The organism is Novosphingobium sp. CCH12-A3 (assembly GCF_001556015.1).
GTDB lineage: Bacteria > Pseudomonadota > Alphaproteobacteria > Sphingomonadales > Sphingomonadaceae > Novosphingobium > Novosphingobium subterraneum.
The window spans coordinates 1-55,990 of record NZ_LSIA01000050.1 but is presented as its reverse complement, the minus strand read 5'-3'; the positions used below and the strand labels follow the sequence as shown (position 1 = coordinate 55,990).

General features: G+C 64.1%; 54 protein-coding genes, 1 tRNA gene and 2 pseudogenes. 36 read left to right on the top strand and 21 right to left on the bottom strand.

Annotated features, from left to right (window positions below; genetic code table 11):
* Positions 1-122 precede the first annotated feature (122 nt).
* The 6 genes from AX703_RS03705 (at position 123) to AX703_RS03680 (ending at position 7,379) form a co-directional block, all read left to right on the top strand.
* Positions 123-1,514, top strand: coding sequence for an MFS transporter (locus AX703_RS03705; protein ID WP_062342706.1), 1,392 nt, complete (start codon positions 123-125; stop codon positions 1,512-1,514).
* 60 nt (positions 1,515-1,574) lie between these two features.
* Positions 1,575-2,315 carry a nuclear transport factor 2 family protein gene (locus AX703_RS03700; RefSeq protein ID WP_039331973.1) on the top strand — a complete coding sequence of 247 codons (741 nt, stop codon included), beginning with the start codon at positions 1,575-1,577 and terminating at the stop codon, positions 2,313-2,315.
* Between the two features lie 57 nt (positions 2,316-2,372).
* A complete protein-coding gene (locus AX703_RS03695) occupies positions 2,373-3,803 on the top strand; it encodes an NAD-dependent succinate-semialdehyde dehydrogenase (RefSeq protein WP_062342704.1) in 1,431 nt (476 codons plus the stop codon).
* An 88-nt stretch (positions 3,804-3,891) separates the two neighbouring features.
* Positions 3,892-4,566, top strand: coding sequence for a DUF2490 domain-containing protein (locus AX703_RS03690; protein WP_062342702.1), 675 nt, complete (start codon positions 3,892-3,894; stop codon positions 4,564-4,566).
* A gap of 37 nt (positions 4,567-4,603) precedes the next feature.
* On the top strand, positions 4,604-5,659 hold the full coding sequence (locus AX703_RS03685) for an amidohydrolase family protein (protein WP_062342700.1): 1,056 nt from the start codon (positions 4,604-4,606) through the stop codon (positions 5,657-5,659).
* A gap of 139 nt (positions 5,660-5,798) precedes the next feature.
* Complete coding sequence (locus AX703_RS03680; RefSeq protein WP_062342695.1) at positions 5,799-7,379, top strand: MFS transporter; 1,581 nt, start codon at positions 5,799-5,801, stop codon at positions 7,377-7,379.
* A gap of 98 nt (positions 7,380-7,477) precedes the next feature.
* Here AX703_RS03680 and AX703_RS03675 read toward each other — a convergent pair whose 3' ends face one another.
* Together AX703_RS03675 and AX703_RS03670 are read right to left on the bottom strand one after the other, a co-directional pair.
* Positions 7,478-7,939, bottom strand: a complete 462-nt coding sequence (locus AX703_RS03675) for a DUF3237 domain-containing protein (protein ID WP_039331805.1) — start codon at positions 7,937-7,939, stop codon at positions 7,478-7,480.
* Complete coding sequence (locus tag AX703_RS03670; RefSeq protein WP_062342694.1) at positions 7,936-9,420, bottom strand: carotenoid oxygenase family protein; 1,485 nt, start codon at positions 9,418-9,420, stop codon at positions 7,936-7,938. The genes AX703_RS03675 and AX703_RS03670 overlap by 4 nt, the downstream gene beginning before the upstream one ends.
* Positions 9,421-9,488: 68 nt before the next feature.
* Here AX703_RS03670 and AX703_RS03665 point away from each other — a divergent pair, with 68 nt between their 5' ends.
* The 4 genes from AX703_RS03665 (at position 9,489) to AX703_RS03650 (ending at position 13,096) form a co-directional block, all read left to right on the top strand.
* Entirely contained in the window at positions 9,489-9,962 is a 474-nt protein-coding gene (locus AX703_RS03665) for a MarR family winged helix-turn-helix transcriptional regulator (RefSeq protein ID WP_039331808.1), read from the top strand.
* A gap of 47 nt (positions 9,963-10,009) precedes the next feature.
* Positions 10,010-11,335 (top strand): MFS transporter, encoded by a 1,326-nt coding sequence (locus tag AX703_RS03660; protein WP_197423601.1) that lies wholly within the window; start codon positions 10,010-10,012, stop codon positions 11,333-11,335.
* 39 nt (positions 11,336-11,374) lie between these two features.
* Entirely contained in the window at positions 11,375-12,625 is a 1,251-nt protein-coding gene (locus tag AX703_RS03655; RefSeq protein ID WP_082734377.1) for a dipeptidase, read from the top strand.
* Between the two features lie 93 nt (positions 12,626-12,718).
* Positions 12,719-13,096: a VOC family protein gene (locus AX703_RS03650; protein ID WP_039331812.1), complete on the top strand. Its 378-nt coding sequence runs from the start codon at positions 12,719-12,721 to the stop codon at positions 13,094-13,096.
* A gap of 35 nt (positions 13,097-13,131) precedes the next feature.
* Here AX703_RS03650 and AX703_RS28185 read toward each other — a convergent pair.
* Positions 13,132-14,539, bottom strand: a pseudogene (locus AX703_RS28185) (short-chain fatty acyl-CoA regulator family protein).
* A 225-nt stretch (positions 14,540-14,764) separates the two neighbouring features.
* On the opposite strand from AX703_RS28185, the gene AX703_RS03640 reads away from it, so the two are divergent.
* The 7 genes from AX703_RS03640 (at position 14,765) to AX703_RS03610 (ending at position 24,022) form a co-directional block, all read left to right on the top strand.
* Positions 14,765-16,291 (top strand): acyl-CoA carboxylase subunit beta, encoded by a 1,527-nt coding sequence (locus AX703_RS03640; protein WP_062342692.1) that lies wholly within the window; start codon positions 14,765-14,767, stop codon positions 16,289-16,291.
* Positions 16,292-16,320: 29 nt separating this feature from the next.
* On the top strand, positions 16,321-17,499 hold the full coding sequence (locus AX703_RS03635) for an acetyl-CoA C-acyltransferase family protein (protein WP_062342691.1): 1,179 nt from the start codon (positions 16,321-16,323) through the stop codon (positions 17,497-17,499).
* 2 nt (positions 17,500-17,501) lie between these two features.
* Positions 17,502-17,942 (top strand): methylmalonyl-CoA epimerase, encoded by a 441-nt coding sequence (mce, locus tag AX703_RS03630; RefSeq protein ID WP_062342689.1) that lies wholly within the window; start codon positions 17,502-17,504, stop codon positions 17,940-17,942.
* Between the two features lie 116 nt (positions 17,943-18,058).
* Positions 18,059-20,200 carry a methylmalonyl-CoA mutase gene (gene scpA, locus AX703_RS03625; RefSeq protein ID WP_062342687.1) on the top strand — a complete coding sequence of 714 codons (2,142 nt, stop codon included), beginning with the start codon at positions 18,059-18,061 and terminating at the stop codon, positions 20,198-20,200.
* 32 nt (positions 20,201-20,232) lie between these two features.
* Positions 20,233-21,516 (top strand): O-acetylhomoserine aminocarboxypropyltransferase, encoded by a 1,284-nt coding sequence (locus AX703_RS03620; protein WP_062342685.1) that lies wholly within the window; start codon positions 20,233-20,235, stop codon positions 21,514-21,516.
* A 133-nt stretch (positions 21,517-21,649) separates the two neighbouring features.
* Positions 21,650-22,000 carry a lysozyme inhibitor LprI family protein gene (locus AX703_RS03615; protein WP_039331824.1) on the top strand — a complete coding sequence of 117 codons (351 nt, stop codon included), beginning with the start codon at positions 21,650-21,652 and terminating at the stop codon, positions 21,998-22,000.
* Positions 22,001-24,022 carry an acetyl/propionyl/methylcrotonyl-CoA carboxylase subunit alpha gene (locus AX703_RS03610; RefSeq protein WP_062342683.1) on the top strand — a complete coding sequence of 674 codons (2,022 nt, stop codon included), beginning with the start codon at positions 22,001-22,003 and terminating at the stop codon, positions 24,020-24,022. It begins immediately after the preceding gene.
* A gap of 148 nt (positions 24,023-24,170) precedes the next feature.
* On the opposite strand, the gene AX703_RS03605 is transcribed toward AX703_RS03610, so the two are convergent.
* Positions 24,171-25,574, bottom strand: coding sequence for an FAD-binding oxidoreductase (locus AX703_RS03605; protein ID WP_039331826.1), 1,404 nt, complete (start codon positions 25,572-25,574; stop codon positions 24,171-24,173).
* A 157-nt stretch (positions 25,575-25,731) separates the two neighbouring features.
* On the opposite strand from AX703_RS03605, the gene AX703_RS03600 reads away from it, so the two are divergent.
* Entirely contained in the window at positions 25,732-26,121 is a 390-nt protein-coding gene (locus tag AX703_RS03600) for a cytochrome c family protein (RefSeq protein WP_369820982.1), read from the top strand.
* Positions 26,122-26,130: 9 nt separating this feature from the next.
* Here AX703_RS03600 and AX703_RS03595 read toward each other — a convergent pair whose 3' ends face one another.
* The 3 genes from AX703_RS03595 to AX703_RS03585 form a co-directional block, all read right to left on the bottom strand.
* Complete coding sequence (locus AX703_RS03595) at positions 26,131-28,068, bottom strand: alkyl/aryl-sulfatase (protein WP_062342681.1); 1,938 nt, start codon at positions 28,066-28,068, stop codon at positions 26,131-26,133.
* An 82-nt stretch (positions 28,069-28,150) separates the two neighbouring features.
* On the bottom strand, positions 28,151-28,420 hold the full coding sequence (locus AX703_RS03590) for a hypothetical protein (protein WP_062342679.1): 270 nt from the start codon (positions 28,418-28,420) through the stop codon (positions 28,151-28,153).
* A gap of 92 nt (positions 28,421-28,512) precedes the next feature.
* Positions 28,513-30,270, bottom strand: coding sequence for a fatty acyl-AMP ligase (locus AX703_RS03585; RefSeq protein ID WP_039331832.1), 1,758 nt, complete (start codon positions 30,268-30,270; stop codon positions 28,513-28,515).
* 163 nt (positions 30,271-30,433) lie between these two features.
* On the opposite strand from AX703_RS03585, the gene AX703_RS03580 reads away from it, so the two are divergent.
* The 4 genes and pseudogenes from AX703_RS03580 to AX703_RS28180 all read left to right on the top strand — a co-directional run.
* Positions 30,434-31,006, top strand: a complete 573-nt coding sequence (locus AX703_RS03580; RefSeq protein ID WP_039331834.1) for a regulatory protein RecX — start codon at positions 30,434-30,436, stop codon at positions 31,004-31,006.
* Positions 30,990-31,487 (top strand): DUF192 domain-containing protein, encoded by a 498-nt coding sequence (locus tag AX703_RS03575; RefSeq protein ID WP_062342677.1) that lies wholly within the window; start codon positions 30,990-30,992, stop codon positions 31,485-31,487. Before AX703_RS03580 ends, AX703_RS03575 begins: the two co-directional genes overlap by 17 nt.
* A gap of 80 nt (positions 31,488-31,567) precedes the next feature.
* Positions 31,568-31,981: an NADH:ubiquinone oxidoreductase subunit NDUFA12 gene (locus tag AX703_RS03570; protein WP_039331838.1), complete on the top strand. Its 414-nt coding sequence runs from the start codon at positions 31,568-31,570 to the stop codon at positions 31,979-31,981.
* A pseudogene (locus AX703_RS28180) lies at positions 31,981-32,397 on the top strand (DUF2155 domain-containing protein); the annotation flags it as partial. The gene AX703_RS03570 and the pseudogene AX703_RS28180, both read left to right, overlap by 1 nt.
* Before the next feature lie 35 nt (positions 32,398-32,432).
* Here AX703_RS28180 and aat read toward each other — a convergent pair.
* Positions 32,433-33,221 (bottom strand): leucyl/phenylalanyl-tRNA--protein transferase, encoded by a 789-nt coding sequence (aat, locus tag AX703_RS26405; RefSeq protein WP_082013268.1) that lies wholly within the window; start codon positions 33,219-33,221, stop codon positions 32,433-32,435.
* A 69-nt stretch (positions 33,222-33,290) separates the two neighbouring features.
* On the opposite strand from aat, the gene AX703_RS03555 reads away from it, so the two are divergent.
* Positions 33,291-33,366, top strand: a tRNA-Trp gene (locus AX703_RS03555).
* A gap of 324 nt (positions 33,367-33,690) precedes the next feature.
* On the opposite strand, the gene AX703_RS03550 is transcribed toward AX703_RS03555, so the two are convergent.
* Entirely contained in the window at positions 33,691-34,248 is a 558-nt protein-coding gene (locus AX703_RS03550) for a hypothetical protein (protein ID WP_062342671.1), read from the bottom strand.
* Between AX703_RS03550 and AX703_RS03545 the strand changes: the two genes are divergently transcribed.
* From AX703_RS03545 to AX703_RS03520, 6 genes are all read left to right on the top strand, one after another.
* Entirely contained in the window at positions 34,247-34,426 is a 180-nt protein-coding gene (locus AX703_RS03545) for a hypothetical protein (RefSeq protein WP_062342669.1), read from the top strand. The two genes, AX703_RS03550 and AX703_RS03545, sit on opposite strands and share 2 nt — an antisense overlap.
* A gap of 128 nt (positions 34,427-34,554) precedes the next feature.
* Complete coding sequence (gene secE / locus AX703_RS03540) at positions 34,555-34,749, top strand: preprotein translocase subunit SecE (RefSeq protein ID WP_039331848.1); 195 nt, start codon at positions 34,555-34,557, stop codon at positions 34,747-34,749.
* Between the two features lie 26 nt (positions 34,750-34,775).
* Positions 34,776-35,315 (top strand): transcription termination/antitermination protein NusG, encoded by a 540-nt coding sequence (nusG, locus tag AX703_RS03535; protein ID WP_039331850.1) that lies wholly within the window; start codon positions 34,776-34,778, stop codon positions 35,313-35,315.
* Between the two features lie 162 nt (positions 35,316-35,477).
* Positions 35,478-35,909: a 50S ribosomal protein L11 gene (gene rplK, locus AX703_RS03530; RefSeq protein ID WP_039331852.1), complete on the top strand. Its 432-nt coding sequence runs from the start codon at positions 35,478-35,480 to the stop codon at positions 35,907-35,909.
* 4 nt (positions 35,910-35,913) lie between these two features.
* Positions 35,914-36,615, top strand: coding sequence for a 50S ribosomal protein L1 (rplA, locus tag AX703_RS03525; protein ID WP_039331853.1), 702 nt, complete (start codon positions 35,914-35,916; stop codon positions 36,613-36,615).
* 119 nt (positions 36,616-36,734) lie between these two features.
* Positions 36,735-36,923, top strand: a complete 189-nt coding sequence (locus tag AX703_RS03520) for a hypothetical protein (protein WP_039331855.1) — start codon at positions 36,735-36,737, stop codon at positions 36,921-36,923.
* On the opposite strand, the gene AX703_RS03515 is transcribed toward AX703_RS03520, so the two are convergent.
* From AX703_RS03515 to AX703_RS03485, 7 genes are all read right to left on the bottom strand, one after another.
* Positions 36,898-37,938 carry a response regulator gene (locus tag AX703_RS03515; RefSeq protein ID WP_082734375.1) on the bottom strand — a complete coding sequence of 347 codons (1,041 nt, stop codon included), beginning with the start codon at positions 37,936-37,938 and terminating at the stop codon, positions 36,898-36,900. The genes AX703_RS03520 and AX703_RS03515 overlap by 26 nt on opposite strands.
* Positions 37,935-38,381 carry a response regulator gene (locus tag AX703_RS03510; protein ID WP_039331857.1) on the bottom strand — a complete coding sequence of 149 codons (447 nt, stop codon included), beginning with the start codon at positions 38,379-38,381 and terminating at the stop codon, positions 37,935-37,937. The genes AX703_RS03515 and AX703_RS03510 overlap by 4 nt, the downstream gene beginning before the upstream one ends.
* Positions 38,374-39,864, bottom strand: a complete 1,491-nt coding sequence (locus AX703_RS03505) for an ATP-binding protein (RefSeq protein WP_039331859.1) — start codon at positions 39,862-39,864, stop codon at positions 38,374-38,376. Before AX703_RS03505 ends, AX703_RS03510 begins: the two co-directional genes overlap by 8 nt.
* 73 nt (positions 39,865-39,937) lie before the next feature.
* On the bottom strand, positions 39,938-40,462 hold the full coding sequence (locus tag AX703_RS03500) for a hypothetical protein (protein ID WP_156451901.1): 525 nt from the start codon (positions 40,460-40,462) through the stop codon (positions 39,938-39,940).
* Between the two features lie 4 nt (positions 40,463-40,466).
* Complete coding sequence (locus AX703_RS03495) at positions 40,467-41,171, bottom strand: peptidylprolyl isomerase (RefSeq protein ID WP_062342666.1); 705 nt, start codon at positions 41,169-41,171, stop codon at positions 40,467-40,469.
* A gap of 4 nt (positions 41,172-41,175) precedes the next feature.
* Entirely contained in the window at positions 41,176-41,937 is a 762-nt protein-coding gene (locus AX703_RS03490; RefSeq protein ID WP_062342664.1) for a molybdopterin-binding protein, read from the bottom strand.
* Positions 41,938-41,977: 40 nt separating this feature from the next.
* Complete coding sequence (locus AX703_RS03485) at positions 41,978-43,501, bottom strand: NAD(P)/FAD-dependent oxidoreductase (protein WP_062342662.1); 1,524 nt, start codon at positions 43,499-43,501, stop codon at positions 41,978-41,980.
* Between the two features lie 88 nt (positions 43,502-43,589).
* Between AX703_RS03485 and AX703_RS03480 the strand changes: the two genes are divergently transcribed.
* The 3 genes from AX703_RS03480 to AX703_RS03470 all read left to right on the top strand — a co-directional run bounded on the left by AX703_RS03480 (position 43,590) and on the right by AX703_RS03470 (position 46,351).
* Entirely contained in the window at positions 43,590-44,564 is a 975-nt protein-coding gene (locus tag AX703_RS03480) for a magnesium and cobalt transport protein CorA (protein WP_062342660.1), read from the top strand.
* Positions 44,565-44,680: 116 nt separating this feature from the next.
* Positions 44,681-45,328 carry a DUF47 domain-containing protein gene (locus AX703_RS03475; RefSeq protein ID WP_039331869.1) on the top strand — a complete coding sequence of 216 codons (648 nt, stop codon included), beginning with the start codon at positions 44,681-44,683 and terminating at the stop codon, positions 45,326-45,328.
* Between the two features lie 24 nt (positions 45,329-45,352).
* Positions 45,353-46,351 (top strand): inorganic phosphate transporter, encoded by a 999-nt coding sequence (locus AX703_RS03470; protein ID WP_039331872.1) that lies wholly within the window; start codon positions 45,353-45,355, stop codon positions 46,349-46,351.
* 13 nt (positions 46,352-46,364) lie between these two features.
* Here the strand turns inward: AX703_RS03470 and AX703_RS03465 are convergent, their stop codons facing one another.
* Both AX703_RS03465 and AX703_RS03460 read right to left on the bottom strand, forming a co-directional pair.
* The gene (locus AX703_RS03465) at positions 46,365-47,123 is read right to left on the bottom strand and encodes a DUF1365 domain-containing protein (RefSeq protein WP_062342658.1); all 759 of its coding nucleotides are present in this window, start codon (positions 47,121-47,123) and stop codon (positions 46,365-46,367) included.
* A complete protein-coding gene (locus AX703_RS03460; RefSeq protein WP_062342656.1) occupies positions 47,123-48,454 on the bottom strand; it encodes an NAD(P)/FAD-dependent oxidoreductase in 1,332 nt (443 codons plus the stop codon). The genes AX703_RS03465 and AX703_RS03460 overlap by 1 nt, the downstream gene beginning before the upstream one ends.
* Before the next feature lie 123 nt (positions 48,455-48,577).
* Between AX703_RS03460 and AX703_RS03455 the strand changes: the two genes are divergently transcribed.
* The 3 genes from AX703_RS03455 to AX703_RS03445 all read left to right on the top strand — a co-directional run bounded on the left by AX703_RS03455 (position 48,578) and on the right by AX703_RS03445 (position 52,716).
* The gene (locus AX703_RS03455) at positions 48,578-49,600 is read left to right on the top strand and encodes a cyclopropane-fatty-acyl-phospholipid synthase family protein (protein ID WP_062342721.1); all 1,023 of its coding nucleotides are present in this window, start codon (positions 48,578-48,580) and stop codon (positions 49,598-49,600) included.
* A 76-nt stretch (positions 49,601-49,676) separates the two neighbouring features.
* On the top strand, positions 49,677-51,296 hold the full coding sequence (locus tag AX703_RS03450; RefSeq protein ID WP_052241993.1) for a M20/M25/M40 family metallo-hydrolase: 1,620 nt from the start codon (positions 49,677-49,679) through the stop codon (positions 51,294-51,296).
* 142 nt (positions 51,297-51,438) lie between these two features.
* Entirely contained in the window at positions 51,439-52,716 is a 1,278-nt protein-coding gene (locus AX703_RS03445; protein ID WP_062342654.1) for a DUF3391 domain-containing protein, read from the top strand.
* A 2-nt stretch (positions 52,717-52,718) separates the two neighbouring features.
* Here the strand turns inward: AX703_RS03445 and rimO are convergent, their stop codons facing one another.
* A complete protein-coding gene (rimO, locus tag AX703_RS03440) occupies positions 52,719-54,125 on the bottom strand; it encodes a 30S ribosomal protein S12 methylthiotransferase RimO (protein ID WP_062342652.1) in 1,407 nt (468 codons plus the stop codon).
* Positions 54,126-54,212: 87 nt separating this feature from the next.
* On the opposite strand from rimO, the gene AX703_RS03435 reads away from it, so the two are divergent.
* A complete protein-coding gene (locus AX703_RS03435; RefSeq protein ID WP_231735350.1) occupies positions 54,213-54,644 on the top strand; it encodes a DUF1761 domain-containing protein in 432 nt (143 codons plus the stop codon).
* On the opposite strand, the gene AX703_RS03430 is transcribed toward AX703_RS03435, so the two are convergent.
* Together AX703_RS03430 and AX703_RS03425 are read right to left on the bottom strand one after the other, a co-directional pair.
* On the bottom strand, positions 54,631-55,680 hold the full coding sequence (locus AX703_RS03430; RefSeq protein WP_062342650.1) for a TrkA family potassium uptake protein: 1,050 nt from the start codon (positions 55,678-55,680) through the stop codon (positions 54,631-54,633). The genes AX703_RS03435 and AX703_RS03430 overlap by 14 nt on opposite strands.
* A 5-nt stretch (positions 55,681-55,685) precedes the next feature.
* Positions 55,686-55,990: murein hydrolase activator EnvC (locus AX703_RS03425; protein ID WP_156451900.1), on the bottom strand; the 305-nt coding region annotated here is incomplete at its 5' end.

Sequence of the window (55,990 nt, the reverse complement as noted above, 5' to 3'; positions counted from 1 at the left end):
ATCATTTTTCACCTTGTGTATTCACCAGCGCGAATTTGTATGCAAGACTAACAATATCGCTGCTTCGAAAAGGTCTGGCAAAGGACCGTCCCGAGAGCGGGCACGGCGAGAGAGGAGAGCACATGGCAGGTGTCGCAGTCACGGCAGTTCCCGAAGGCGGCGTTCAGCATGAACGTGCCGAGCATCCGGCAAGCGCAGCCTACTGGGCCCTGTTCGTCATCGTCCTGGCGACGTTCCTGACGTTCTTCGACGCGATCACTTTCGGCATGCTGGCAGAGCGGATCAAGCACGATTTCGGCCTCACTGATTCGCAGCTCGGGTTCCTCGCCGGGCCCGCCAGCATCATCTGCTACCTGTTCGTCGGCATTCCGCTGGCGCGCCTGGCTGACATCTATCCGCGCAAGTACGTGCTTGGCGCAGGTGCCGCGCTTGTCGGAGTGATCATATCGGCAGGCGGTCTTGCTCAAAGCTTCGGCCAGTTCGTCGGCAGCCGGATATTCCTTGCTGCCGGCGGTTCCGCCCATGCGCCCGCGTCCTACTCACTGCTTGCCGATGCCTTTCCGCCCAGGAAGCTCACCCGCGCCTTTGCGCTCCTGCAGTTCGGCTTCATCGGCGGCACAACCCTTGGTCCGCTCATCGGCGGCATGCTGGTGATGATGACCGCGCCGTGGGGGCCGACTCACCTCGGCCCGCTGACGATCCTCGGCTGGCAGTGGATCCTGATATTCATGGGTATCCCTTCGCTCCTCGTCGGCCTGCTGTTCCTGACGATCAAGGAGCCCCCGCGCATGGCCCCTGCGGCTGACGCGCCGATGGTCCCGGTCAATGCCACGTTCGGGCGCAAGGTGCTGACCTTCATGGGGCTGGATGCCTTTCGCGCGATCAATGCCAAGCCGCGCGTCTATTATCCGCTGTTCGGCGCGCTGGCCCTCAGCGCGGTCGAAACCTTCGGCCTGCAGTTCTGGCGCGTGCCCTTCATGATCCGCACCTTTGGCTGGAATGAAGGGCAGATCGGTGCAGCACTCGGCATCACGGTGCTGATCGCCTCGCTGTCGGGCCTGCTGCTTGGCGGCCTGTTCGTCGAATGGCTGGCCAAGCGCTACAAGGACGCAAACGTCCGCGCCGCCACTTGCTGCGCGGCCGGCGTCACCGTCTGCACCATCACTGCCATCCTGATGCCTACGGCCTGGGGTTCGCTGATCATGTTCGGGCTTTCGGGCATGTTCGGCATCGCCGGCGCCGTGCCGCAGAACGCCGCGGTCCAGCGCGTCGCACCCAACGACATGCGCGGACAAGTGACCGCCTTCTACCTGTTCATGTTCACCTTCTTCGGTGCGATGGGCAGCTACGTCGTGGGCAAGGTGCAGGACGTTCTGATCGGCGATCCCACCCAGTTGTGGAAGGCCCTGCTGATCACCGCCAGCGTGCTCATGCCACTCGCGACTTTCCTGATGTTCAAGGCAATTCGCCCCTATCGCGAGGAAGTGGAGCGTCTGGAGGCAATGGGGCGTTGACAGGACTCGCACAGCTCGTCAGATTGTTAGTAAGACTTACAAAATATAAGGGAGTTGGACGTGTCCGATAACAGCCAGATTGCCGCGCTCGAAAGCCGCCTGAACGATCTCGAAAAGCGCCTGACGGTGCGCGAGGATGAGCTTGATATCCGCAAGCTGCAGCATCTCTACGGCTACCTGATCGACAAGTGCATGTATAACGAGACGGTCGACCTGTTCACCGACGATGGCGAAGTGCGCTTCTTCGGCGGCGTGTGGAAAGGCAAGGAAGGCGTTCGCCGCCTCTATGTCGAACGCTTCCAGAAGCGCTTCACCTACGGCAACAACGGCCCGATCGATGGCTTCCTGCTCGATCACCCGCAGTTGCAGGACATCATCAACATCCAGCCCGATGGCGTCACCGCGCTGGGCCGCGCCCGCTCGATGATGCAGGCCGGCCGCCACAAGGACTACGAAGGCGATGCCCCGCACCTCAAGGCGCGCCAGTGGTGGGAAGGCGGCATCTACGAGAACACCTACAAGAAGGTGGACGGCGTGTGGCGGATGCACATCCTCAACTACATGCCGATCTGGCACGCCGATTTCGAAAGCGGCTGGGCCAACACCCCGCACGAATACGTGCCGTTCCCCAAGGTGACCTATCCGGAAGACCCGACCGGCCCGGACGAGCTGATCACCGATCACTGGCTGTGGCCCACGCACAAGCTCAACGCCTTCCACATGAAGCACCCGGTCACGGGTGAGGAAATGGTGGCGCAGCGCTGGCAGGGTGACATCGACCGCGAGAACGCGCGCGGCTAAACGAATGCTGGCGGGGGCCATCTCCTCCCGGCCCCCGTCGGCAACCATGGATTGGCAATGACCACTTATCCCACGCTTCACATGATCATCGATGGCGAGCGCATTTCCGGCGCAGGCCGCCGTACCCACGCCGTCGTAAATCCCGCCACCGGCGAGACCATCGGCGAGCTGCCGCTGGCCGAAGCCGCCGATCTCGATCGCGCGCTTGAAGTTGCCGCCAGGGGCTTCCGCATCTGGCGCGAAAGCACGCCGCAACAGCGTGCTGCCGTGCTCCAGGGCGCGGCGCGTCTGATGATGGAGCGGCAGGAGGACCTCGCCCGCATCGCCACGATGGAAGAGGGCAAGACCCTGCCCGAGGCGCGCATCGAAGTTCTGATGAACGTCGGTCTGTTCAATTTCTACGCCGGCGAAGTCTTCCGCATCTATGGCCGCACGCTGGTCCGCCCCGCCGGACAGCGCAGCACGATCACCCACGAACCCGTCGGCCCTGTCGCTGCCTTCGCGCCATGGAACTTCCCGCTCGGCAATCCAGGTCGCAAGCTCGGCGCGCCCATCGCCGCTGGCTGCTCGGTCATCCTCAAGGCTGCAGAAGAAACGCCCGCTTCGGCCCTTGGCGTGCTCCAGTGCCTGCTCGATGCCGGGCTGCCCAAGGAAGTGGCGCAGGCCGTGTTCGGCGTACCCGATGAAGTCAGCCGCCACCTGCTCGGCTCGCCCGTCATCCGCAAGCTGTCGTTCACCGGCTCGACCGTTGTCGGCAAGCACCTCATGCGCCTTGCCGCCGACAACATGCTGCGCACGACAATGGAATTGGGCGGCCATGGCCCGGTTCTGATCTTCGGCGATGCCGATGTGGACAAGGCCCTCGATACGATGGCCGCGTCAAAGTACCGCAATGCGGGGCAAGTCTGCGTCAGCCCCACACGCTTCATCGTCGAGGAGAACGTCTTCGAACGCTTCCGCGACGGCTTTGCCGAGCGCGTCGGCCGCATCAAGGTCGGCAACGGCCTTGAGGACGGCTCCCAGATGGGCCCGATGGCCAACGCCCGCCGACCCGAGGCGATGGACCGCCTGATCGGCGATGCTGTCACGCGCGGCGCCCGCACCCACACCGGTGGTGAGCGCATCGGCAATGCGGGCTACTTCTACGCGCCCACAGTCCTCTCCGAAGTCCCGCTCGACGCGGCCATCATGAACGAAGAGCCGTTCGGCCCGGTCGCCTTGATCAACCCCTTCAGCGGCGAAGAGGCGATGATCACCGAGGCCAATCGCTTGCCCTATGGCCTCGCCGCCTATGCCTGGACCGAAAGCGCCTCGCGCCAGAAGCGTCTGGCTCGCGAGATCGAGACCGGCATGTTGGGTCTCAACACCACCATGATCGGCGGCGCGGACTCTCCGTTCGGGGGCGTAAGGTGGTCGGGCCACGGCGCGGAAGACGGCCCCGAAGGCGTGCTCGCCTGCATGGTCACCAAGGCCGTGCACGAAGGCTGAAAGGCAGGCTTTGACGTGTTCTGGAAACCTGCGGGCAACATGCTGATACTAGCGCGAAAGGGTCACCCCCTGTTGCCCGGAGCTTCCCATGCGTCCATCGCGCGCCCTGCTGGCTGCCACCAGCCTCCTGTCCGCGCCCTGCGCCATGGCCGCGCAAGAGGACGAACAGGTCTGGCTGGCCCAGTTCTCGACGATCGAGGTCGGGCAGAAAGTCCTGCTCTTTACCGATGTGCAACTGCGCTTCACCGATGGCGCGGACCGGCTTGGGCAGGTGCTGCTGCGGCCCGCCGTCGGCTATCGCATCACGCCCAGCGACACCCTGTTCCTGGGTTACGCCTATGTCCGCACCGAACCGCTGAACGGCACGCCGACCGACGAGCACCGCATGTTCCAGCAGGCGCTGGTTCGCGTGGTGGGCGGTCCCGGCAGGACTACGGTGACTTCGCGCACGCGTCTCGAACAGCGCTGGCTCGAAGGTCGCTCCGGCATGGGCTGGCGCCTGCGCCAGCAGGTCAGGCTCGATGCGCCGGTGGCCAAGGGCCTCAATGCCATCGCCTGGGCCGAACCCTTCGTCAACCTCGATACCACCGCATGGGGCCAGCGCGCCGGGTTCGACCAGTTGCGCGGCTTTGCCGGGGTGGGCGTGCCCATCGCCAGGGGCATCGCCATCGAGGCGGGATATTCGGGCCAGTACGTCAATCGTTTCAACGTGCCCGATCGCATGAACCACATCGGCAGCCTGTCGCTCACCATCCGCAGATGATGGATCGCAGGCTGCCTTTCCCGGGAAGGAAGCCTGCATGACCACAGAACTCAAGACCGGAGGCGAGCAGGGTTACCTGCGCATCGCTACCGAAGAAGCCTTCGCCACGCGCGAGATCATCGACGTCTACCTGCGCATGATCCGCGATGGCACCGCCGACAAGGGCATGGTCTCGCTCTGGGGCTTCTATGCCACCTCGCCGTCCGAGCGCGCCACCCAGATTCTCGAGCGCCTGCTCGATCTGGGTGAGCGCCGCATCGCCGACATGAATGCCACCGGCATCGACAAGGCAATCCTCGCGCTGACCTCGCCCGGTGTCCAGCCGCTGCTCGATGTCGAAGAGGCAAAGACCCTCGCAGCCCGCGCCAACGACACGCTCGCGGCTGCCTGCGAGAAGTACCCGGACCGCTACATCGGCATGGGCACCGTTGCCCCGCAGGACCCGGAATGGTCGGCTCGCGAAATCCATCGGGGTGCGAAAGAGCTCGGCTTCAAGGGCATCCAGATCAACAGCCACACGCAAGGCCGCTATCTCGACGAGGAGTTCTTCGACCCGATCTTCCGCGCCCTCGTCGAGGTTGACCAGCCGCTCTACATCCACCCCGCCACGTCACCGGATTCGATGATCGATCCGATGCTCGAAGCCGGGCTCGATGGCGCGATCTTCGGCTTCGGCGTTGAAACCGGCATGCACCTGCTGCGCCTCATCACCATCGGCATCTTCGACAAGTACCCGAGCCTGCAGATCATGGTCGGCCATATGGGCGAGGCGCTGCCGTACTGGCTCTACCGCCTCGACTACATGCACCAGGCCGGTGTCCGTTCGCAGCGCTATGAACGCATGAAGCCGCTCAAGAAGACTATCGCCGAATACCTCCAGTCCAACGTCCTCGTCACCAATTCGGGCGTGGCGTGGGAGCCGGCGATCAAGTTCTGCCAGCAGGTCATGGGCGAAGACCGCGTGATGTATGCGATGGACTACCCCTACCAGTACGTCGCCGACGAAGTCCGCGCGATGGATGCGATGGACATGAGCGCTGAAACCAAGAAGAAGTTCTTCCAGACGAATGCGGAGAAGTGGTTCAAGCTGTAAAGTGAAGAAGCCCACCCCCTGACCCCTCCCGCTTGCGGGAGGGGAGTTTCAAGGGCAGTGCTTTCATCTCCCCTCCCGCAAGCGGGAGGGGCTGGGGGTGGGCATTCCAAGGTAGCGAATGAGAACGACGGGAGAGCCAATGACCACCGAACCCCGCCGGCACCTCGCCCCCGGCGCATGGTACGCGCTGATCCTCGTCGCGTTGACCAACGCGATGAGCCTGCTCGACCGCCAGATCCTCGCCATCCTCGCGCCCGCGATCAAGAAGGACCTGGACATCGGCGATGCCGAGATGGGTCTGCTCTATGGCACCGTCTTCGCGCTGTTCTATGCGCTGTTCTCGCTTCCCGTCGGGCGCCTTGCCGATGGCTGGGTGCGCACTCGCCTGCTGGCCATCAGCCTGCTGTTCTGGTCTACCGCAACCGGCCTTGCCGGGTTCGCCTCAAGCTTCGCCATGCTCGCCCTGTCGCGCCTCGGCGTCGGCATTGGCGAGGCGGCGACGGCGCCGGCCGGCACCTCGCTGCTCTATGACTTCTGGCCCAAGCACCGCCGCGGCTTCGTCATGTCCGTCATCGCTTCGGCCATCGCTCTCGGCCTGGGCGGCTCGCTCATCCTGGGTGGCGTCGCCGCGGCATGGTGGGACGCCAGCCATGCGGCGGGCGGGCTCAAGGGCTGGCAATTCGCCTTCCTCGTCGCTGCCGCCCCCGGCTTCGTCCTTGCCGCTTTCGTGTGGATGCTGAAGGAGCCGCAGCGCGGGCAGATGGACGGCATCGAAACCGCACCCGAAGCCCATCCCTTCGCCAGGAGCCTCGCGCTGCTCGGCTCGGTCACCCCCGGCTTTCACTGGATTGGCATGAAGGGCAGGGGCGCCAGCCCCGCCATGGTGCGCGGCAACCTTGTGGCGCTCACCCTCATCGCCGTGGCTGCTTACGCGCTCACGCTGCTGAGCAACGCGATCAGCCCCAAGCCGCCGATGCAACTCGGCAGCATAACGCTCAATCCCCACGCCCTGCAGTGGAGCGTGATCGGCCTCGGCGTCTTCGTCATCGTCAACCTGATGCAGGGTATGAAGCTGGGCGATGCCCAAGCCTTCCGCGTCATCTCCCGCTCGCCCACGGTGATGATGTGCATTGCCGTGGGCACGCTGCAGTCGGTGATCAACTACGGCATGATGGCCTTCAACCCCAGCTTCCTGATCCGCACCTATGGCCTGACCATGCAGGAAACCGCGCTGCAGTTCGGCCTGCTCTCGGCTGCCATGGGCATCATCGGCCCGCTGGCATGGGGCCCGCTGTCCGATTGGTTGAACCAGCGCTTCCCCGGCGCCGGTCGCGCATGGGTCGCCCTGTTCGCGATGGCAGCTTCGCCGGTCATGTCGTTCTGGGTCTATTTCGCCGCCGATCCCGGCAGCTTCTATGCCCGCTTCCTGATCTACAGCTTCATCCTCACCGGCTGGATGCCGCCACTCTATGCGATCATGTACGATCAGGTCCTGCCGCGCATGAGAGGGCTCACCGCCAGCCTCTACCTGCTGGTGATGACGATACTTGGCATGGGCATCGGTCCCTATGTCGTGGGCCTCCTGTCCGACGCCACCGGGTCACTGCGCACTGCGATGCTTTCGATCAACGCCGTGGCGATCCCGATTGCGGTGCTGATGCTGCTGATCGCTCGCCGCGCGCAGCGGGACGAGGCGGGGCTGCTGGCGCGGGCTGCCTGACTAAACTGCGTCCCCGCGCAGGCGGGGACCTCGGTGTTCTTACGAAGCCCTTCCGTAAATCGACTGAGGCCCCCGCCTGCGCGGGGGCGCAGATACCGTCACGTCACCCGCCACACCCAGAGCTTGATCCCCAGCGGATAGCGTGCGCCCGAGCAGACGAATATCGACCGGTTCATCCAGTCATACTTCCCCTTGGGCGCGATGAACTCGGGCACCGTGCGGAAATAATACTCCGCCGGATCGACTTCCTGCCCTGATGCCAGCCGCTGCATGACCTCCGGAGGGCCGTGCCGCAGCCCGCGATTGCGGATCTGGATCACCACCCCGTCATCGGTCTCGAGCGCATAGATCGCATCGGCCACGGTCACCCCGTCAGGCCGCGTCACCTGCCAGTCCGCCGCATTTCCGATCAGCTTGCCCCTGATCAGCGGCCCTTCCACGCGACCGCCGCCGACGATCGGAATGATCCGCCGCGTCCCGTCAAAGGTCTCGCCGATCGCCACCGGCGGCTCCAGCTCGCCGGTAGCCTCATAGACGAACTCGAGGCCCGGTTGGATCACGCAGCCATCTCCTTCTCCACCAGCCCGATCTCATCCGCATTCGCCCAGTTGCCATGCAGGCCGAAGCGCAGGCGGATGGGGATGTGCACTGTGGCCACCGGGCCCTTCTCGATCTCCAGCGCGTCGAAGATCAGCAGGTCGCTGCGCTGCTCTTCCAGCCGGTTGCAAACCTGCACGATCCAGCCGTCGCCTTCGGGAGCATCCTTGGAGCGCGGCACGAAGCACGGTTCCTGCAGGCTCGATACCGGGCCGCACCACCAGTGCTGTTCGCGCCCCGTTTCGAAATCCTTGTGGAACAGGCAGTTCATCAGCAGTCCACCGGCACTGCCACCGCGCAGCTCGACCGGGCGTTTCATGTCCATCTCGAGGAACCAGCCGTGGCGGGTCTTGCGTCCCGCAAAGCGATCGTCGATGCGCGGGAACTCCGACGCCGTGTCCGAAAGCCTCACGATCTCGGCAAAGTCCTCGCCATTGCTTGCCATGTCGACCACCCAGTCCGTCGGGTAGCTCATCGCTTCCATGCCGTTGAACGGTGCACCGTGGACGTCGGGGAAGAACGGGAACATGTTGTTCTTCGCCTCGCACGTCACGAAGTGGACCTTCGTCCCTTCCTGCCAGGCGTTTAGCACGTGGCTGGCAAAGCAGTTGTCGCGTGTGAACCAGCGGATGTCTTCCTGACGCACGTCATCGCGGCGGGGAATGATGCCAAGGTGCACCGGCTTGGTCGTGTCGAAGCCGAAGTGCGGCATGCCCTTTTCCAGGCGGTCCCAGCTGCCGATCGAAGGCACGATGTGCAGCACCAGGTAATCCTCGGTGATGCCGAAGTCATGCATCATGCAGTAGTAGGGCACCTTGAACCACACCTCGCGGATCAGCTCGCCTGTCGGACTCACTTCCATGTAGGTCACATCGTCGGTGCACAGCCCGCTCGCGGCGTAGCCGATGGCGACCATGTTGCCGGTCCTGGGATCGACCTTGGGATGCGCGGTAAAGGTCTGCCCGGTCATCTTGCCGCCGAACTTCTCGAACCCGAACGTCTCCATCGTTGCCGGATCCATTACGAGGGCAGGGGAGTCCTCCTTCATCGCCCACAGCTTGCCGCCAAAGATGAAGGCGTTGGTGTTGGCGGTCGAACGGATCTCGCCCTTGACCGCTTCGTCATCGGTCAGCGGGTTGCGATAGGCGCCGAACAGGGCCTTTCCGGCTGCGTTCTCCAGCTTCCATTTGTCCGTCTTTGCCCAGCGTTGGCGGAAGTCCACCTGGCCGTCATGGATATGAAAGCGGGTGATCATGCCATCGCCATTGAACGCAATGTCGTCGGCAAGACGCGGAGGAAACTGCGGGTCGGGCTGGACGCGATAGAATGCGCCGTTTAACCCTTGCGGAATCGTGCCTTCGTGGGCCAGATCGGCGATATCCGCCTCGATCCGCGATGGCGTGTTGAATCCCGTGAAGCTGGGGGTGTTCGGAAATTGAGCCATGGCATCCTCCTCGCGATATTGTATGTAATGCTAACAATTAGACAAGCGCAATCGTTGGGGGCAGGGCATTGATCAAGGACAAATTCGCCGACGCCATCGCGCCCGTCGGCCACACCGACGAGGATGACGTCGGCGCGATCAACGATATTCTCGGCTTCCACATCCGTCTCGCCCACGGCGCGTGCCTCAGGCATTTCACCGAAACCTTCACCGATCTCGATCTCACGCAGAAGCAGGTGTCGGTGCTCTGGCTGGTCGACGATCACCCCGGCATCGCCCAGACCGATCTGGCGCAGCGCCTGCGGATGGACCGCGCCACGACCATGGCGATCATCAACCGCCTTCAGGCCAAGCATTTCCTGCGGCGTGATCGCTCGCCACGGGACGGGCGCAAGCAGGCGCTGTTCCTCGAGCCCGCTGGCGTCGAAATGCTGGCCCGGGCCAAGCAGGCCATCGGCGAGCACGAGGCCTGGGTGAAAAGCCGCTTTACCGACAAGGAAGTGCGGCAACTCATCGAACTGCTTTCCAGAATCCACGAATAAGTTATATCAGATAGCAATAAGCCATTCTTGGAGAGGATTCGGGCCGCATGTCACAAACCCCGCGCGAGGTGATCGAGCAGACGCCCATGGGTGTCCGCCAGTGGATCGTGGTGGTCCTGATGGTGCTGTTGAACGCGCTTGACGGGTTTGACGTGCTGTCGAGCGCCTTTGCCGCGCCGGGTATCACCGCCGATTGGGGCATTGCCCGCCCGGCGCTGGGCGTGGTGCTTTCGGCCGAGCTGCTCGGCATGGGCTTCGGTTCGGTGCTGCTCGGTGGGGCGGCAGACCGGTATGGCCGCAAGTTTACCATGCTTGCCTGCCTCGTGCTGATGGCGATTGGCATGTATCTGGCAAGCATCGCGACAGCGGTTCAGCCGATGGTTGCCTACCGGTTCCTTACCGGCATCGGCATCGGCGGGATGCTCACCACAACCAACGCGGTGGTTGCCGAAAGCACCAACAGCCGTTGGCGCTCTGTCGCCATCGCGGTTTATGTTGCGGGCTATCCGTTGGGCGCGATCGTCGGCGGAATTGCCGCATCGGAATGGCTGCTACCCACCTACAGCTGGCACGCTGTGTTTCTGTTCGGCGCGGCGGTGACCGCAGTCCTGATCCCGGTCATCCTGGTGCTGGTGCCCGAAACGGCGGCCTATCTGGCGACGAAGCGCAATCTGGCGGGCGTGAACCGCACGCTCGCCGCGTTCGGCAAGCCTGCCATCAGCGATCTCCCGGTGATCGGAGATGTGTATAAGAGACAGATCCTGTCCAACCCCAGACTGCGCCCGGTCACCCTGCTCTTGGCGTTCGGCTACACGTTCCATTGCATCACCTTCTATTACATCCTGAAGTTCGGGGTGCAGATCGTGTCCGATTATCCGCCGGGCTATCCTCCGGCGCAGGCGGCCACGGTGCTGACATACGCCAACATCGGCGGGTTCCTGGGCAGCGCGCTTTTCGGCTTCGTGATGGCGCGGCTGGGGGTCAGGTGGCCGACCGCGCTGATGCTGCTGATCGGCGCGATGCTGGTGGCCTGGTTCGGCACCGGGCGTGATACGCTCAATGCGTGGCAAATGGCGACGATGATCGCCGGTTTCTTCACCAATGCGGCGATCAGTGGCTACTATGCCGCCTTTGCGCGCGGCTTCCCGGCCTATGCGCGGGCCACCGGCACAGGTTTCGCGCTGGGCGTCGGGCGGCTGGGCGCTGCGGGCAGTCCGTTGCTGGCGGGCACCCTGTTTGGCTGGTTGGGAGACGACCAACTGCTGACGGTGTCGATCATCATGGCAATGGGCTCGGTGGTCAGCCTCGTGCTGTTCCTGATGCTGCCCGAGCGCGATGGCGACGACGTGATGGCGGATCAGCCTGGCGCGTAGGACCACTTCAGGATATCTGACCGGATCGGAGCGGGTGGAATGCGCATAAACAGAAGCCTCGTTTCGCCCCTCGTCTGCATGGCCCTGTTGTGGGGGAGTTGCGGGGGAGTTGCCGCAGAGTCCCGCAAGAGTTCGCGAGAGTTGGAAAGCGGCTCGCCGTTGGTCTGGGACGGTCATAACGACGTCCCCGAACAACTCCGTGAACGGCGCAAGGACGTGCTGGAAGGCTTTGATTTCAATGACACACGTGGCGTCGGGATGATGACCGACTTGCCCAGAATGCGCGCCGGAAATGTGGGAGCGCAGTTCTGGTCGGTCTATGTCTCGGCCGATCTGCCCGAACCGCAGGCGGTGCAGGCCACGCTCGAACAGATCGACGTGATGAAGCGCCTGATCGCGCGGCATCCGGCCGAAATGCAGTTCTGCATCGACACGGCCTGCGTTGAAAAAGCGTGGAAATCAAAGAAGATAGCCTCGCTCCTCGGCATGGAAGGCGGCCACTCCATCGGCGGCTCGATGGGCGTCCTGCGCCAAATGCACGCTTTAGGCGCGCGCTACATGACGCTCACGCATTTCAAGAACAATGCCTGGGCGGATAGCGCCACCGACGCCCCCGCGCACGATGGTCTGACGCCGTTCGGAAGACAAGTTGTCAAGGAAATGCAACGGCTTGGCATGCTGGTCGACCTCGCCCACGTCAGCGAGGCGACCATGCGTGACGTGCTGGCGCTGGGCGGTCCGCCGCCGATCGTAAGCCACTCCAACGCCCGTGCGATCAACCACCACGCTCGCAATGTCTCGGACGAGACGCTGAAGGCGATCGGCGTTGCTGGCGGCATCGTCATGGTCAACTTCTATCCGCCCTATGTCGTTGAAGCGGCACGACAATGGAGCGCTGCGCGGGACGCCGAAGCGGCGCGCGCCAAGGCGCTCAATCGTGGCGATCCCGCCGCCGAGAAGGCGGCGCTCGCGGCATGGGACAAGGCTAACCCGATGCCGCGCGGCAGCGTCAAGGACGTCGCGGATCATATTGATCACATTGCAAAATTGATCGGCGTCGGCCACGTCGGACTCGGTGGAGACCTCGATGGCGTCGAGGCCACTGTACAGGGCATGGAAGACGTCTCGACCTACCCCGTGCTCTTCGCCGAACTGTCCCGGCGCGGCTGGTCGAAGGCGGATCTCGGGAAGCTTGCCAGCGGTAACATCCTGCGGGTGATGAAGGCTGCCGAGGCTTATGCCGCCGCGCACCGCAGCGATGCCCCGCTTGAAAGCGCGACGACGTTCTGACGTTTCATTTCGCCGCCATTTTCGCTCTCGACGCAAGGGCGGGAAGGCGGCAAGATAGTTTGGTTCAATAACAATCTGGACGGAGAGACCACCTTGTTTACCCACACTTTCCTTGGCACCAATGACATCGAAAAGTCGCGCAAGTTCTACAGCGCGGTAATGCAGACTCTCGGTCACAATGCGGTGGAACTGCCGCACGGCACGCTGTTCCCTTCGCCCAACGGCTCGCTGATCGTGGCGAAGCCAAGCAACGGCGAAGCGCACACCGTCTCCAACGGCTACACGCTCGGCTTCAAGGCGGCCGATTCCTCGGTGGTTGATGCCTGGCACGCCGCAGGCCTTGCTAACGGCGGCACCTGCGAAGGTCAGCCGGGCGTTCGCGAAAACTCGCCGGGCAAGCAGTATGGCGCCTACCTGCGCGATCCGGATGGCAACAAGATCTGCGCTTTCGCGCCCAATCCCAACGCCTGATCGCCAGCCGCCCCGGTATCGAGCCGGGGCGGCCTTCACATGTCCGTGATCCCGTAAGGCACCAGATCGCGGGCATGCGGGTCGACCACGATGGCGCGGTCGCTGGGCGGGAAGGCGCGCTGGTCGCACTTGTCGCGCGGGCAGATGCGGCAGGAAATGCCGATCCGCGTCACGGCCTCGGGCCGTGCAAGATTGATCCCGTCGGCATAGATGAACTCATCGGCCAGCGCCGCCTCGCAGCCCAGGGCCACGGCGTAGCGGCGCGGTATGCGATAATAGCTGCCCGAAGGCTTCACCAGGCCCTTGGCAATCGAGACATAGCGCACGCCATCGGGCATTTCTGCGGCCTGTACGTGGATGCGATCGGGGATCGCCACGGCTTCGTGCACCACCCATAGCGGGCAGGCACCGCCGAAGCGGGCGAACTGAAGGCGCGTGGCCGAGTGGCGCTTGGTGATGTTGCCGGCCATGTCGACGCGGCAGAAGAACATCGGAATCCCGCGCGCCTGCGGGCGTTGCAGCGTCGACAGGCGATGGCAGACCTGCTCGAAGCTGGCCCCGAAAGTCAGGCGCAGCTGATCGATATCATGCCGCAGCGCACGGGCGCGGGTGCGGAACCATTCGTAGGGCATGATCAGCGCGCCTGCCGCATAATTGCCCAGGCCTACGGTCAGGAGCTGGCGCGCGGCGTCCGATTGCAGCGTTGCCTCGCCGACGATGGCGCTGATTTCATCGCGCAGGGCTTCGGCCGCCAGCTGGTATGCGATCTGGAACCGGGCGGATTCGATCGGCTGGTTGGGGTCTATGGTGAGGCGGCGCTTCGGGGTCGAAGCGCCGCATTGCCCCGCCGCTGACCTGTTCAACAGCGATGCCGCGACTCTCCAGCCAGCTTGCCATTTGCGCCGATGTCGGCGTCAGCCCGGTGCCGGATAGTCGCACCGCCAGTCGTTCGGCGGCGCGGTCGATGGTATCGACGTAGTTGTTGGCGTGGTGGAACCAGTCGCGCACTTCTTCCCACGGCAGGCGGCCGCCGGAGATACTGTCCGATCCCAGCGCCTCGTCGATGGCTTCGAGCCGCTGGACCGAGCGGCGGTGCTGGTCCCACAACTGGGCGAAGGCCTGGGCGAAGGCGGGGTATTGCTCTGCAACGCGCTCCACCTGATCGCCGGGAAGCATCTGGCCCAGCATCGGATCGGCGGTGGCATCGCGCAAGGCGGAAAGCACCGGCTCGACCCGGTCGGCAGCGAAGTCCTGCCATTCGACCGGAAAGCTCTGCTGCAACCGGTCGGTCAGCGCAGGGGTCAGGGGACGCTCGTCATTCTCGATCTGCGAGAGATAGGAGGCGCTGATCCCCAGAAGCGATGCCATCTCGCCCTGGCGCAGCTTTCGCGTGACGCGCAGAGCCTTGAGTTGTTCGCCTGCAAACAAGCGGCGTCGCGCCATTTATCCCGTCCCCCAGCTCCAGCCGGTTTTGCAAAGTGATCCTTCGCAAGTTTGCAGAATAACATTGGACTTGGCAAGCGGCGTGGCGCAGTTGGAACGCCGATCCGCGCCCGGTGTCGTTCCGGCAGGGCGCGGGCGCGGCTCTGGCGTGGCGCCTCGGGGAGGAGGAGCAGGCCGGAGTCGCAGCAGAAAACGGTCCGCCAGTCAGAAGAAGGGATGCCACGCATGTCCGCCAATATCGCCGAAATGGAAAAGCGCCGGGAAGCCGCGCGGCTGGGTGGCGGGCAGAAGCGCATTGATGCCCAACATGCCAAGGGCAAGTTGACCGCACGCGAACGCCTCGAAGTGCTGCTGGATGAGGGCAGCTTCGAGGAAGTGGACATGTATGTCGAGCACAACTGCGTCGACTTCGGCATGCCCGACACCGTCATTCCGGGCGATGGCGTGGTCACCGGATCGGGCACGATCAACGGCCGTCTGGTCTATGTGTTCAGCCAGGACTTCACGGTGTTCGGCGGATCGCTTTCGGAGCGGCACGCACAGAAGATCTGCAAGATCATGGACATGGCGCTGAAGGTCGGCGCGCCGGTGATCGGCCTCAACGATTCCGGCGGCGCACGCATCCAGGAAGGCGTGGCCTCGCTCGGCGGCTATGCCGAGGTGTTCCAGCGCAACGTGCTGGCGTCGGGCGTCGTGCCGCAGCTTTCGCTGATCATGGGGCCGTGCGCCGGCGGCGCGGTCTATTCGCCTGCCATGACCGACTTCATCTTCATGGTGAAGGACAGCTCGTACATGTTCGTCACCGGCCCGGATGTGGTCAAGACCGTGACCAACGAGGTCGTCAGCCAAGAGGAACTGGGCGGCGCGGTGACGCACACGACCAAGACCTCGGTCGCCGACCTCGCGCTGGAGAACGACATCGAGGCGCTGCTGGCGGCGCGCGATTTCTTCGATTACCTGCCGCTGTCGAACCGCCAGGACGTGCCCGAGCGGCCCACCTCGGATCCTTACGACCGCCTCGAGCCCAGCCTCGATACCATCGTGCCGGCTTCGGCGACGCAGCCCTATGACATGCACGAAGTCATCCGCAAGACAGTGGACGAGGGCGAGTTCTTCGAGATCCAGCCCAAGCATGCCGCGAACATCATCTGCGGTTTCGGGCGCGTCGAAGGCCGCACCGTGGGCGTGGTCGCCAACCAGCCGATGGTGCTGGCAGGTGTGCTCGACATCAACTCCTCCAAGAAGGCCGCGCGGTTCGTGCGCTTCTGCGATGCGTTCAACATTCCGATCGTGACCTTCGTCGACGTTCCGGGCTTCCTCCCCGGCACGGCGCAGGAGCACAATGGCATCATCAAGCACGGCGCCAAGCTGCTCTTCGCCTATGCCGAGGCGACCGTGCCGAAGATCACCGTCATCACCCGCAAGGCCTATGGCGGCGCCTATGACGTGATGGCCTCCAAGCACCTGCGCGGCGACCTCAACTACGCCTGGCCGACCGCCGAAATCGCGGTGATGGGCGCCAAGGGCGCGGTCGAGATCATCTTCCGCGGGCTTTCCGCCGAAGAGCAGGCGGTGAAGACCAAGGAATACGAGGACCGCTTCGCCAACCCGTTCGTGGCGGCGAGCAAGGGCTTCGTCGACGAGGTGATCCACCCGCACTCGACACGTCGCCGCGTCGCGCTGGGTCTCAGGAAGCTCAAGAACAAGGCCCTCGAGAACCCGTGGAAGAAGCACGACAACATTCCGCTCTGACTTGTCCCAAGACTTTGGAAAGACCGACCATGACCGACATCTACATCGTCTCGGGCGCGCGTACCGCCATCGGCTCGTTCGGCGGCGGCCTTGCCTCGCTGCGTCCGGCCGAAACCGGCGCGATTGTCATCAAGGAAGCGATTGCCCGCGCCGGGATCACGCCTGACAAGGTGCAGAACGTGGTGATCGGCACGGTCGTGCCGACCCAGCCCAAGGATGCCTATGTCAGCCGCGTCGCGGCGGTAAACGCGGGCGTGCCGATCGAGGCTCCCGCCATGAACGTCAACCGCTTGTGCGGTTCGGGCCTGCAGGCAATCGTCTCGGCAGCGCAGGGCATTGCCCTTGGTGAGCAGGACATTGCCATCGGCGGCGGCGCTGAAAGCATGTCGAACGCGCCGCACATGGTGCTGACAGCGCGCAACGGGCAGAAGATGGGCGACCAGGTGCTGATGGACGCCATGCTCGGCGCGCTGCACGATCCGTTCGAGAACATCCACATGGGCGTGACGGCGGAGAACGTGGCCGAGCGCTGCGCGATCAGCCGCGAGGAGCAGGACGCGCTGGCGGTGGAAAGCCACAAGCGTGCGGCCGCAGCCATCGCAGCGGGCTACTTCAAGGAGCAGATCGTCCCGGTCGAGATCAAGACGCGCAAGGGCGTGACGGTGTTCGATACGGATGAGCACGTGCGCGCCGATGCCTCGGTCGAGGCGATGGCTGGCCTCAAGCCGGTGTTCAAGAAGGACGGCACGGTTACCGCCGGCAACGCGAGCGGAATCAACGACGGCGCGGCAGCGGTCGTGCTCGCCAGCGGCAAGGCGGTTGAAGAGCATGGGCTGAAGCCGATGGCCAGGATCCTCGGCTGGGGCCATGCGGGCGTGGAACCGAACGTGATGGGCCTTGGCCCGGTCAAGGCCGTGCCGGTGGCATTGCAGCGGGCGGGGCTGACGCTCGACCAGATCGACGTGATCGAAAGCAACGAGGCTTTTGCGGCGCAGGCGTGCGGCGTGGCCAAGGAACTGGGCTTCGATCCGGCAAAGACCAACGTCAACGGCTCGGGCATCTCGCTCGGCCATCCGATCGGTGCGACCGGCGCGATCCTGACGATCAAGACGATGTACGAACTGCACCGCACCGGTGGGCGCTATGGCCTCATCACCATGTGCATCGGCGGCGGTCAGGGCATCGCCATGGTCATCGAGAAGGTCTGAACATGAAACTGGGCCGCCTCAACCACGTGGGCGTTGCAACGCCGGACATCGACGCTTCCATCGCGTTCTATCGTGACGTGATGGGCGCAAGTGACATCACCGAGCCGTTCGTGCTGGAAAGCCAGCAGGTGCGGGTGTGCTTCGTCAATACGCCGGGCGAGAACGGCACGGCGGGGACGCAGATCGAGCTGATCCAGCCGACCAGCCCGGACAGCGCAGTGGGCAAGTGGCTCGCGGCCAATCCCTTGGGCGGGCAGCACCACCTTTGCTACGAAGTGCCCGATATTCACGAGGCCAAGGCCTGGTTCGAGGGGCAGGGCAAGCGCGTGCTGGGTGAGCCGCGCATCGGTGCCCACGGAACGCTGATCTTCTTCGTGCACCCCAAGGACATGGGCGGGCAGCTGACCGAGATCATGGAGATGCCAAAGGGCGGGCATCACTGAGGGTGAGAGAACCGTCACCCTGAACTTGTTTCAGGGTCCATCGTGCGAATGGCACGGCGGTTCGAGTGGCAAAATGGATGCTGAAACAAGTTCAGCATGACGTGCGAGATGGCAAAATGACCGACAAGACACTGGCCGACTGGCAGGCCGCCGCCGCCAAGGAAGTGAAGGGCAAGGACCTGACCTGGCAGACGCCGGAAGGCATCGCGGTCAAGCCACTCTATACCGCCGAGGATGTGACGGCAGACCCCGGCCTGCCCGGTTTCGCCCCGTTCACGCGCGGCGTCCGCGCCTCGATGTATGCGGGCCGCCCCTGGACCATTCGCCAGTACGCCGGCTTTTCCACCGCCGAGGAATCCAACGCCTTCTATCGCCGCAACCTTGCCGCGGGTCAGAAGGGCCTCTCGGTCGCCTTCGACCTTGCCACGCACCGTGGCTATGACTCCGACCATCCGCGCGTGGTGGGTGACGTCGGCAAGGCGGGCGTTGCCATCGACAGCGTCGAGGACATGAAGATCCTGTTCGACGGCATTCCGCTCGATCAGATGTCGGTATCGATGACGATGAACGGCGCGGTCATTCCGATCCTCGCATTCTTCATCGTGGCGGGTGAAGAGCAGGGCGTCGATCGCAAGCTGCTCGACGGGACCATCCAGAACGACATCCTCAAGGAGTTCATGGTCCGCAACACCTACATCTACCCACCCGAGCCCTCGATGCGGATCATCTCGGACATCTTCGGCTACACCAGCCGCGAGATGCCCAAGTTCAACTCGATCTCGATTTCCGGCTACCACATGCAGGAAGCCGGGGCGACGCAGGTGCAGGAACTGGCCTTCACCATCGCCGACGGCATGGAATACGTGAAGTATGGCGTCGCCTCGGGGCTGGACATCGACAAGTTCGCCGGGCGCCTGTCGTTCTTCTTCGCCATCGGCATGAACTTCTTCATGGAAGTGGCCAAGCTGCGCGCCGCGCGCGTGCTGTGGCACCGGGTGATGACCAAGCTGGGCGCCAAGGACGAGCGCTCCAAGATGCTGCGCACCCACTGCCAGACCTCGGGCGTGAGCTTGCAGGAGCAGGACCCCTACAACAACGTCATCCGCACCACGATCGAGGCAATGGCCGCGATGCTGGGCGGCACCCAGTCGCTCCACACCAACGCTCTCGACGAAGCCATCGCGCTGCCGACCGACTTTTCCGCCCGTATCGCGCGCAACACGCAGATCGTGATCCAGGAAGAGACCGGCATGTGCAACGTGGTCGATCCGCTCGGCGGGTCGTACTACATCGAGGCGCTGACGCAGGAACTGGTCGACAAGGCCTGGGAAATCATCGAGCGCGTCGAGGCCGATGGCGGCATGGCCAAGGCCGTGGCCGCTGGCTGGCCCAAGGCGATGATCGAGGAAGCCGCCGCCGGGCGTCAGGCCCGCGTCGACCGTGGCGAGGACGTGATCGTCGGCGTGAACAAGTATCGCCTGGCGAGCGAGGACAAGCTCGAAACGCTGGAAGTCGACAACCATGTTGTCCGCGAAGCCCAGATCGCCCGCATCAAGCGCGTGCGCGAGACGCGTGACGAAACGAAGTGCCGTGCTGCGCTTAATGCCTTGACCGAAGGTGCAAAGACCGGCGGCAACCTGCTGGAACTCGCCGTGGAAGCTGCGCGCCACCGCGCCACGCTGGGCGAGATTTCGGATGCGATGGAAGTCGTGTTCGGCCGCCACGGCACTTTCCCGACCCCGGTGAAGGGCGTCTACGGCTCGGCCTATGCCGGGGATTCGCGCTACCAGCAGGTGCTGGATGGCGTCGAGGCGGTGACGCGCCGGCTTGGCCGCAAGCCCCGCATGCTCGTCGCCAAGATGGGCCAGGACGGGCACGATCGCGGTGCCAACGTGATTGCCTCGGCCTTTGGCGACATGGGCTTCGAGGTGACCTCCGGCCCGCTGTTCCAGACGCCCGAGGAAGCTGCCGCGCTGGCACTCGAGAAGGACGTCGATGCGGTTGGCGCATCTTCGCTCGCCGCCGGGCACAAGACGCTGATCCCCGAAATGATCGGCCATCTCAAGGCCGCAGGGCGTGCGGACATCAAGGTCGTGGCAGGGGGCGTGATCCCGCCGCAGGACTACGATTTCCTGCGCGAAGCCGGGGTGCAGGGCATCTACGGTCCGGGCTCGAACGTGGTCGAATGCGCCGCAGACATGCTGCGCCTGCTTGGCCACAACATGCCGCCGCCGGGTAGCGAGATCGACGCCGCCTGATAGTATTCGCGCCTTACAACGGGAGAGATGCGATGACACAGAAGCTCGAAACGCTGTCGGTCCACGCCGGGTGCGAGCCTGATCCGACCACCAAGGCGCGGATCACGCCGATCTACCAGACGGCCAGCTACGTGTTCGACAGTGCCGAGCACGCCGCGAACCTGTTCTCGCTGGCCGAGTTCGGCAACATCTACACGCGCATCATGAACCCGACCAACGCCGCGCTTGAAGCGAAGATTGCGGCGTTGGAAGGCGGCGTGGCTGCGCTGGGCGTGGCATCGGGCCATGCCGCGCAGTTCATCGTGTTTCACACCCTGATGGAGCCGGGCTGCGAGATCGTTGCGGCCAAGAAGCTCTATGGCGGCACGCTCAACCAGTTTGCGCACAGCTTTGCCAAGTTCGGCTGGAAGGCGGTTTTCGTCGATGCCGACGATCCAGCTGCCGTTGCCGCCGCAATCACCGACAAGACGCGTGGCGTCTTCATCGAAAGCCTCGCCAATCCCGGCGGCGTGGTGCAGGACATCGCGGTGATTGCCGAGGTTGCCCATGCGGCTGGTGTGCCGCTGATCGTCGACAACACGATGGCGAGCCCCGCGCTGTGCCGCCCGATCGAACATGGCGCGGACATCGTCGTCCATTCGTGCACCAAGTTCCTCAACGGCCACGGCAATTCCATCGGCGGGCTGATCGTGGATTCGGGCAAGTTCGACTGGGCGGCGAGCGACAAGTTCCCCTCGCTGTCGCAGCCCAACCCGAGCTACCACGGCGCGGTGCTGACCGAGGCATTGAAGCCCGTCGGCCCCATCGCCTTCATCATCGGCTGTCGCGTGTTGGGCCTGCGCGATCTCGGGCCGTCGATGGCGCCGATGAATGCGTTCCTGACGCTGACCGGCATGGAAACGCTGGCGCTGCGGATGGATCGGCATTGCAGCAATGCGCTGCATCTGGCGCAGTGGCTGCAGGCCCACCCCAAGGTGGCGTGGGTCAGCTATGCTGGCCTGCCGGAAGACCCGTATCACCAATTGGCCCGCCAGTACCTTGGCGGCAAGGGCGGGGCGGTGTTCACCTTCGGCGTGAAGGGCGGCTACGAAGCGGGCGTCAAGCTGGTCCAGTCGGTCAAGCTGTTCAGCCACCTCGCCAACATCGGCGATACCCGCTCGCTGATCATCCACCCCGCCTCGACCACGCACAGCCAGCTGGGCGAGGAAGAACTGGTGGCCGCGGGCGCGGGCGCGGACACCGTGCGCGTGTCGGTGGGTATCGAACACATCGACGACATCGTCGCCGACCTCGCGCAGGCGCTGGAGCTGGTGTGATCTTGGCAGCTTCGCCTTGCCTTTTCTCCGTCGCCCCGGGCTCGACCCGGGGCCCCGCTGCCTTTTGCGCGGTCACGGGATTAGCGGGACTTCGGGTCAAGCCCGGGGCGACGCTAGAAGTGGAGGCTTCGGCATGTCTCTAATGCTGATGCTCGCGGCAGTCAGCGTTTCGCCCGACTGCAAGAACACGTCCGTTCAAGCCGAACTCAATGATTGCGCTCATTCCGAATTCTTGAAAGCCGACCGGGCCTTGAATGCGCAGTGGAAGACTACGCTCCGTCTCTTCCGAGAGCGGTCGCCTGATGATGAGGCTCGGCTTCGTGCGGCGCAGCGCGCCTGGCTGACGTTTCGCGATGCCGAGTGTGAAGCACGCTGGCCTTTCGATCTGGGCGTTTCGCTAGACAAGATGCTTCATATCAACTGCCTGACCAATCTTACGATCGAGCGCACGGAAATGCTCGCCGAACTCGCCAAGGATATCTGAATGTTCAAGAAGATCCTCATCGCCAACCGTGGTGAAATTGCCTGCCGTGTGATCAAGACGGCGCGTCGCATGGGTATCCAGACCGTCGCGGTCTATTCCGATGCGGATGCGCGGGCGCCGTTCGTGCAGATGGCGGACGAGGCCGTGCATATCGGGCCGGCGCCGGCCGCGCAGTCGTACCTGATTGCCGACAAGATCATTGCTGCTTGCAAGCAGACCGGCGCGGAAGCGGTGCATCCGGGTTACGGCTTCCTGTCCGAGCGCACCTCGTTTGCCGAGGCGCTGGCGGCAGAAAACATCGCGTTCATTGGCCCCCCTGTCGGCGCGATTGCCGCGATGGGCGACAAGATCGAATCCAAGAAGCTCGCCAAGGAAGCGGGCGTCAACGTCGTCCCCGGCTTCGTCGGCGAGATCGAGGATACCGAGCATGCGGTGCGCATTTCGGACGAGATCGGCTATCCGGTGATGATGAAGGCCTCGGCCGGCGGTGGCGGCAAGGGCATGCGGCTTGCCTACAGCGAGAAGGACGTGCGCGAGGGCTTCGAGGCCGTGAAGCGCGAGGGCCTGAACTCGTTCGGCGATGACCGCGTGTTCATCGAGAAGTTCATTCTCAACCCGCGCCACATCGAGATCCAGATCCTCGGCGACAAGCACGGCAACATTCTCTACCTCAACGAGCGCGAATGCTCGATCCAGCGCCGCCACCAGAAGGTGGTGGAAGAAGCGCCTTCGCCCTTCGTCACCCCGAAAATGCGCAAGGCCATGGGCGAACAGTGTGTCGCGCTGGCCCGCGCGGTGGGCTATTACTCCGCAGGCACAGTGGAACTGATCGTGTCGGGCGCTGACCCCTCTGGCGAGAGCTTCTACTTCCTTGAAATGAACACCCGCCTGCAGGTGGAGCATCCCGTCACCGAGGCGATCACCGGCATCGACCTTGTCGAGCAGATGATCCGCGTCGCCTATGGCGAAAAGCTGCAGATGACGCAGGACGACATCAAGATCGACGGCTGGGCGATCGAAAACCGCGTCTATGCCGAAGATCCCTATCGCGGCTTCCTGCCTTCGACCGGGCGCCTGATCCGCTACAACCCGCCGCTGGCCGGATGGACCGATGACGGGCAGGCCAACGGGCGGCGCGGCGTGGATGGCGTGCGCGTGGACGACGGCGTATATGAAGGCGGCGAAGTCTCGATGTTCTATGACCCGATGATCGCCAAGCTGATCACTTGGGGCAAGACGCGCGACGAGGCGGCGGACAAGCAGATCCAGGCGCTCGATGCGTTCGAGATCGAGGGGCTTGGCCACAACATCGACTTCGTCAACGCGATCATGCAGCATCCGCGCTTCCGTTCGGGCGAGCTGACCACGGGCTTCATTGCCGAGGAATACCCGGATGGATTCCACGGCGCGGCAACGTCTGACGAACTGAAGCAAACGCTGGCGGCGCTGGCAGCATTTCTTGCCACCGCGCGGTCGGACCGGGCGCGGCAGGTCGACAACCAGCTTGGCCACGATCTCGATCCGCCGTCGGAATGGGCGGTGAAGATCGGTGGTTCGACCTATGCGGTGGAACTGACCGAGGACGAGATCAGCGTTGACGGCAAGGCCATCGACATCGCGCTGGAATACACGCCGGGCGACCGCATGGTGCATTGCGAGGTCGACGACAAGCCGCTGTCAGTGAAGGTCGAGACCACGCGCGCCGGGTTCAAGCTGACGACGCGGGGCGCGATCCATGACGTGCAGGTCCTGCCCGCCCACATCGCGCACCTGACCAGGCACATGATCGAAAAGATCCCGCCCGATCTTTCGAAGTTCCTGATCTGCCCGATGCCGGGCCTGCTCGTCAGCCTCAACGTGGGCGAGGGCGATACCGTGGAAGCAGGCCAGCCGCTCGCCGTGGTCGAAGCGATGAAGATGGAGAACATCCTGCGCGCCGAAAAGGCGGGCAAGGTCAAGTCGGTCAACGCCAAGGCGGGCGACAGCCTGGCGGTCGACGCGATCATTCTGGAAATGGAGTGAGGCCGGGCGGGGCGGCGCCATGTGCCCACCCCGCTGCGACTAGAATCGCTTCGCTCTCCAAGTCTCGCGGCCCTCCCGTTTACGGGAGGGCAGGAACAGGTTCTTCAACTCCCCTTCCGCACGCGGGAGGGGTTGGGGGTGGGCTGTCTCAGCTCCGGAAAATCTTGCCCGGATTGAAGATGTTGCCCGGGTCCAGCACTTGCTTGAGCGTGCGCATCACGTCCACCGCGTCCTCGCCCAGTTCATCGATGAGGCATTGCTGCTTGCCGATGCCGACGCCGTGCTCGCCGGTGCAAGTGCCGTCCATGGCCAGCGCCCGGGCGACCATGCGATGGTTGACCGCTTCCACTTCTGCCATTTCGTGCGGCGCATTCGGGTCAATCGAGAAGACGAGGTGAAAGTTGCCGTCCCCGACGTGGCCAAGAATGGTTGCGGGCACGCTGCAGCTGTCGAGATCGGCGCGGGTGGCAAGGATGCATTCGGCCAGCCGGCTCATCGGTACGCAGACGTCGGTGGTCAGGCCGATGGCGCCGGGCCGCAAGTTGACGGCAGCGTAATAGGATTCGTGCCGCGCGCGCCACAGGCGGTTGCGGTCTTCAGCCAGTGTTGCCCACTGGAACGCGCCACCGCCGTTGGCCGAAGCCAAGCCCTTGACCGTCTCGACCTGCTCGGCAACCCCGTTGGGGGTGCCGTGAAATTCGAAGAACAGCGTCGGCGCTTCGGGCAGACCCAGCTTGCTTCGCAAATTCACCGCATGGACCTGCATGGCATCGAGCAGTTCGATCCGCGCCATCGGCACGCCGCAATGGAAGGCCTGCACCACCGTTTCGATCGCGCCGGACAGCGTCTCGAATGGGCAGGTTGCGGCCATGATCGCTTCCGGCACCGGATGAAGTCGCAGGGTGATGCCGGTGATGACGCCCAACGTGCCTTCGGAGCCGATGTAGAGCCGCGTGAGATCGTATCCGGCGGCAGACTTCTTGGCGCGCTTGCCAGTGCGGATAACCTTGCCCTGCGGCGTAACCACCTCCAGGCCCAGCACGGCCTCGCGCATCGTGCCATAGCGGACAGCGTTCGTGCCCGAGGCGCGCGTCGAGGCCATGCCGCCGATCGAGGCGTTCGCACCCGGATCGATCGGGAAGAACAGGCCGCTGTCGCGCAGGTGCGCATTGAGCGCCTCGCGGCGGATGCCGGGCTGCACGGTGCAGTCGAAATCGGCATGGTTTACAGCCAGGACTGCGTCCATCGGCGTCAGGTCCAGACTGACCCCGCCTTCGAGTGGCAAGGTGTGGCCTTCCAGCGATGTGCCGGCGCCAAAGGGCACGATGGCCACGCCGGCTTCGCGGCACAGGTTGACGCAATCGACCACGTCCTGCGTTGACCGGGCAAAGACCACGGCATCCGGAAGAACGGTGGGATACTGCGATTCGCTGGCGCCATGCTGGGCGCGGATTGCTTCGCTCGTCTGACATTGCAGGCCGAAGCGGGCCGAAAGACGGTCGAGAAAGCCGTTGGGCAAAGGGCGGGCATGCGGGACAGACAGGGTTTCCATGTTTACGGCCTAACCCATCGACACCCTTTTTGCAGCAACTGCCCTAATTGATATAGCGCCTGCGCGTTCAGCCGCGATAAAGCGCGAATGCGGAATTCTCTTCGTGCGTTCGAGCTTTGCGGCTCTGGCGGCTTCTGGAACTGAACAGGGTGTATCGATGAAGAAGATGATGGGTGCGATGATCGTTGCAGGGCTGGCCGCCTCGGCGCTGGCGGGCGGAACCGCCTTTGCCCAGGCCAAGGGCGATCCGGTTGCAGGCAAGAAGATTTTCATGCGTTGTATCGCCTGCCATGCCGTGCAGCCGGGCGCCGGTGCCAAGATGGGTCCCAACCTTGCGGGCGTTGTCGGGCGCAAGGCCGCGGCGGCTCCGGGCTTCAAGTATTCCGCGGCGATGCAGAAGGCCAAGATCAAGTGGGATGATGCCACGCTCGACAAGTGGCTCACGCGCCCTGCCGCGGTTGTTCCCGGCACTTCGATGGCGTTTGCGGGCCTGCCCAATGCTGCAGACCGCGCCAACGTGATCGCCTATCTCAAGAAGCCCAACTGAGCTTGCCTATTAGGGCGTCACGATATTGAATGCGGGGTCCGGCTTGTCGAGCCAGCCGATGAGGCGGGCGAAGGCCGCCGGATCCCCTTCGATCTTCGCCTCGCCCGAGGCAACCTTGGCCGCAAGCGGCTGACCTGCAAACAAGGCTGACAGCAAATCGGCATAACGCACCGTCAGCGTCGCCTGCCGCCCTTCGCGCAGGCCCTTGCGGTGAACCAGCACGCCATTGGCGATCGTTACCGTCCAGTCCTGATCCTTGTCAGGAAAGACGAACCCGAGCGAGGCAGAGCCGTCTCCAGCCTTGGCCGGATCGAGCCGCACCGCAAGGACTTCGAACAAGTCTGACGGCGGGAGTTGGCTGATGAGGGCTGCACCGCCGGTGGGATCGGTTGCGGTGACGCCCATTTCCAGTTCGGTCGCGCCGGTGAGATACATGTTGCGCCACAGTGCGTTCTCGCTCTGGTAGGCGAGCTGGCGATAGGTACGGGCAAGCAGGCTCTTTGCCGCAGCATCATTGCCATCGGCGAAAATCACCTTGTCGAGCAATTCCGCCGTCCAGCCGTAATCGCCCTTGGCGAAGGCGTCCTCTGCCAGGGCGCGCACCCGCGCTGCACCGCCCAATGCTTCGACATATCGCCTTCCGCCCTGTTCCGGGGGCAGGGGAGCGAGGTGGACGGGATTGCCATCGTACCAACCCATGTAGAACTGATACACGGCGCGGCTGTTGAAGCTGTAGGAGCCGTAATAAGGCCGGTCGTACCACTTTGCCGCCAGCGCAGGGGGCAGCGTGAGCTGCGCCGCGATTTCAGGCCCGGTCAGGCCCTTGTTCATCAGCCGCACGGTCTGATCATGAAGGTAGGCATAGGCATCGCGGTGCTTGGCGAGATAACTGGTGATCTCGCCTGCACCAAAGCGGGGCCAGCCATGGCTGGCGATCAGCACTTCGGACCCTGCAAAGAAGTCGATCGCCTCGGTCAGCCCTTGCGCCCAGGCCTTAGCATCGCGGATCACTGCCCCGCGCGGGGTGAGGATGTTGTGCTGTGTGACGTTGGCGTTCTCGGCCAGGTCGGCAACCTTCCAATCTGGGAAGCCGAAGTTCATCTCGGCAGGGGCTTCGGTTCCGGGCGTGATCTGGAAGCGCACGCGCACGCCGTCGAGCACGAGTTCCGTGCCGGTCTCGCCGATTTCGCGCGTTGGCGGGATCAGGCTGCGCCCGCCTGCCGCCACACCCATGCCGATGCCCGAGCCCATCGAGCCTTCCGGGCCCTTGGGCAAGCCCAGGCCGAACTGATAGGAGGCGCGACGCCCCATTGCGGGACCTGCAATGACGTTCTCGCTGACGGCAGCGCGGGTGAAGCCCTGCGGAGCAATGATCGGCGCGTCCTTGGCCATGACCGAGGTGAACGCACCCGCGCCGCCGAAATGATCGACGTGGCTGTGAGTGTAGATCATGGCGGTGACGGGGAGCCTTGCCACCTTCTCGGAGATCAGCGCGTAGGCGGCGGCCGCAGTCTCGGTGGCAGTCAGCGGGTCGATCACGATCCAGCCCTGGTCCCCACGCACGAAGGTCACGTTGGCGACGTCGAACCCGCGCACCTGCCAGATGCGGTCCGTCACCTTGAACAGGCCGGCCTTGCCGAGCACCTGGGCATGACGCCACAAACTGGGGTTCACGGTGGCAGGAGCAGGGCCATTGGCAAAGGCGAAGGCGGCGGTGTCCCACACCGGCTTGCCCGCGGCGTCGCGGATCACCGGGTCTTTCAGCGTTGCCACGAACCCGCGGGTTGCGAAATCGAAGTCCTGTCGGTCGGCCATCGGCAGGTCGGCGAGGGCCGCGGCGTTGGCCTTGCGGGTGGCGTCGGTCGGTGCATCGGCCCGGGCCGGGCCTGCAACGAGCAGCAGTGACGCGCTGGCGGTCAGGGCGCGGCAAAAGTTCGTGAAACGCATGTCCTCTCCCGGCTCCGTTCTAGGTGGAGTTCCGGGTGCAGAGTGACTTTAATCGCGCGATTAGGGAAGCGGCAAAAATGACTCAGCCGAACAACCTCTGCCACAGCGTTCGGCGCTGCCTCGGCGGGAGCTGCTGACCGGTGACGCGCATAAGGTAATTGGCAAGCAGCAAGGCCTGGTTGCGCGTCATCAGCAGGTGGTGCGTGTCGATCGCCTCGGGTGTGGGCCGGGGGCTCTTGCTCGATTGTACGGTCAGATGGATGTTGCGTGCGAAAGCGCGGTGTTTCCAGCCTACGACAACGCCCGAAAGCTCGTGCGGTGTATCATCGGTCGGCGTGTTTGCCGTTGCCATAAACCCTCTCCCAATTCCCCGCTGCACAGGGAATCGGAAGATGACAATTTCGTCAAGCTTTTGAGTCGGGCAACCGTTTCGTATCGGAACGATCAGGCGGCGAGCTGGTAGGGCGCGATCTCGCCCGCGAGGTAGAGCTTCTTGGCCTTCGCGCGGCTGAGCTTGCCCGAACTTGTGCGCGGCAGCGTGCGCGGCGGCACAAGTTCGACCACGCAGTTCATGCCGGTGATCGAACGCACCTTGTCGCGGATCTGGTCGCGCAGCTTGACGCGTTCGACCGGGTCGGAAACGCGGCAATGTACGAGCACGGCGGGCGCTTCCTCGCCATTTTCGGTCTCTACCGAGAACGCGGCGATGTCGCCCTGGTGGAAGCCGGGAAGCTGCTCCACCGCCCATTCGATGTCCTGTGGCCAGTGGTTCTTGCCGTTGATGATGATCATGTCCTTGGCGCGGCCGACGATGAACAGGTAGCCCTTTTCATCGACGTAACCCATGTCGCCCGTATCGAGCCAGCCATCGACCATGCAGGCGTCGGTCGCTTCCGGGTCGCGGAAATACGAGTGCATCACCGACGAGCCGCGGCACCAGACCTTGCCGATGTGGTGATGCGAAAGCGAGTTGCCGTTCTCGCCCCGGATCGCGACCTCCATGCCCAGAACGGGCACGCCGCAATTGACCATGGCGCGATAGCGGGCGGGGCGCGAAAGATCGCGCGGCGTGCCCGACAGGCGCTCTTCCTCGACCAGTTCGACGCGAATGCCTTCGCCCGGCGGCATGATGGTGACGGCCAGCGTTGCTTCGGCAAGGCCATAGCTCGGCAGGAAGGCCTCGGCCTTGAAGCCGGCTTCGGCAAAGGCGTTGACGAAGTTCTGCATCACGTCGGGGCGGATCATGTCGGCCCCGTTGCCGGCAACGCGCCAGCGCGACAGGTCGAAACGGTCCGAGACGTGGGTCTGGCTGGAGATGCGGCGGGCGCAGATGTCGTAGCCGAAGGTGGGCGAATAGGACAGCGTCGTGCCCTTGTTGCGGCTGATCAGGTCAAGCCATGCCAGCGGACGGCGGGCGAAGTCCTCGGTCTTGAGGTAATCGACCGAGACGCTGTTGGCGATCGGCGAAAGGAAGCAGCCGACAAGACCCATGTCGTGATACCACGGCAGCCACGAAACCGCACGATCCGGATCGGCAATCTTCATGCCGTGCGAATGGCCGGCGAGGTTGGCCAGCAATGCGCGGTGCGTGACGGCGACGCCATGCGGAAAGCGCGTCGACCCGCTGGAATACTGCAGGTAGCTGATTGCGTCGGGATCAGGCGTGGGCAGGGCGGCGTCGGACTGATCGCCCGCATGGAATTCGTCCCACGAAAGACCGGCGCAGCCCTGACGCGCGGCGGCGGCGCCTGCCATTTCGGCAATCTCGCCGGGATAGACCAGCATCTTCGGGTCCGAACTGGCAAGCTGGACGGCGAGCTGGTCGATATAGCTTTCCTTACCGCCGAAGCTGGTCGGCAGGGGCAGGGGGACGGGCCACGCGCCTGCATACATCGCGCCGCAGAAGATCGCGGCGAAATCGGGACCGGTTTCTGCCACCAGTGCCACGCGGTCACCGGGAACGACGCCCATCGCCATCAGGCGGCGGGCGGCCACCAGCGCGTCCTCACGCAGTTCGGAATAGGGATAGACTCGCGAAAGCGTGCCGCGCGGATCGTGGAAGTTGAACCCCAGCACGCCCTTGGCGGCATAGTCCAGCGCATCGCAGAAGGTATCGAAGTCCGCATACCGACGTGGCTGCACGTCGATGTTGGGCGTGGGAACGAGAATCGCCTTGTCAGCGACAGCGTTCGAAACAGTCATGCGATACCCCGATGTTCTCTTCATTCGTCCTGCGGGCCTGTGCAGACCCGCCGATGAACGGTCCATTAGCTCGAACGGCCCATTACTGGTCCGTGACGCGAAAACAACGCCACCACGGTACGGACGTTCTCATTTAGCAGGGACTGTGGCACGAATGTGGCGGATGGACCGCAATTCCCCTGATGGCCGTGGCAACCGCCGCGAAAGGAAACCGCCAAGGCCGCTCGATGCCGCGCGGCTTGACGAAATGGCGCTGGCCTATGTCGCGCGCTTTGCCACCAGCGCGGGCAAGCTTTCCGACTACCTGAGGCGCAAGTTGCGCGAACGGGGCTGGGAGGGGGAAGGCGAAGCCGATCTTCACGCGATCGTCAGCCGATTCGTCGAACTGGGTTATGTCGACGATGCCGGATTTGCCCGCGGCAAGGCGCAAAGCCTGCTGCGGCGAGGCTATGGGGCGCGGCGCATCGAACAGGCGCTGGGCGCTGCGGGAATCGCCGAACCGCTGCGCGAGGAGGCACGTGGCAGCGATGCGGAGCGACGCCGGGCTGCACTCGTCATGGCGCGAAAGCGGCGCTTCGGCCCGTTTGGCGGGGGCAGCGGGCTTGACCCAGCCCTGCGCGAGAAGCAGGTCGCAGCCATGCTCAGGGCCGGACACCCCCTTGCCTATGCGCGCGAGGTGGTGAATGCATCCAGCCCCGAAGCTCTGGAAGAGTGGATCGATGAAGCAGCTGACTAGACTAGCCGTTCTTTCTGCCCTTGCGCTGATCGCAGGGTGCTCGCCAGGTGCGGCCGACGCCGGGGCCAAGGCGCAGCCCCAGGCGTCAGCAGCGGCGGTTCATCCGGTCTCGGGCCTCCAGATCACGCCCGTGACGGTGACCAGCGGCAACGGGGCCCACGTGTTCAAGTCGGAAGTTGCACGCACCTCTGCCGAGCAGGCCAAGGGGCTGATGTTCCGTACCGAGATCGGCGATGACGAGGGCATGATCTTCCTGCGCAATCCGCCGGATATTGCTTCGTTCTGGATGCGCAACACGGTGATTCCGCTCGACATCATCTTCGTCGGTCTCGATCGCCGCATCATCAACATCGCGGCCAATGCCAAACCTTATGACGAAACCCCGCTCCCTGCGGACGGGCCGACGCTGGCGGTGCTGGAAATCAATGGCGGGCTGGCCGCAAGGCTCGGCATCAAGCCGGGCGACAAGGTTGACTGGTAAGATGAGGGCAGCGGCATCAACGCGCTTGCCGACTCCCCCAATCAGCGGCTAAGCGCCCCCTGATATCCAAGGCAGGTAGCATGAGCATCCTCGGCAAGATCTTCACGTGGTGGAATGGTGCCACCGTCACCACCATGCTGTTCAGCGCACTGAATGGTGAGCAGGTAGGCACCGATGCGCAAGGGAACACCTATTTCCGCGCCAAGAAGCCCTATCCCAAGGGCCACCCCTTTGCCGGGCGCGAACGCCGCTGGGTAATCTATAATGGCGCCAACGATGCCAGCCGGGTTCCCTCGGAATGGCATGGCTGGCTGCACGGGGCGTTCGATGGCGTGCCCGAAAGCAACCTGCCGCCACCGCGTATCTGGGAAGCGGACTTCACGCCGAATGCCACGGGGACCTCGCAGGCCTATCGTCCGCAGGGCGCGCTGGAGCGCGGTGGCAAGCGCGCCGCCGCAACCGGTGATTACGAAGCCTGGGTTCCGGAAGCCTGATGCCATCTGTCGCATCGCCGGCAATGCGTTCACTCGCACTTGCGGGTCTGCTGACGCTTGCTGGTTGCGGCGAGAAGGCTCCCGCTCCGCCGCCAGAGGCCATGGAAACAGGTGCGGCGATTGCCAGCGCATCCGGTGCCGCAGTGGAAAGCGAATTCGGCACGCCGATCAAGGACCGCGTGGCGACCCTCGGCCTGCTCAACAAGCGTAACAACATCACGCAGGACATTGTCCTCAAGAGCGGCGAATCGCGGCGGATCGGCAATGCCATCGTCAAGCTCGCCACCTGCGAGAAGACCGCGCCTTGGGAAGACCCGCCCGAGACCGGCGCCTTCGTCCAGCTTTTCGTCGAGGAGCGGGCGAGCACCGATCAGCCACTGGCCTGGCGCAAGGTGTTTTCAGGCTGGTTGTTCCGGAACGCCCCGTCGTTGAGCGTGGTCGAACACCCTGTCTATGACGTTTGGGTCAAGGACTGTGCGATGACCTTCCCCGGCGAGGAAGAGCCGGTCGCTTCCGCGCGCAATGCGGCAAAGCCCAGCGGCAACGCCAGCGCGGCGGCATCCCCCAATCCCGGGCCGAAGCCCGCGACCAGTCCATCACCGACCGCTTCGGCAAGCGCGCGACCTGCAGCCACTTCAGCCGAAGAATAGGGCCGCTGCGCCTGTGACAGCAGTTGCAGGTACTGGCTCTGCGGAATCTCGATTGCGCCCAGAGACGCCAGGTGTGTCGTGGTGAACTGGCAGTCGAGCAATTCCGCGCCCACCGTGCGCAGCGACGCGACCAACCAGGCCAGAGCGACCTTGGATGCATCGGTCTGGCGGCTGAACATCGATTCGCCACAGAACACGCGCGCGAATCCCACGCCATAAAGTCCGCCGACCAGCCGCCCCTCGTTCCAGCATTCGATGGAATGGGCATGACCATGTTCGTGAAGCCCGATGTAGCTTTCGCGAATCCGCGCGCTGATCCAGCTTTCCTCGGCACCGGGGCGGGGCGCGGCGCAGGCGTCGATCACGGCTTCGAAAGCGGCGTTGCAGGTGACGGTGAATTTGCCCCGGCGCAATGTGCGGGCCAGGGATTTGGAAAGATGAAAGCCCTCCAGCGGCAGAATCGCCCGCATCCGCGGCTCCACCCAGAAGACTTCGGGATCATCGCGGCTGTCGGCCATCGGGAAAATCCCGGCGCGATAGGCCTTGAGCAGGAGCTCGGGCGGGATGGCGTGGGGATCGTTGCGGGCCATAATCTTCAATAATGTGTTTCGGTCGGTTGCGCTCCCGCCGTCAAGTCTTTAAGGGGCCGCTCAGAGCACAGGAGTGTAGCTCAGTTGGTAGAGCATCGGTCTCCAAAACCGAGGGCCGTGGGTTCGAGTCCCTCCACTCCTGCCACTCGCCACCAAGGCGAGGTTTGGCGCCGCGAATCACTTTGAAGACAGCGCAATCCGCCAGCAGCTTTTTTGCCGCTGCGCAGGATTCGTCGTGCCGATGGTGGCGCAATCGAATTAGGCGCAATGCCCAGGCAAAAAAGAGGCGGTACGCCTTTAAGCGCCCGCCCCCAGTCGTCTCATGCGTCTGGTTCGCTTGAGAGTGACAGGATGCTAGCATCGCGACTGCGCAACGCCAGCGTCAAAGTCTGGTGAGCAGACGAAACCGGCACGAAAAAGGGCGAGCCGTCTGCGGCCCGCCCTCTTCATGCCGGTTTGAGGCTGGTGCTTACCTGCGATGAAGGCCGCCCAGCGCACCGCCCGCGGTTCCCGTCACGCCGCCCTGGATCGACCCGGCAGCGCCGGCTCCGGTCTGACCGAGGCTGCCACCGAGTGATCCACGGCCGGAGACTGCGGCATCGACCGCGCCAGACGTTGCCACGTCATCGAGAGTGTCGGTGGTACGGTCCTTCAACCGACCAGTCGTCCTCTCGGCCGAGCGCCTGGTTTGCTCCGCCGTAGCTTCGGCCTTGCGCTTGGTGCGCTCGGCCGTCGCCGTGGCCTTGCGTTCTGCCCGGTCCACCGCCCGCGTGTCTGCGCGAGCCTCGTTGCGGGTACGGGCTGTAGTGGAAACCTCTCCACCCAAGCCCTTGGTGGCTGAGTCGCGCTGCGCGGTGGCGGACGTGCTCACTTCGGCGCCCACACCGGTATTGGCATTGACTGCACCATTGCCCGTCGAAACCTGCGCGCCGGCATTGGTCGAGCCTTCAGCCTTGGCCTGGCCGCTCTGGGCCTGCGCGGTCCCGGCCATGGCAAGGGCCACCAGCGGGAGAATGATCTTTTTCATGGTTCTCGTTCCTTTCGCCCCATTTCGCGCCCCTGTTTTCGTGCAGGCGTTCAACGGTGCGCCGTCAGCTGCGTTCCTGCCGATCGCTCGGATTGCCGGGGTCAGGGAGCGGGCCATCCCGTTTGTCCTCCATGGCGGCCCCATTGCCACCCTTGCCAACCGGCCCGGCGCGGACTAAATGAACGGAACTTCCGACATCGGAAAATCGCCAGCCCCTCCCGGACTTGTCCGGGGCGGCGATGACCCCTAGCCGGAAGAAACGAAATTCCACGCGGCTCCGGCCGCAGCAAGCAAGGCACCAGAGCAATGGCCAAGACCAGCCCCGGCGAGTTCTTCAATCAGGTGAAGGCCGAAGCACGCAAGGTTGTCTGGCCGACCCGCCAGGAAACCACCACCACCGCGATCTTCGTCGGCATCATGATGCTGATCCTCGCAGTGTTCTTCCTCGGCATCGACTCGCTGTTCAGCGCGGTCGTCCGCTTCCTGCTCTCGCTCGCCTGATCACCTAAAGGACCAAGAGAAACGATATGGCCCGCTGGTACATCATTCACGCCTATTCCGGTTTCGAGAACAAGGTGAAGGAAGCGATCATCTCCGAAGCCGAGCGTATCGGCCTTTCGCAGCTGGTCGAAGCGGTCGAAGTGCCGACCGAGACGGTCACCGAGGTAAAGCGCGGCAAGAAGGTCCAGGTCGAACGCAAGTTCATGCCGGGCTACGTGCTCGCCAAGCTGGCGATGAACGACGACATCTACCACCTCGTCAAGAACACCCCGAAGGTGACCGGCTTCCTTGGCACCAACAACAAGCCGCAGCCGATTTCCGACAAGGAAGCCGCCCGTTACTTCGGTGCGCGTGAGCAGGCCGCCGCCGAACCGCGCAAGAACGTCTCGGTCGATTACGAGATCGGCGATCAGGTCAAGGTCAACGCAGGGCCTTTTGCCTCGTTCAACGGCGTGGTCGAGGAACTGGACTTCGACAAGAGCCGCGTGAAGGTCTCGGTCTCGATCTTCGGGCGTGCGACGCCGGTGGAACTGGGCTTCGAGGAAGTCGAACTGGTTCGCGGCTAAAGCACCAGAGCTTGCATTTGCGGGCCGATAGCCTTATCGGCCCGCGCTTCGCTGCCTGAAAGGGTAGTGATTCCGTGCGGGAGTTCCGGTTTCGGAGCGTTTGACCGCTCACTCTGAGGCTTCGCTCCATCGGGCGGGCCGACAGGAAGAAAGGAGGCCATCGTGGCCAAGAAGATTGAAGGCTATATCAAGCTGCAGGTTGCAGCCGGTGAAGCAAAGCCTGCTCCGCCGATCGGTCCTGCGCTGGGTCAGCGCGGCGTCAACATCATGGAATTCTGCAAGCAGTTCAACGCTGCCACGCAGGAAGTCGAAAAGGGCACCCCGCTGCCGACCGTGATCACGGTCTATGCGGATCGCTCGTTCACCTTCGTGACCAAGACCCCGCCCGCAACCTTCTTCATCAAGAAGGCCGCTGGCATCAAGTCGGGTTCCAAGACCCCGGGCAAGGCTTCGGCCGGTTCGATCAAGCGTTCGCAGCTGGCGGAAATCGCCCAGGCCAAGATGAAGGACCTGAACGCGAACGACATCGACGCCGCAACGAAGATCATCGAAGGCTCCGCTCGCGCGATGGGCCTCACCGTGGTGGAGGGCTGATTCCATGGCCAAGCAGACCAAGAAGCAGAAGGCCCTTGCCACCAAGCTGGGCGACAACCAGAAGCTTTACGCAGTCGATGAAGCCATCGCGCTGCTCAAGGACCTGAAGTCCGCCAAGTTCGACGAGAGCCTTGAAGTCTCGCTGAACCTCGGCGTCGATCCGCGCCACGCCGACCAGATGGTCCGCGGCATGGTCACGCTGCCCTCGGGCACCGGCAAGGACGTCAAGGTTGCCGTGTTCGCTCGTGGCGACAAGGCGGAAGCCGCGCTGGCCGCCGGTGCCGACAAGGTCGGTGCCGAAGACCTGCTCGAGGACATGCAGAACGGCAACCTCGACTATGGCCGCGTGATCGCGACGCCCGACATGATGGGCATCGTCGGCCGCCTCGGCAAGGTGCTGGGTCCCAAGGGCCTCATGCCGAACCCGAAGCTCGGCACCGTCACGCCGAACGTCGCTGATGCGGTCAAGGCTGCCAAGAGCGGTCAGATCGAATTCCGCGTCGAAAAGGCCGGCATCATCCACGGCGGCATCGGCAAGCTCTCGTTCTCGGACGAAGCGCTGCGCGCGAACTTCGACGCATTCGTCGATGCGATCGTCAAGGCGAAGCCTGCTGGCGCCAAGGGCAAGTACCTGCGCAAGGTCGGCCTGTCCTCGTCGATGGGCCCCGGCCTGAAGATCGACGTTGCCCAGGTTCACGGCGGCTGATCAGGCTGCGTCCCCGCGAAGGCGGGGACCTCGTGCGCTGATGCACCAGAAAAAGAAGGCCGGGGAGGGATACCTCTCCGGCCCTTTTTCTGTCGGCGCCACTCGTCTAGGAGCGGCGGATGCCCGATCCCGAAATCGCCCAGAACCCGGTCACCGTCGCCCGCCTGCAGGTGGAGGCGATCATTCCGCCCGAAAAGCGCGGGCCCGGCTGGGATCGCCACTGGCGTGAACTCGAAGCCTATGCCGATGCCGCCATGGAAGGCGCGGTTGGCGACTGGACGGTCAGCCCGGATCGAACTCGAGGCTGACCCGAAAGCCAGGGTTGGCACTCTGGGCGCAGATCGAGGCGCCAAGCCCGCGCGCCATGGCCTTGACCAGGCGCTGCCCAAGGCCGGTGCCCTTGGTTTCGGCGTTCTCGCCAAACCCTGCGCCATCATCTTCCACGGTCAGGCGAACGTGGCCGGCCGCGCCGGTTGACAGGATGATCCGCACTTCGCCGGCGCAATCGGCGCCGTAGGCGTACTTGCAGGCATTTGCCACCAGCTCGCAGATGATGATGCCCAGGGTGACTGCCTTGTCGGTCTGCAATTCCATCGGCTCGGTCCTGGCCACGACATTGCGCGGCGCATGCGGCGACGTCCAGGTCTCGGTCAGATCGCGGGCGAGATTGGCGAGATATTCGTCCAGCGCCACGCTCTCGACATTGCCGGTGGCATAGAGGTGGCGGTTGACGTGCGCGATGGCGCCAATGCGCTGTTGCGAGGCCAGCAGCGCATTGCGCGCCTCGCCTTCGGGCAGGACCGAAGCCTGCATGTTGATGAAGCTCATCGTCATCTGCAGGTTGTTGGCCACGCGATGGTTGACCTCGCGCAGGAGCGCGGCGAGCCGCTCGTTGCTGGCAATCAGGTCGCGCTCGGCCTGTTCCTTGGCGCGGCGCAGGCGTACTCTTTCGAGCGATTGCGAAAAGGCCGAGCGCAGCAGCTCGATGAAGTCCTCGCCGATCGTCTTGACGACATAGTCTTCGGCACCGGCACGCAGTGCGGCGGCGGCAAGACGGCCGTCATCGGCCCCGGTGACGTAGACAACCGGGGGGCAGCAGGGCAGGGCGAGCAGGCGCTCCAGCGTCTGCAAGCCATCCATGCCCGGCATGTGGTGATCCACCGCGATAACGTCGAACTCTTCGCCCTGCGCCGTGGCAAGGCCCTCGTGCCCGTCGGCCGCGAGCGTGATCTCGAAACCCAGCGTGCCGAGGCGACGTTGTACCAGCCGGCGCAGCGCCGGATCGTCGTCGATATAAAGGAGGCGGACGGGATCCGCGCTCAATGGGCCTCCTCGGCGTCCGGCACCTGGATGACCGAGAGGAACAGGCCGAGCTGGCGGATCGCCTCGGCGAAGTTCTCGTAGTTGACCGGCTTGGTGATATAGACGTTGCAGCCCATGTCGTAGCAACGCTGAATCTCCACCTTGTCGTCGGTCGTGGTGAGCACCACAACCGGCGTGCGCCGCAGATGCGGATCGCTCTTGATCTTGGACAGGATGTCGATCCCGCTCATGTCCGGCAGGTTGAGGTCCAGCAGGACAAGGGCCGGGCCGTTGTGTGCCGGGCCGTGCGGATCGTTCCACAGATAGTCGAGCGCGCTGGTGCCATCGGTGAAATGATGGATGGTGTTCGAGATACCGGCGCGCCGGATGTTCTTCTCGATCAGACGGGCATGGCCTTCGTCATCCTCGACCATGACGATGTTGACGGCGAGTTGATCAGGCATCGGCTACTCCGGATTGAAACTTGAGCGGCAGGCTGACCGTGAAGGTCGAACCCTGTCCTTCCTCGGATGATACTTCGACGAGCCCTCCAAGGCGATAGGCCAGCGCGCGCACGTGGGCGAGCCCGATGCCTTCGCCCGGCTGGTCCTGCATGCCCGACCGGCGGAAGAGATCGAAGATGCGTTCGTGGTCACGGGCGGATATGCCACGCCCGTTGTCCGTCACCGTTATGATCGCGCGGCCGTGGGATGTGCTGCCCGCAATGCGAATCTCGCCGGGGCGGCCCGGTTGCAGGTACTTCAGCGCATTCTCGATCAGGTTCGACAGGATCTGTTCGATCGCCAGCCGGTCGGTCTCGACTACGGGCAGTTCACCCAGTTCCACGCGCGTTTCGGTTTCGTCGATCCGGTGCTGGAGGGACTCGATAATGGATTGCACCACATCGGCAATGGCAACGCGCGCCGGGGAGAGCGTGCGGCGGCCCTCGCGCGAAAGGCGCAGGATCGCGTTGATCAGGCGGTCCATCTTCTGCGTGGACGACCGGATGAAGCCGATGGATTCGGGCAGGTCCTCCTCCACCGCCAGACGCACCTGCTGCGGCACTTCCTCGCCATCCTTCAGCACGTGTTCGCCGATAACCTTGCGTGCTGCATCAAGCTCTGCGGTAAAGCCCATGACATTGACCAGAGGCGAGCGCAGGTCATGGCTGACGATGTAGGCGAAGCGCTGGATCTCGGCATTGGCGCGCTGCAATTCGGCCGTGCGCTCGTCGACGAGCGTTTCCAGTTCCTGATTGAGCAAATGGAGTTCGCGGCGCTTGCCGTCGATTTCGGCGATGTTGCGGCGGATGATCTGGATGGCGGCTATCGCCACGCCGATGACCAGGGCGGCACAAAGCGCCAACATGGCCGAAAGCAGGGTGCGCGTGCTGTCCTGCGCGAGGTTCCGTTCGCGCAGGAGCTTGTCCTCGCGCACCAGCATCTCGTCGGCATAAGTGCGAATGTGGCGAATGGCCGCAACGGTGCTGTCGCGGTCAAGCGAATCCACCTTGAGAATGCCGAGCTTGGCCTCCGCCTCGGTGGTGCGTGCCTGTTCGGCGTATCCGTCAAAGGCCTTGCGCAGGCCAGCCACCGACCGGACTTGGGAGCTGTTGTCCTTCACCAGCGTTTCAAGCGTGGTCAGCTCGTTGCTGGCATCGGCGATGGCCTTCTCGGCAATCGTGATGAAGTTTGTTTCGGTCGGCGCGATGATGATCCCGCGCCGCGCTGTCTCGGTCCGCTCGGCGTGGCGGACGAAGCGATTTAGCGACGCTTCCACGTCAAGCGTGTGCTCTACCCAATAGGCATCGCGCTCGGCCTGCCGCTGCACGATGACCACGGCGGCAACCGCCGCGACGACGGCTGCGAAGCCGATCGCGAGCAGCAGCAGGATAAGCCGGTTGTTCCCCGCATCGCGCGAGAAAGCGTAAGTCGGCGTCGTCGGCATCGTAAGGTAGCACTCCCGTCGACGCAGGAAATCCTCAAGCCGCCATTGCGTTCCCGCTCTGTGTAAAGAAATGTTACCGGATGTTTTCGGTTGTATAGCACTCGGCGACCAGGCTGATCACTTGGCCCTCAGCCGTGCGCAGCCGGGCCCGGTGCGAAAGGACTGTCCCCTGCGGGCACTGCTCCATCGCCCCGCGCCGCTGTGCCAGACGCTCCCGCTGGAAGCGGAGCGGCGCAACGACTTTCCCGAAGGGCGTGTCGGTCGTGGCCAGCGCGCGGTTCATCTCGGGCGTCAGGCGTGACGGAACATACCAGTTGTGCGCTACCGAGAGCGTGCGGTTCCCGCAGACCAATCGCACATGGCGGTATGCCACCGGCTCGTCGGCGGAAATCTCGAGGCTCTGGCGGACTGCGAGGGAGACCGGTGCGGCGGCGGGATCGGAGATGGCCCGGATCACCGGGGGCTGGGCAAGCCCCCGCCTTTCACACCACTGGCCCAACGCCGCCGTCGCGCTGTCACCGGCGGCAAGCGTGCGCTCGAAATCGGTCAGGGTCGTGGAGCATCCCGCCAGCGCTGGCAGCAGCAGTGCCAGCAGCATCCCATCAAGGTGCGGGCGGAGCATCGGGCGCAGCAACGGCCACGCGCCGGGCCGAGAGAATCTTCACCGGCTTTGCCAGGATCTGCCCCCGCATGATCCCTTCGCCCTCGGTCTCCGAGATCGGTGCAGCGAAGATGGCCTTGACCACGTCCATGCCTTCGACAACCTGGCCGAATGCGGCATATCCTGCCTTGGCCTCGGGATCAGTCGAGTCCGGCTGGGCATCGAGGCCCGGCTGGTCCGATACCATGATCGAAAAGTCGCCGGTTGCCGTGCCCGGTGCATAGCGCGCCATCGAAAGCGTGCCGGCCTTGTGCAGGATGCCGGTCACGTTTGTCGGCTCATGCGCGACAGGCGGCAGGTTGCGCCTGGGGTCGCCGCGCGTTCCGGCCTGGATGAGACCGTTCGGCTGCTCGCCCCAGTTGAGATGCATCGCGCGGTAGAAGACCGTGCCATCAAGGCGCTTCGTCTCGGCATATCGGACGAAGTTCGTCGCCGTCGCGGGCGCATGCTTGACGTCGACCTCGACGACAATGCGCCCGGCCTCGGTCTCCAGCGCCACGCGGACCGTGTCGGGCAGGGGAGCAGTCGACGGCGCGGGATAGGCTGGCGCTGCTGCGCGCGGCGCGGGCGCGCGCTTCTTTATCGGCGCGGCGGCAACGAGGGCAAAGGCGATCGGTGCAAGCACGGCAAGGCGACGGGTCAGCACGGCTTCAGATTCCCCCCGCAACGGGGAAGCGGCCGATTGCGGCCAGCCCCTCTTCCAGCGCATGGGCGCAGGCCTTGAGCGTCGTCTCGCTGACCGAGCGGATCACGAAATTCGCCCCGGTCTTGCCTTCCCGGAAGAACGGGTAACTGCCGATCTGCACACCATCGAACGCCTTTTCCGTCTCGCGCAGAAGGTCGGCGATCTCGCTTTCTGCCACCCAGCAGCCGACCGTTGTCGAGAGCAAGGGCAACCCACCTTCGAGTTGACCGGTCAGGCCATCGAGCATCTGTGTGGTTATGCCCGGCACACCTGCCATCAGGAAAACGTTGCCGATGCGGATGCCGGGGGCGCCGGAAACGCGGTTCTCGATCAGGTCCGCGCCGGCCGGCACGCGCGCCATGCGCAGGCGCGCATCATTCAGGCCACCGCGCGTGGCGTAGTAGCTTTCCAGAATCGCCCGGGCCTTGGGGTGAATCACTACGTCCACGCCCAGCGCCGCCGCTACTGCATCAACCGTGATGTCGTCGTGCGTGGGGCCGATGCCGCCGGTGGTGAAGAGGTAGTCGTTGCGGGCGCGCAGGGCATTGACCGCTTCGATGATGGCCACCATGTCGTCTGGCACGACACGCACCTCGCGCAGGCGTATGCCCTGGACGCCAAGCCAGGTCGCCACCTGGGCGATGTTCTTGTCCTGCGTGCGGCCGGACAGGATTTCGTCACCCACGACAATCAGCGCGGCGGTCCAGATGCGGGATTCGTCAGTCATCGCGGGTGTGGTATCGCAACGGGACGTCCCGCAAAAGCGCTTATTCCGCTGCCGCCATGTGCGCCTTGTGCGCGGTTGCGGGGCGGGGATGGCTGAACTGCAGCACGCCATCCTCGATCGGGTCATCGCGCATCCACGTCACGTCCCGCACGTAGTCCTGGTTCAGTCGCCAGCGCATGTCGCTTGCCGACTTGGGCAGGAGATGGCGGGCCCGTTCGATATAGCCCGAGGAGAAGTCGTAGATGTTGTCCTCGTCCAGATGGTGGTTGGGCGCCAGTTTCGGAACGGCCACTTCCATCCCGCGCGATTTCATCGCGTTGAGCACGTCACAGATGTAGCGCGCGTTGATGTCGGCCCGCAGCGTCCACGAGGCGTTGAGATAGCCAAAGACCGCCGCCAGGTTCGGCACGTTCGAGAACATCGCGCCCTTGTAGTAATAGCGGTCGGCGAAATCGACCGGCAGGCCGTCCACGCTGATCGCGATCTTGCCGGCCATTACCATCTTCAGGCCGGTGGCTGTCACGATCACGTCGGCATCGAGATGCTTGCCGGATTGCAGCTGGATGCCGGTCGCATCGAAGCGCTCGATCCGGTCGGTCACGACGCTGGCCTTGCCCGCCTTGATCGCCTCGAACAGGTCGGCGTCGGGCACCAGGCACAGTCGCTGCTCCCACGGATTGTACGGCGGCGTGAAGGCCTTCTCATCGTACTTGTCACCCAGAAGGGACTTCAGCCGCTTGGTCAGGAACGCGGCGACCTTGTCCGGCCGGGTGCGTGCCCGCTTGAAAAACAGGTTCTGCAGCTTGACGTTCTTGAAGCGGGTGATCCGGTACGCAGTTTCTTCCGGCAGGAACTTGCGCAGGAAGTTGGCGATCGCGTCCTTGGCCGGCCGGGTGACGTACCACGTCGGCGTGCGCTGCAGCATCGTGACGTGCGCGGCCTTGTCGGCCATAGACGGCACGATCGTCACTGCGGTCGCGCCCGATCCGATGACCACAACCTGCTTTCCCGCGTAATCAAGGTTCTCCGGCCAGAACTGCGGGTGGACGATCTCGCCCTCGAAGTCCTCGCGCCCGTCGAAATGGGCCTCGTAAGGCTTGTCGTAATCGTAATAGCCCGATCCCAGATAGAGCCAGCCCGCCGTCACCCGGCTGCGCTGCCCATCCTTGCCTTCAAGGGTCACCACCCAGTAACCGGCGGCACTGTCAAAATCGGCGCTGACCACCTTGCTGTCGAAGCGGATATGGCGGCGGATGTCGCGTTCGTCGGCAATCCGGTTGAGGTAGTCGAGGATGGAAGGCCCGTCGGCAATCGACTTCTCGTGCTTCCAGGGTTCGAACACGAAGCCCAGCGTGTGCATGTCCGAATCGGAACGCACGCCGGGATAGCGGAACAGGTCCCAGGTGCCTCCGATCTGTGGCCGGCGTTCGACTATGGCGAACGAGCGGTCGGGGCAGAGCATTTTCATGTGTGCTGCCATTCCGATACCGGAGATTCCGGCACCGACGATCAGCACGTCAGTATCGGGCTTGCTGGCCGTAAAGGTGGACTGCTCTGCACCCACTGTCTCTCTCCATCGCTTCTATTTACAGCAATGTTAGCACACTTGCGCGCGATTGCCAGTGGCGCCCGACTTTGCCACTCATGTCGGCATGACCGTTATCGCCGCCCGCCGCTACAGCAATGGCACCGCTCACGATGAAGCCCTTGCACTGACCGGCGAGTGCGTACCCGACCTTGCGCCCCACACCTTTGACTGGATCGGCCTGTGCGAGCCTGACGTGGCCGAGATGGATCTCGTGCGCCGCCAGTATGGCCTGCACTCGTTGGCCGTGGAGGACGCCCTCAATCCCCGCCAGCTGCCCAAGGTCGAGGTCTATGGCCGGACGCTGTTCGTCGTCGCCCGCACCGCCGAGCTGAGGGAGGGCGAGGAGATCGGCTATGGCCAGACAGCATTCTTCATCGGCCCCCATTTCCTCATCACCGTGCGCTTCGGCAGCACGCGGCCCCACCTGTCCCTGCGGGCCGAGATCGAGGCACAAGGCGACAGGCTTTCTGAAGGACCGGATTACATTCTCCATGCCGTGCTCGATTTCATCGTCGATGGCTACCTGCCGCTGCTCGAACGCCTCGAGGAGATCGCGCAGGAGATGGAAGAGGCGGCCATCGACGTCTTTCCGGAGCAGTCCGTCATCCGCCGCATCTTTCGTCTGCGCCGCCAGCTGCGTCGTTTCGAAAGGGTGATCGGTCCGATGGAGGAGGTTTGCGAACGCCTTGTCGTGGCTGATCTTCCCTGCATCGATCCCACTGCGCGGATCTGGTTCCGCGACGTGCTGGATCATGTCCGCCGGGCGATGGCGCGGATGCGCGGGCTCAAGGAAACGCTCGCGGCGATTGTCGAAACCGCCAGCCTGCTTGAACAGCACCGGCAGGGAGAGATGACCCGTCAGCTGGCTGCCTGGGCCGCCATCCTCGCCGTGCCCACCGCCATTGCCGGCATCTATGGCATGAACTTCGAATACCTGCCCGAGCTGAAGTGGCATTATGGCTACTTTGCGGTTTGGGGGGTCATCATCACCGTCTGCGGGGGGCTGTGGTTGCGCTTCAGGCGGATCGGCTGGCTCTGATCGTGTGGACAATCGCGCGCTTTCGGATTGTTACCGCACTATGACTGGCCTAGTGCGCGCACAGGAGGAGACGAGTCGTTTCCCCTGGTGCGTGCGGCAATTCGGGAAGCTTATCGATGTTCGGCTGGTTCCAGCGTCTCCTGCCCAAGTCGGGCGATTTCTTCGGCATGTTCGAACGCCATGCGGCCGCCTGTGTCGATGCGGCTGATGCGCTCGCCAGGTTGACGCGCGCCCAAGGCGATGCGGCGCAGTGGGTCGGCCGGATCCGCGATCGCGAACACGCTGCCGACGACGTCATCCGCGAAGTGCTGTTCACTGTGCGCCGCACCTTCCTGACGCCGTTTGATCGCGGGGCCATCACTTCGCTGATCGGCGCGATGGATGACACCATCGACGAGATGCAGGCCGCAGCTTCCGCCATCGAGCTTTATGAAGTCGTCGGCTTCGAGGCCGAGATGCAGGCCATGGCCGACAAGATCGTCGAAGCCGTTGGCCTCATCGCCGAAGCCATGCCGCTGCTTCGCGACATCGAGCGCAACGGCGGGCGTCTTCACGCGTTGACCGAACGCATCGTCAAGCTTGAGGGCGAGGTCGACCTGATTCACCAGGCGGGCCTCAAGGCCAACTTCGAACGCCATCGCGCCGATGGCGATCACATCGCGTTCATCGTCTCGCGCGAGATATTCAAGCACCTCGAAAAGATCGCCGACGCCTTCGAAGACGTGGCGAACGAGATCGACGCGCTGGTCATCGACCACGCCTGACGGCGCGGGACAGGAGCTGATCCGATGCACGAGCTCGCCTTTCCGCTGCTGGTTGGCCTGATTGCGCTGGCGCTGGCCTTCGACTTTCTCAACGGCCTGCACGATGCGGCCAATTCCATCGCCACCGTCGTATCGACGCGCCTGCTCTCGCCCGTGGCGGCGGTGATCTTTGCTGCCGCCGGGAACTTCGGGGCTTACTGGCTGGTCGGTCTCCATGTTGCCGATACCATCGGCAAGGGCATCATCGACAAGGATATCGTAACCCCTGCCGTCGTGTTCGGCGCACTGGTCGGGGCGATGTTCTGGAACATCGTCACCTGGATCAAGGGCATTCCCTCTTCGTCCAGCCATGCCCTGATCGGCGGGCTGCTGGGCGCGGGCGTGATCCACGGCGGGTTTGATGCGATCGAATCCAAGAAGACGATCGAGACGTTCGTCGCCATCTTCATGTCGCCGATGATCGGCATGGCGCTGGCCATGTTCTTCGTGCTCATCACCAGCTGGCTGTTCAAGGGTTTCCAGCCGCGCCGTGCCGAAGGCGTGTTCAAGGGCCTGCATCTGCTGTCCTCGGCGGCCTATTCGATCAGCCATGGCGGCAACGATGCGCAGAAGACGATGGGCATCATTACCGTGCTGCTCTACTCGACCGGCTATCTGAAGGGTGAATTCCACATTCCCGAATGGGTCGTGCTGTCGTGCTACGCTGCCATCTCGCTCGGCACGATGTCGGGCGGCTGGAAGATCATCAAGACGATGGGCACCAAGATCACCCGTCTCAATCATCACACCGGTTTCTGCGCCTCTTCGGCAGGGTCGATCGTCGTGTTCGGGGCGAGCGCGCTCGGCATTCCGGTCTCGACGACCCATGCGATCACCGGCAGTGTCATCGGCACCGGCGCTGCCCGCCGTGCCAGCGCAGTGCGCTGGGGCGTCGCGCAGCGCGTGGTCATGGCCTGGTTCATCACGATCCCGGCCAGCGCCACCGTCAGCGCCGCCTTCTACCTGCTCACGCGCCTGTTCTGATCTGCTCGGGGCGCTATCGCCCCACCGTCATCGCTGTCGCGGGCGGCGGAGGCTTGCGGAACAGGGGCACGCGCTTGAGCCACAGCTTGAGCGCCTCCCAATGAATACCTGAAGTGACCTTGAGAGTTGCCAGAGGGTAGCCCAGCGCTGCGCGCAGGAGTGCCGCATCGGTCAGTTCTGCACGCCGCGCAGTGTGGACTGCCGCCAGGATCGGGCCTTTGCTGTCGGCCACGGTGATACCGATCGTCAGCCGATCGCCTGGCGGAGCGACGCGGAAGGTATATTCCAGATCCATCGGCAGGAAGGGGGAGACGTGGAAGCGCTTGGCCGCGCTCTGGTGCAGGATCGTTGCCCCAGGCCGCGCTGCGATCACATAATTGTGCCGTTCGCCGAAAGTGTTCGAAACTTCGTAGATCACTGCCCGCAACGCCCCGTCGGCACCATGGCAGAACCAGGTGCTCAACGGATTGAACGCATATCCCAGAATGCGCGGCATCGTCAGCAGCACGATGCGGCCGCCGTCCGGTTCGATGCCGGCCTCGCGCAGCAAACGTTCCGCGTGTGGACGCAGCGCGCGGCCGTCGCCGATATCGCGGTCGTGGAAGGAAAACAGGTTGAACGTCCCGCGCGAAAACAGTCTGAGCCGCGCGGCGAGGTCGTCGATCCGGTCGATGTCGAGCGCCATGTGCAGCACGCGATAGCGCAGTACGTGGATGCAGGGCCGCAACCGCCGGTGCAGAACATGCCCAAGGTACAGTGCGCCGTCGTCCATCACGCCATTTCCGGCACGCGCGCCTGGTGCGTCACATGGATGCGCCCGGATTCCTCAGCCACGTTCCACGGTCGGCGCACCCCGCCCAGCTGCTCGGCCACGGCCAGCCCCGATTGCAGCCCGTCCTCGTGGAAACCTGCCCCGAACCATGCTCCGCAGAACCAGGTCCGCCGTCGCCCCTGCAAAGACCACAAATGCTTCTGCGCAAGGCCGGCGGCCACGTCGAACACGGGGTGATCATAGGCCTCGCGCCGGATTACCAGCGCCGGGTCCGGCTCGACGAGCGGATTGAGCGTGACGAACAGGTCCTTGTCGGTCGGCAGATGCTGCAGGCGGTTCATCCAGTATGTCACTGAAAGCTGGTGCTGTTCCGCGCCCCGCTGCGCCGCATAGTTCCACGCTGACCACACCTTGCGCTGCCGCGGCATCAGGCGCGGATCGGAATGGAGCACGGCCTCGTTATGGCGATAGGGAAAGGCCCCGAGCAGACGGCGCTCCTCAGCATCGGCATCGCCCAGCATGGCCAGTGACTGGTCGGCATGAGTGGCGAGCACGACCTGGTCGAACCGCTCCCAGCCATGTCCGCTGTCGATCAGCACGCCATCGGGCAGACGCCGTATCCGTTGCACCGGCGAGGAAAGCCGCACCCCCTTGATGAATGGCGCGCTGATCCGCTTCACGTATTCGCGGCTCCCACCATTCACCGTGCGCCAGCGGGGGCGCTCGCGGAACTGCAACAGCCCGTGGTTCTCGAAGAAGCGCACGAAGGCCGCCGCGGGATGATGCGGGATATCGTGCACCGGGGTGGACCAGATCGCCGCTGCCATCGGATAGAGATGATCGTCGCGGAACGCCGGCCCACAGCCCAGCCCGTCAAGATAGGCGCCAAGCCCCAGCTCGCCCATCTCCGGCAGATCGCGCGGCGCCGCCTTGTAGAACCGCACCAGGTCGCGCAGCATCGACCAGAAGCGCGGAGACACGAGGTTCCGCCGCTGCGCGAACAGCCCCCGCAAGTCGCCCGAATATTCCAGCCGACCCTGGTCCAGCGTCACGGCAAAGCTCATCACCGTCTCGCGCGTCGGCACGCCAAGATGCGCGAACAGCGCGGTCAGGTTGGGATAGGTCCGTTCGTTGTAGACGATGAACCCGGTGTCCACCGGCACGCCATCGGCCTCGACCGTGTTGCTGTGCCCGCCCAGCCGGTCCGCTGCCTCGAACAGCGTCACGCGGTGCCGCCGCGATAGCAGCCACGCAGCCGAAAGGCCGGAGATCCCGCTCCCCACCACGGCAATATCGAGCGCGCCCCCCGGCGCACTACCCTCTGTTATCACACCATGACCCCCATAGGCACCGCGATACGAACCGCCGCGACCTTACCCGTCCGTTTCCCGTTATAGACCGTTCCCGTGGTGACAGGTTGACACAAGTCACACCCCGGTGGCTAGTTGCTCTTCGTGAGCCTCCTTGCCCCGCTGATCTCGCTCGTAGAGCGCGCCCCGCTGCCCGATGCGCTGACCCGTGCCGGTGTGTCCTTCATGTGCGAAAAGCGCCGCCGCGCGGTCCATCGCGATCGGCCCGACGATGCGCGTTTCGCCGCGTGGATGGCGCAGCGGCCCGTTGCCGAACACACCGAAGCCGCCAACGAACAGCACTATGAACTGCCGCCGCGCTTTTTTGAATTGAGCCTTGGGCCGAACGCCAAGTATTCCTGCTGTCTCTATCCCACCGGCAACGAGACGCTCGAACAGGCCGAACTTGCGGCCCTTTCCGCCACCATGGAACTTGCCGCGCTCGAAGATGGCCAGCACATCCTCGAACTCGGCTGCGGCTGGGGTTCGCTCAGCCTCACCATGGCCGCGCGCTTCCCCAACGCTCGCATCACCGCCGTCTCGAATTCTCGGCCACAGGGCGAACATATCCGCGCAAAAGCCGAAGCGCGCGGTCTCAGCAACCTCACCGTGCTGACTGCCGACATGAATGCCTTTGCGCCGGAAGGGCAGTTTGATCGCGTCGTCTCGGTCGAGATGTTCGAACACATGGCCAACTGGCGCGAACTGCTTGCCCGGGTGAAGACATGGCTCCGGCCCGATGGTCGCCTGTTCCTTCACGTCTTCAGCCATCGCCAGTATCCCTACCGCTTCGACACCGCCGACAAGTCCAGCTGGATCGCGCAGTATTTCTTCACCGGCGGCATCATGCCCAGCCACGCGCTCATCGGCCAGTTCGACGATCTGTTCGCGCTCGAGCGGGAATGGTGGTGGGATGGCACGCACTACGAAAAGACCGCGCGCCACTGGCTCGCGCTGTTCGATGCCAAGGCGGCCGAGATCGAGCCGGTGCTACGTCAGGTCTATGGCGGCGATACGCCATTGTGGATGCGTCGGTGGCGCCTGTTCTACCTCGCCACCGCAGGATTGTTCGGTCATCGCGGCGGCAGGGAATGGGGCGTCAGCCACTGGCTGCTCAGGCCGGTATAAAAAAAGGCACTTGGCAATCGCGGCTCCAGCGGCAAGACTGGTTGCGATAGAAACTTGCTCAGGGAGCCTTCCAGACATGACCGTCCGCTCGCGCGTCGCCACCGGCGTCGCCGCCATTGCGCTTTGCGCCACCGCTGCTCCTGTCTTTGCCGGACCTGCCGAGGACAGGCTGATCGCCCAATTGCTTGACGAAGGCCTTAACCGCTCCGACGCGATGGAAACCGCCTCGGAACTGATGGACCGGATCGGCCCGCGCCTCACCAACTCGGAAAACCACCGCAAGGCCGAAGACTGGGCTGCGGCAAAGTTCGCGTCCTACGGTCTCAAGAACATTCACCGCGAACCGTTCGAGTTTGGTCTTGGCTGGAACCTCAAGTCCTATTCCGCCACGATGACCAGCCCGCGCAGCCTGCCGCTCACTGTTCTGCCGGTAGCGTGGTCGCCCGCCACGAATGGCACGATCACCGCTCCGGTCGTGGTCGCGCCGATGAGCAAGGTGGAGAATTTCGAAGCCTGGAAGGGCAAGCTCGCCGGCAAGATCGTCCTCGTCAGCCTGCCAGGCGAGAGCAGCGAATCCAAGGATCCGATGTTCGAACGCCTCTCGGGCGAGGATATCGGCAAGCTCGACAAGTACAGCCTCCCGCGCCACGATCCCGAAGGTCTGGCCATGCAGGTCGCGCGTCGCGGCTTTGCCCGCAAGCTTTCCGAATTCCTCAAGGCCGAAGGCGCGCTGGCGATGGTCAAGATGACCTACCGCGACGGCAAGCTGGTCCACGGCGAAGGCTATGATTTCATCCCCGGCGAAACGCTCGCTGTGCCGGCGATGGACATGGCGCAGGAAGACTACCGCCGCCTCGTCCGCCTCGAGAAGACTGGTGCTGCCCCCCAGCTCTCCCTGTCGATCGACGCCAGCTTCGATGACAAGGACCTCATGGCCGACAACGTCATCGCCGAAATTCCCGGCACCGATCCCAAGGCAGGTTACGTCATGGCCGGTGCCCACTTCGACAGCTGGATCGCTGGCGATGGCGCTTCCGACAACGGTGCGGGCAGTGTTGCCGTGATCGAAGCCGCGCGCCTCCTTTCCAGGATGGGTGTCCGGCCGAAGCGCACCATCCGCTTCGCATTGTGGAGCGGGGAAGAGCAGGGGCTGCTCGGGTCCAAGGCCTATATCGAGCGGCACCTGGCGACGCGGCCGGTGGATCCCACGCTCAAGGGGATCGACAGCTATTCGGCATGGCGCAACGCCTATCCGATCACGCCCAAGGCCGGCTATGCCGATCTCAAGGCCTATTTCAACATGGACAATGGCTCGGGCAAGTTCCGCGGCATTTATGCCGAAGGCAATGTGGCTGCCGCGCCGATCCTGCGCGAATGGCTGGCGCCCTTTAATTCGCTCGGCGCGGACAAGGTGGTGATGAGCAAGACTGGCGGCACCGATCACGTCTATCTTCAGGCGATCGGCCTGCCCGGCTACCAGTTCATCCAGGACCCGCTCGACTACGACAGCCGCGTCCACCACTCGAGCGTCGACACGCTCGATCACATGCGCGCCGATGACATGCGCCAGGCCTCGGTGATCCTTGCCGGCATGCTGTTGCAGGCCGCAATGAGCGACAAGGAATTGCCCCGCTCGCCCTTGCCGACAAAGCCCGACGCCACCGATCCGTTCAAGGTGCAGGACCCCAACCAGTAACACGATCAGACTCGCTCCTTCCCTTGGCCGCCATGGCTAACGGAAGGAGCGCAGGCCTTACGCATTTCCACGGAGTTTTCCGGCTGGAAAAGGCACACCCGCTATAACCTAGGTTAGTGCCCGTCATTCAAGCAGGCGGGCCATGCTCAAGCGCATATCCACGGACGAAGTCCAACTCGGCATGTTCATCCACAAGCTGGAAGGAAGCTGGTTCAGCCATCCCTTCTGGAAGCGGAAGTTCCTGCTCGATGATCCCGACATGCTCGAACGCCTGCGCGAGAGTGACGTGGACGGCGTGATCATCGATACGACCCGCGGCAAGGCCGTGGCGGACGAACCTGTTGCAGCACCGCATATCGTCTCGGGCCCGCGTAACGCCGGCATGACCGCCAAGTCCATGCGCCCTGCCATCGAACCCGTGCCCCAGCGGCCCGGGCCTGGTTTCGGTCGGGCACCTGCAGCCATGCCCATGGCGCGTGAATTCGGGCGGGCCAAGCGTGCTGCCGGCGATGCCCTGCGCGTGGTGAGCAAAGCCTTCATCGAGGTCAGGCTGGGCAAGGCGATCAAGGTGCACGATATCGAACCCGTGCTCGATGCCGTCTATGCCTCGGTCCAGCGCAACCTCTACGCCTTCAACGGCCTGCTGCGCTGCCAGAACGACAACGAGCCGGTCTATCGCCATTCGCTTGCCGTCAGCGCCCTGATGATCGCGCTGGCCCGCCATATGAAATTCTCGCCCGTCGACATCCGCGACGCGGGCATGGCAGGCCTGCTGATGGACGTTGGCGTAGGGCAGCTCCCGGTCGACCTCGCGTCGGTCGGCGGGGACTATTCGCTGCTTCGCCCCGACCTACGCGAACAGCACGTCGTGCTTGGTTACACCTTCCTCAAGGCGGCAGGCGACATTCCCGAGCCGGTGCTGCGGGTGATCCTGCACCATCACGAAAGGCTCGACGGCAGCGGCTATCCGCAAGGTCTGAGCGGCGCGGCAATCGAAGCCCTCAGCCGCATGGCCGCAATCTGCGATACCTATGACACGCTGATTTCGGGTGCCGAGCAGCTTGATCCGGCCGACGCTATCCGCAGGCTGCGCGAACAGCCAAGCACGTTCGATCCCGGCATCCTCGAACGCTTCGTCGAAACCGTCGGTGTCTACCCGATCGGCTCCTTCGTGCGCCTGCAGTCACAGCGCCTGGCCATGGTGGTCGACGAGGACCCTGCCGACACCGCGCTCCCGGTCGTCCGCACCTTCTGGTCCCTGCCTCTGGCCAAGCGGCTCAAGGGCGAGACGATCGCACTTGCCCATTGCTACGGCGACGATGCCATCGAAGGCATCGCCGACCTTGCCGACCTCGATCTGCCGGATATCGGCGCCCTGCGCGAAAGCCTGCTGGCCGCTGCCTGCAAGGAAGCGGCCTGATCCTATTCCACGATCACGCCGTAGAGGTCGTGGGCGTCGGCATCCTCGACCAGCACCTGCGCAAAATCGCCCGCCTTGAGCGTGGCTGGCACGTTGCGCAGATAGACCGCACCGTCGATCTCGGGCGCATCGGCCTGTGATCGTGCGGTCGCGCCGATGTCGCCATCTTCGTCAGGCTCGCCCACTTCCTCGACGATAACCTTGATCGTCCTGCCGATCTTGGCTGCCAGCTTGGCAGCGCTGATGCGCTCGGTGGTTTCCATAAGCCGCCGATAGCGCTCTTCCTTGATCTCCTCGGGCACCGGGTTCGGCAGGTCGTTCGCAGCCGCACCGGCCACCGGCTCAAACCGGAAGCCGCCCACGCGATCAAGCTGCGCTTCTTCCAGCCACTCCAGCAGGTACTCGAAGTCGGCTTCGGTCTCGCCGGGGAAGCCGACGACGAAGCTCGAGCGGATGGCGATGTCCGGGCAGATTTCCCGCCAAGCCTTGATGCGGTCGAGCACCTTGGCCTCGTTGGCCGGGCGCTTCATGCTGCGCAGCACGTTGGGGCTGGCGTGCTGGAACGGGATGTCGAGATAGGGCGTCACCAGCCCTTCCGCCATCAGCGGGATCACCGCATCGACGTGCGGGTAGGGATAGACGTAGTGCAGCCGCACCCACGGCGTTTCGCCTTCCGGCGTGCGCAGCTTGCCCAGTTCACGGGCGAGGTCGGTCATGTGCGTGCGAACCGGCTCGCCCTTCCACATGCGCTCTTCGTGCCGCACGTCCACGCCATAGGCCGAGGTGTCCTGGCTGATCACCAGCAGTTCCTTCGTGCCCGCTGCCACCAGCTTTTCGGCCTCGCGCAGCACCGCGTCGATGCGGCGGCTGGCGAGCTTTCCGCGCAAGCTTGGAATGATGCAGAACGCGCAGGCGTGGTTGCAGCCCTCGGAAATCTTGAGATAGCCATAGTGGCGCGGGGTCAGTTTCACGTCGCCCGGCTCGGCCTGCGGGATAAGGTCGATGTACGGGCCCATGCTCGGCGGGGCGGCTTCGTGCACCGCTTCGACTACCGCCTCGTACTGGTGCGCACCCGTCACCGCCAGCACCTGCGGAAACTTCGCGCGGATCACGTCGGCCTCGTTGCCCATGCATCCGGTCACGATCACCCGACCATTCTCGGCTATGGCCTCGCCGATTGCGGAAAGGCTCTCTTCCTTGGCGGAATCGAGGAAGCCGCAGGTGTTGACCAGCACCACGTCCGCGCCCGCATAATCGGCGCTCATCGCATAGCCGTCGGCGCGCAGGCGCGTGAGAATGCGCTCGGAATCGACCAGCGCCTTGGGACAGCCAAGGCTGACCATGCCGACCTTGGGGGCTTCGGGAATTTCGAGAGGGGGAATCTGGCTTGCCATCGTGGCGCGGCCCATAGGCTAAAAAGCACGCCACGTCACCATTGCCCCGCTTGGCGTTGCCTTCCGCGTTTGTCAGGCGTAGCAGTTGGTCGCAACGGGGGCTTGGCAAAGAAGGAAAAGATGGGCCCGGTCAACTGGATAGCCGTCGTTGTTGCAACGCTTTTTGCGCTTGGTGCGTCAGCCCTTTGGTATGGCCCGCTGTTCGGCCGTGCCCGGCTGGAGGAGGTTGGCCCCGGCAAGCTCGGCATCCGCCGCTCGCCTGCCCGTACCGCCGCCATCACCGCCGCCCTGCTGTTCATTTCCGCCAGCATGATGGGCCACATGTTCGCCCGCGTCGGCGCGGCTACGCTCGACGTGAAGTGGTGGCTCTACTTCATGATGTCGGGCGGCCTCGCCATCGCCTTCGTCGTTCCATCGCTGTGGATCAGCTACAGCCAGCAGCGCATCAGCACCCGGCTGGCTCTGATTGACGGCGGATTCTGGCTCGCCGCCTACCTTTCGATGGGCCTCGCGTTCATGCTCATCGGGCAGTAGCGGGGGTAGGGGCGATCTCGACGATCTCGTCACCTTCCTCAAGCCGATCGGCGGCCGCTTCCCAGAATCCTATTGCCGTTCCGCGCCGATAGATCCTCAATCCCCGTCCGCCGCTGGCCAGTGCCGCCAGCGGACGACCGACTTCCTCGGGCCTCACCTTGCGCTCCACGAGCTGCACGCGGCCTTCGACCGAGGCGAGATCGGTCAGGTATTCGGCGACGTGCTTGCCATGGGCGGACCCGGCCATCAGCAGCCCGGTAAAGCGCACCGGGTTGATGACCGTGCTGGCGCCAGCCTGGCGCGCCAGATCCTCGTTGTCCGCCGCGCGCACCACGGTGCTGATCGGCACGCCGGGCGCCAGATGCCGCGCGGTCAGCGTGATCAGGATCGAGGTATCGTCGCGTCCGGCCGAAACCAGGATGGCGCAGGCCCGGTCGATCCGCACGTCGACCAGCGTTGCATCGCGCGTGGCATCGCCAGCCATGACATTGCAGCCGATGTTGGCTGCGGCTGCCAGCGCGCTTTCCGAAGGATCGATCACCACGATGCAGCCCGGATCGGTGCCCCGCGCGACCAGTTCGGCCACGGCTTCTGCCCCCGAAACGCCAAAGCCCAGCACCACGATATGGTCGGTCAGGTTCTTCTGGATCTGCGCCATGCGAAACCGCTCCCAGGTGCGCTTGATGATGAAATTGTAGGCCGTGCCCACGAAGATGAAGATCACTGCCACCCGGATCGGCGTGACGATGACCGCCTCGATCAACCGCGAACGATCGCTCACGGGGGCGATGTCGCCAAAGCCGGTCGTCGTGATCGAGATCATCGTGAAATAGACCACGTCGAGGAAACTGATAGACCCGTCATGGCTGTCCTTCAGCCCCGACCGGTCGATCCAGTGGACCGCCACCACGATAGCCACCAAGGCGAATGCGGCGCCCAGCCGCAGCCCGATGTCCGCCCAGACCGAAACCTTCAGCGTTCGCCGCAGCACGTTCACCGGTTTGCGCTTTCCCGGGCGGAGAAGGTGGAGGTCCATGGGCGTTACAACCGCGGCGGCAGGTAGAGTTCCGGATCGCGTGGCACGTTGTTGCGGCGCAGCTCGAAATGGACCGTCGGCCGCTGTGCCTCGCCGCTCTGCCCGACCAGCGCGATGCGCTCGCCCTTGGTCACCGTCTGCCCTTCCTTCACCGTCATCATGCCGAGATAGGCATAGGCGGTGACGAAGCCGCCGCCGTGATCGATCAGGATCAGCTGCCCGAAGCGTTCGGGTTCCTTGCCGGCGTAAAGCACGGTGCCTGCCGCCGCCGCTCGCACCTTTTGTCCGGGGTGGGCAACCAGGTCTATTC

What these genes read in the sequence shown, in the direction of transcription:
- AX703_RS03705 (WP_062342706.1), top strand. Translation starts at nt 123, where the DNA reads ATGGCAGGTGTCGCAGTCACGGCAGTTCCCGAAGGCGGCGTTCAGCAT.
- AX703_RS03695 (WP_062342704.1), top strand. Translation starts at nt 2,373, where the DNA reads ATGACCACTTATCCCACGCTTCACATGATCATCGATGGCGAGCGCATT.
- AX703_RS03690 (WP_062342702.1), top strand. Translation starts at nt 3,892, where the DNA reads ATGCGTCCATCGCGCGCCCTGCTGGCTGCCACCAGCCTCCTGTCCGCG.
- AX703_RS03685 (WP_062342700.1), top strand. Translation starts at nt 4,604, where the DNA reads ATGACCACAGAACTCAAGACCGGAGGCGAGCAGGGTTACCTGCGCATC.
- AX703_RS03680 (WP_062342695.1), top strand. Translation starts at nt 5,799, where the DNA reads ATGACCACCGAACCCCGCCGGCACCTCGCCCCCGGCGCATGGTACGCG.
- AX703_RS03670 (WP_062342694.1), bottom strand. Translation starts at nt 9,420, where the DNA reads ATGGCTCAATTTCCGAACACCCCCAGCTTCACGGGATTCAACACGCCA.
- AX703_RS03660 (WP_197423601.1), top strand. Translation starts at nt 10,010, where the DNA reads ATGTCACAAACCCCGCGCGAGGTGATCGAGCAGACGCCCATGGGTGTC.
- AX703_RS03655 (WP_082734377.1), top strand. Translation starts at nt 11,375, where the DNA reads ATGCGCATAAACAGAAGCCTCGTTTCGCCCCTCGTCTGCATGGCCCTG.
- AX703_RS03640 (WP_062342692.1), top strand. Translation starts at nt 14,765, where the DNA reads ATGTCCGCCAATATCGCCGAAATGGAAAAGCGCCGGGAAGCCGCGCGG.
- AX703_RS03635 (WP_062342691.1), top strand. Translation starts at nt 16,321, where the DNA reads ATGACCGACATCTACATCGTCTCGGGCGCGCGTACCGCCATCGGCTCG.
- mce (WP_062342689.1), top strand. Translation starts at nt 17,502, where the DNA reads ATGAAACTGGGCCGCCTCAACCACGTGGGCGTTGCAACGCCGGACATC.
- scpA (WP_062342687.1), top strand. Translation starts at nt 18,059, where the DNA reads ATGACCGACAAGACACTGGCCGACTGGCAGGCCGCCGCCGCCAAGGAA.
- AX703_RS03620 (WP_062342685.1), top strand. Translation starts at nt 20,233, where the DNA reads ATGACACAGAAGCTCGAAACGCTGTCGGTCCACGCCGGGTGCGAGCCT.
- AX703_RS03615 (WP_039331824.1), top strand. Translation starts at nt 21,650, where the DNA reads ATGTCTCTAATGCTGATGCTCGCGGCAGTCAGCGTTTCGCCCGACTGC.
- AX703_RS03610 (WP_062342683.1), top strand. Translation starts at nt 22,001, where the DNA reads ATGTTCAAGAAGATCCTCATCGCCAACCGTGGTGAAATTGCCTGCCGT.
- AX703_RS03605 (WP_039331826.1), bottom strand. Translation starts at nt 25,574, where the DNA reads ATGGAAACCCTGTCTGTCCCGCATGCCCGCCCTTTGCCCAACGGCTTT.
- AX703_RS03600 (WP_369820982.1), top strand. Translation starts at nt 25,732, where the DNA reads ATGAAGAAGATGATGGGTGCGATGATCGTTGCAGGGCTGGCCGCCTCG.
- AX703_RS03595 (WP_062342681.1), bottom strand. Translation starts at nt 28,068, where the DNA reads ATGCGTTTCACGAACTTTTGCCGCGCCCTGACCGCCAGCGCGTCACTG.
- AX703_RS03590 (WP_062342679.1), bottom strand. Translation starts at nt 28,420, where the DNA reads ATGGCAACGGCAAACACGCCGACCGATGATACACCGCACGAGCTTTCG.
- AX703_RS03585 (WP_039331832.1), bottom strand. Translation starts at nt 30,270, where the DNA reads ATGACTGTTTCGAACGCTGTCGCTGACAAGGCGATTCTCGTTCCCACG.
- AX703_RS03580 (WP_039331834.1), top strand. Translation starts at nt 30,434, where the DNA reads ATGGACCGCAATTCCCCTGATGGCCGTGGCAACCGCCGCGAAAGGAAA.
- AX703_RS03575 (WP_062342677.1), top strand. Translation starts at nt 30,990, where the DNA reads ATGAAGCAGCTGACTAGACTAGCCGTTCTTTCTGCCCTTGCGCTGATC.
- AX703_RS03570 (WP_039331838.1), top strand. Translation starts at nt 31,568, where the DNA reads ATGAGCATCCTCGGCAAGATCTTCACGTGGTGGAATGGTGCCACCGTC.
- aat (WP_082013268.1), bottom strand. Translation starts at nt 33,221, where the DNA reads ATGGCCCGCAACGATCCCCACGCCATCCCGCCCGAGCTCCTGCTCAAG.
- AX703_RS03545 (WP_062342669.1), top strand. Translation starts at nt 34,247, where the DNA reads ATGGTTCTCGTTCCTTTCGCCCCATTTCGCGCCCCTGTTTTCGTGCAG.
- AX703_RS03550 (WP_062342671.1), bottom strand. Translation starts at nt 34,248, where the DNA reads ATGAAAAAGATCATTCTCCCGCTGGTGGCCCTTGCCATGGCCGGGACC.
- secE (WP_039331848.1), top strand. Translation starts at nt 34,555, where the DNA reads ATGGCCAAGACCAGCCCCGGCGAGTTCTTCAATCAGGTGAAGGCCGAA.
- nusG (WP_039331850.1), top strand. Translation starts at nt 34,776, where the DNA reads ATGGCCCGCTGGTACATCATTCACGCCTATTCCGGTTTCGAGAACAAG.
- rplA (WP_039331853.1), top strand. Translation starts at nt 35,914, where the DNA reads ATGGCCAAGCAGACCAAGAAGCAGAAGGCCCTTGCCACCAAGCTGGGC.
- AX703_RS03520 (WP_039331855.1), top strand. Translation starts at nt 36,735, where the DNA reads ATGCCCGATCCCGAAATCGCCCAGAACCCGGTCACCGTCGCCCGCCTG.
- AX703_RS03510 (WP_039331857.1), bottom strand. Translation starts at nt 38,381, where the DNA reads ATGCCTGATCAACTCGCCGTCAACATCGTCATGGTCGAGGATGACGAA.
- AX703_RS03505 (WP_039331859.1), bottom strand. Translation starts at nt 39,864, where the DNA reads ATGCCGACGACGCCGACTTACGCTTTCTCGCGCGATGCGGGGAACAAC.
- AX703_RS03500 (WP_156451901.1), bottom strand. Translation starts at nt 40,462, where the DNA reads ATGCTGCTGGCACTGCTGCTGCCAGCGCTGGCGGGATGCTCCACGACC.
- AX703_RS03490 (WP_062342664.1), bottom strand. Translation starts at nt 41,937, where the DNA reads ATGACTGACGAATCCCGCATCTGGACCGCCGCGCTGATTGTCGTGGGT.
- AX703_RS03480 (WP_062342660.1), top strand. Translation starts at nt 43,590, where the DNA reads ATGACCGTTATCGCCGCCCGCCGCTACAGCAATGGCACCGCTCACGAT.
- AX703_RS03475 (WP_039331869.1), top strand. Translation starts at nt 44,681, where the DNA reads ATGTTCGGCTGGTTCCAGCGTCTCCTGCCCAAGTCGGGCGATTTCTTC.
- AX703_RS03470 (WP_039331872.1), top strand. Translation starts at nt 45,353, where the DNA reads ATGCACGAGCTCGCCTTTCCGCTGCTGGTTGGCCTGATTGCGCTGGCG.
- AX703_RS03465 (WP_062342658.1), bottom strand. Translation starts at nt 47,123, where the DNA reads ATGGACGACGGCGCACTGTACCTTGGGCATGTTCTGCACCGGCGGTTG.
- AX703_RS03450 (WP_052241993.1), top strand. Translation starts at nt 49,677, where the DNA reads ATGACCGTCCGCTCGCGCGTCGCCACCGGCGTCGCCGCCATTGCGCTT.
- AX703_RS03445 (WP_062342654.1), top strand. Translation starts at nt 51,439, where the DNA reads ATGCTCAAGCGCATATCCACGGACGAAGTCCAACTCGGCATGTTCATC.
- rimO (WP_062342652.1), bottom strand. Translation starts at nt 54,125, where the DNA reads ATGGGCCGCGCCACGATGGCAAGCCAGATTCCCCCTCTCGAAATTCCC.
- AX703_RS03430 (WP_062342650.1), bottom strand. Translation starts at nt 55,680, where the DNA reads ATGGACCTCCACCTTCTCCGCCCGGGAAAGCGCAAACCGGTGAACGTG.